A 52352-nucleotide genomic window follows, 5' to 3' on the forward strand; every position below is an offset into this window, starting at 1 on the left:
CGGAGATTCAGGAGCGCTTCGACGGCGCTGAGGCGGTCGCTGAAGCGGCCGAACGCATCGCCACGGACGGGGCAGGGGTCGAGGCACTGTACCGCGAGGCACGCGACCGATGAACGACGACCAGCGCGAAGCGGTTCGTGCGAACGCCAAATATCTCCGCGAGGTGCGACCAATCGACCCCGAAGAAATCCACGAGTACGTCGCTGACCAGCCCCACCCCGCCGTCGTCCGCGAGGTGCTCCGCGAGTCGGCCCCCGACCTCGGACTCGTCGAGCACGAGGACGGAACGTTCGTTCCCGTCTCCGCGCAACCAATCGAGACCGATTTCGCGGGTGTCGCGGCGCTGCCCGAATCACCTGCCAGAGCGCTCGAAGACCTGCTCGTTTCCGAGTACGGGGCCGGCTGGCCGACGGGCGACTCCGGCCAGCGCCTCCGCGAGCGGATTCGGGAATTCAAGGAATCGTATTTCGCCGGCGAGGCGGTGCGCTACGACCGCGAGACGGCGCTCGCCTACGCTATCTACCATCTCCCCGACTACTACGCCGCCGTACAGTACGTCCTCGCCGACCTCGCACGCGACGGGCTGCTCTCTCACCACCTTCGCGTACTCGACGTGGGCGCGGGCGTCGGCGGCCCGGCGCTCGGTCTCGCCGACTTCCTCCCCGATGACGCGCTCTGTGAGTATCACGCGGTCGAACCGAGTGCCGCCGCCGACGTTCTGGAGACGCTGCTCGATGACACAGGGAAAAACTTCCATCCGACTATCCACCGCACGAGCGCCGAAGCGTTCGAAGTCACTGGCGAGTACGACCTCGTCCTCATGGCGAACGTGCTGAGCGAACTCGGCGACCCGGTGGCGGTCACGGAGCGCTATCTGGACGCGCTCGCGCCCGATGGCTCGCTGGTTGCCATCGCGCCCGCCGACCGCGAGACGTCCATCGGTCTCAGAGGTGTCGAGCGCGCGCTCGCCGACGGTGGTCCGGCGACGGTGTACGCGCCGACCGTCCGCCTCTGGCCCAGTCACGTGCCGACCGACAGGGGGTGGTCCTTCGACGTGAAGGGCGACCTCGACGTCCCACCCTTCCAGCGCCGCCTCGCCGAGGCTGCCGACGAGAGCACGGCGTTCGTCAACGTCGACGTCCAGTATTCGTATTCGATTCTCCGCAGGGATGGCACACGACGCATCGAATTTACGCCCGACATCGACCGCGTGGCGAAGATGGCCGACAGCGAGCGCCACGTCGCCAGTCGCGTCGATTGTATCGCCGCGAAACTCAGCCACTCGCTGTCGGCGGGCAATCCCCTCTTCAAGGTCAGTGACGGCAGCGAGTCGGTCGACCACTACGCGGTGCTCACCCGCGAGACGGCGCTCAACCGGGCGCTCTCGGGTGCGAACTACGGCGCACTACTGGAGTTCGAGAACGTGCTCGTGCTCTGGAACGACGACGAGCAATCGTATAATCTCGTCGTCGACGACGAAACGGTCGTCGACCGGATTCCCGTCTGAACTATTCTTCAGACCCTTCGAGCTGTGCCCGCAGCCGCGCGCGTTCCTCCCGACTGTGTCCGTCGCGTCCGAGGAGCTTCGAGAGCAGCGCCGGTCCCTTGTGGCTTCGCTGACCCGTCTCGGCGTGGTCGTCACTCATAGGGTGAGATAGGTCATGACCGGGTAAAAGGCCATGCTCGCGGTGAGCGCCACGATACCGACGACAAACAGCGCCTGCGTGTAGAAGAGCAGGCGACCATTATTAGCGATGTCGACGGCGTTGCTCTCGGTCCACGAGGCCAGCTCGACGAGGAAGTCGAGTTCCCAGTCCTCACCCTCACCGGTCGCCAGCGAGACGGCATACTCGCCGCTCGGGCCGACCACGAGGTCGGATTCGCCGTAGGTGAGGACGCCGACGACCGCCGAGCCGACGAGCGCGAACACGCCGACGGCGGCGAGCAGCGGCTGGAAGGTGACGGCGGCGAGACCGGCGGCGGGGACCACGACGCCGAGCAGCACCGCCGTGATGCGCACCGTGCGCAGCGCCTTGTCGTCGATGTCGTCCATCACCGACTGCTGGGTGTCGAGGACGTCCCGCAGCTCACGATAGATGATTTCGCGGCGCTTGCTCGACCAGCCCTCTCGTGGCGAGTCGGGTTCTTCGCTCATTCGTTCGTTCTCGCACAGCGAAGCGATGGCCCTTAACGGTGCGCTTTTGCGAGCGGCCGTCACACACGACGTATGAATGTCCTGCTGACGAACGACGACGGCATCGAGAGCACGGGGTTGGGGGTGCTCGCCGATGCGCTCGGCGAGCATGGAGAGGTGACGGTCGTCGCGCCCGCCGAGGACCAAAGCGCCGTTGGGCGCACGCTCTCCAGTCGCGTCGTCGTCGAAGAGCACGACCGCGGGTATGCCGTCAAAGGAACGCCCGCAGACTGTGTGGTCGCGGGTCTCGGCTCGCTCTGTGCGGACATCGACCTCGTGGTTTCGGGCTGCAATCAGGGCGCGAACCTCGGCGAGTACACCCTCGGGCGTTCGGGGACCATCAGCGCCGCCGTCGAGGCGACCTTCTTCGACGTCCCGGCGATGGCCGTCTCGCTGTACATCCCCGGCGGCGACATCGATTTCCGCGAGTACGCCGCCCGCGAGGGCGAATACAAGGAAGCCGTCCGCGCGACGACCCACCTCGTCGAGAACGCGCTCGGCAACGGTATCTTCGAGCAAGCGGACTACCTGAACGTTAACGCCCCCGTCCCGGCGGCCACCGACGGCGAGCACGCCACGATGGAGATCACCCATCCCTCGGAAGTGTACGAGATGACCGCCGTGCGCGAGGAGGGCGACCTCACGCTCCGTGACCGCATCTGGCAGCGGATGACCGACGGCGCAATTCCCGACCCGGACGGAACCGACCGCCGGGCGGTCTTCGAGGGTCGCGTGAGCGTCTCGCCGCTGACCGCACCACACACGACCGAGACCCACGACGCGCTCGCTGCGGTCGCCGAGTCGTACCGATAGTGACCACTATTCCGTATCGAGAAGCCCGTAGTGGCCCGGTTCGTCGTCGCTTTCGGGGTCGCCGAAACAGAGCGCATCGGAATTTTCGACCAGCCATGGAATCGCCCAATCGAGCAGGATTGCCTCGGTCTCGACATCGAGTTCAGCGTCGGGGTCGAGTCCCTGCAAGAGGCGGGCGATCTCGTAGACGGTATACATCGCATCGGGGTCGAGCACGTCCTCGGGTTCACGGAACTGAAAGGGGCGCAGGCGGTCGAACGAGGACTTCGGGCGCGGCATGGAGTCGATACACGCGAGCACCCTAAATCCTCGGCGGTTGCTCGGTGGTTACTCCGAGAGCAGGTCGCCGATGACGTAGTCGAGGTCCTGTTTCGACGGCCGCCCACGAAAGAGGGCGACGAACGCCCAGAGCACCCCGCCGAGCGCGCTCGCAACCGCCGCCAGCGGAAAGGAAATCGTGACGTACGTGGCCGCATAGACGAACCAGACCAGCGCCGTCGGAATGCTCGTCTCGCGGGGCACGGTCGAGCCGCTATCGAGAAGCACCGGCAGGGTGAAGACGATTTGAATCACCGTCGCCCCGAGAAACACCATCTCTGCAGACACCATACCGTTGCTGGGTCTCTCGGAATGTTATCTTTCGCGGTTTGGAGCGGTGGAGAGCGATGCGGCTTTTTCACTACGTTTTTGCTCGGCTGAGCGAGTCGCAGACGAGCGAAGCCGCGCAAAAAGTAGGATGGACTCGTCGGGATTTGAACCCGGAGTCAGACGTTCCTGCTCACTCGCTTCGCTCGTTGCGCGGGCTGCGGCTGACAGGGCTTCAAATCCGGACTCGACCATTCTCACTCGCTCGTAAAACTCACTCGCTCCGATGGACTCGTCGGGATTTGAACCCGAGGCCTTCTCCTTGCGAAGGAGACGATCTGCCACTGATCTACGAGCCCGCATCCGTCCTATCCGGGCGGCCCGCTTGTACCTTGCGTTTGTCCGCGAGGCCGGCTTGTTGCCAATACGCCGAGGCGGCCGGCGAGCAGCCCCAACAGAAAGCCAGTGAAATGCGCCACTACTGCGACGCCCGGCGCACCCGTCAACAGCGTGACGGCGACCGCGAGCAGGGCAAAGAGGGCGAGTTGGCCGCGCCGACTCAACCGTAGCGTATCGAGCACCGAACTCGACACCGGGTTGGCGGCGACGAGATAGCCGAGGAAGGCGAAGATCGCCCCGCTCGCGCCGAGCACTCGACTTCCCGACACCAGCGTGATCTGGGCGAGTCCCGAGAGCACGCCGGTCGTGACGAAGAAGGCGTGATAGCGAACGCTCGAAGTGAACGACTCGACAAGCAGCCCGACCAGTACGAGCATCGTGGCGTTGCCCAAGAGGTGGGCGAGGCTCCCGTGGGCGTAGATGCTCGTCAGCAGCGCCCACGGCCGGAGCGGAAAGCTTGGTCCGAGCACGAAGAGAAAGCCCATCGCGCCGACCAGCCCGGCGACCCGTTGGGCGAGAAAGACGACCGCCATCACCGAAAGCGTCTGGACGGTCGGACTGCGTGTGAGAGACGCCATGTTCGAAACTACCGCTCGGGGATGGAAAACGTCGCGGGTGAAAACGATTCCTCAGTCTTCGAGGACGATCTCGATGCTGACGTCGTTTGGCACCTGAATGCGCATGAGCTGGCGGAGCGCGCGCTCGTCGGCATCGAGGTCGATGAGCCGCTTGTGGACCCGCATCTCCCAGTGCTCCCACGTCGCGGTCCCCTCGCCGTCGGGCGATTTTCGGGCCGGGACTTCGAGTTCCTTCGTCGGCAGCGGAATCGGTCCGCTGAGATTGACACCGGTCTTGGTGGCGATCTCGCGGACGTCATCGCAGATGTCGTCCAAGTCCTCCGGGCTGGTGCCGGCCAGACGGACGCGCGCCTGCTGCATTATGCTTCGTCGACCGAGAGCACTTTGCCGGCGGCGATGGTCTGACCCATGTCGCGGATGGCGAAGCTCCCGAGTTCGGGAATCTCGCTCGACGGCTCGATGCTGAGCGGTTTCTGCGGGCGCACGGTGACGACGGCCGCGTCACCCGACTGGATGAAGTCGGGGTTTTCCTCGTCGACGTCCCCGCTGGCGGGGTCGATCTTCGAGTCGATGGACTCGATGGTGCAGGCGACCTGCGTGGTGTGGGCGTGGAACACGGGCGTGTAGCCCGACGTGATGACCGACGGATGCTGCATCACGACGATCTGTGCCTGGAAGGTCTCGGCGACCGATGGCGGGTCGTCGGCCGGGCCACAGACATCACCGCGGCGGATGTCGTCCTTGCCGATGCCGCGCACGTTGAAGCCGACGTTGTCACCCGGCTCGGCCTGGGGGACTTCCTCGTGGTGCATCTCGACGGTCTTGACCTCACCGCCCACGTCGCTGGGCTGGAAGGAGACGTTGTCGCCGGTGGCGAGGATGCCCGTCTCGACCCGTCCAACAGGAACAGTACCGATGCCCGAGATGGTGTAGACGTCCTGAATCGGCAGCCGGAGCGGGGCGTCCGTCGGTGGCTGCGGCTCGGGGAGGCTGTTGAGCGCCTCCAGTACCGTTTCCTCGTCGTACCAGTCGGTGTTCTCGCTTTCCTCGGCGATGTTGTCGCCTTCGAACGCCGACACGGGGATGAAGCTCGCGTCGTCGGTATCGAAGTTGACCTGTCCGAGCAGCCCTTTGACCTCCTCGACGGTCTCGTCGTAGCGGTTTTGCTCGTAGTCGACGAGGTCCATCTTGTTCACGGCGACGACGAGTTCGTTGATTCCCAGTGTGCGAGCGAGGAAGACGTGCTCTTGGGTCTGTGGCTGGACGCCGTCGTCGGCAGCCACCACGAGCACGGCGTTGTCGGCCTGACTCGCGCCCGTGATCATGTTCTTCACGAAGTCGCGGTGACCTGGGGTATCGACGATGGTGAAGTAGTATTCGTCGGTGTCGAACTCCTGATGGGCGATATCGATGGTGACACCGCGCTCGCGCTCCTCGGCGAGGTTGTCCATCACGTAGGCGAACTCGAAGCCACCCTTGCCCTGGGACTCGGCTTCTTCCTTGTGCTGTTCGATGACGTGCTCGGGGACGTTGCCCGTCTCGTAGAGCAGTCGTCCGACGAGCGTGCTCTTGCCGTGGTCGACGTGGCCGATGATGGCCAAGTTTTGGTGTGGTTTGTCTGCCATTGGTTTCTCACGCGCAGTGGCGCTATATCGGATGCTTACTGCGCTTCCGGTTAAAACGATTACGATACTTTTCGCCACTGAATCGGCCGTGTTCGCCCGAATCGTCCCGGTTGTCGGCCGATTTCCGTTCCGTTCAGGGTAAGCGGCCGACGTCCGCGAGCACCGCCGAGGCCGTTGCTCGCCCGCCTGCCCCGCGCCCGCTGAGGTTCAACTGGCCGGCGTGGCGCGTCTCCAACTGGACGATGTTCTGGGTGCCGGTCACCGCGAGCGTGCCGTGTTCGGAGACGAGCCGTGGGCCGACACGAACAGTAGGACTGTCCCCGTCGGTGACTTCGCCGACCAGCCGCACCGTGCGCCCGTCATCGCTCGCGAGGTCGAGCGCGCTCGGCGTGAGCCGCGTGATGCCCTCGACTGCCGCGTCGGCGAGGGTCACGCCGCCGTCGCCGAGGACGTTCGCGAGGATGACGCATTTGAGCGCGGCGTCGGTGCCCTCGACGTCGAACGTCGGGTCGGTCTCCGCCACGCCAAGGTCCTGGGCCTCGGCGAGGACGTGTTCGTAATCCAACCCTTCGGCGCTCATCCGCGAGAGGATGAAGTTCGCCGTCCCGTTCAGGACGCCACGGACCGCCGTCACGTCCTCCGAGCCGAGGTCGGCGATGGTCGAGAGCACCGGAATCGCCCCGCCGACGGTCGCCTCGAACAGGACCCTGCCCGCGCTGGCGCGCTCTGCGGCTCGGAGGTCGCCGTAGCGCTCGGCGACCGGTCCCTTGTTCGCCAGCACCACGTGTGCGTCGCGGGCGAGCGCGTGTTTGGCATGGCTGAATCCGGGTTCGGCGTCGCCGAGCGTCGTCGGCGTCGCCTCGACGAGTACATCGTAGTCGCCGGCGAGTGCGTCCTCGCGGTCGCCCGAGCCGACGACACCCTCCTCCGATTTCCGGTCGAGGACGGTCTCGCTGTCGATACCGTCCTCATCGACGGCGGCGCTCGTCGAGTCGGCGAGTGCGGTCACGCGATGGCCGTAGCTGCCGGCGAGTTCACAGACCGCTCGCCCGACCGCGCCACAGCCCATGACGGCGAGGTTCATCGCTCGCCTCCCGAAAGCGGCTCGACGAGGTGGAGGTTCTTCTCGTCGGCAACCGTCCGAACGGTGGCGAGTGCGCGTTCGCGCTCACCGGTCTGGGTCGCCAGCCGGAGCCGTGCGTTCGACGGTTCGTCGGTGCCGTCGGGGGCTGACAGCGCGACATCGGCAACGGAGGCACTCGCACACTCGACGCGCGAGAGCGTATCCGAGAGGTCGGTCTCGACGAGGTCGCCGACGAGTATCACGGTGAGTTCCTCGCCGTAGCGCTCCGCGCCGGCCCGGATGACGTTCACGCCGGCCTCGCGCAGGGCCGTGACGATGGTCTCGAAGCGCTCGGGCGTCGCCTCCAGGTCGACCTCGACGGGGATGTGTCCGCGCGGCGTGAGCGAACCCCGCTCGTGGAAAATGGAGAGCAGGTTGCCGCCGTTGTCGGCGATGGGTTCGAGCGCGCGGAGCAACTCGCCGGGTTCGTCGACGAGTTCGAGGCGCACGGTATAGGCCGAGCGCGACTCCGAGGACTCGCTCATCGACCCACTCCCGTTCGCCCCTCTGCTCGATACATGCCCGGTGCTCACACAGCGGCAGTGATAAGTACCCACATTTCGCTCGCGTCCGAACGGTTTAGGCTGTCGGCGGTGCTACCGTCGGCATGTCCGTCGCCCACCAAATCGTGGACGTGCTCGTCTCGGGGGTGATAGCCGGCTTCTCGGCGTTCGTCCTCAGCGCTGCCGCGCCGCGATTTGCCGTCACCATCGGGGTGATTCTCGCCAGCATGTACTACTTCTCACGCAACCCGTGGGGGTCCCAAGACGGCGACGCACTCAATCGCCGAATCGACGACCTCTACGAACGGTATCTGCCGTTTTGAGTGGGTGGCGGGGCTGTGCCGTGGCGGCTGCGACCGCGGTGCGGTTGCGGCGGCCGGTGGGGCCGCGGCGCGGCGCACCGCCGCGGTCCGCTGTTGCGGTGCGGTCCTCGGTGGATGAAGGGCGAACGAGCGGTGGGCGGCGTGAACGAAGTGAAGCGCCGCCATGCGAACGGTGAGCGAAGTGAGCCGTGAGCGTAGCGAGTGAGGGCTTCGGCGGTGCTGTACGGTCGCGGAGAGGATCGGCATCCGCGCGAGTGTAACGAGCGTGGTTCACCGCGAGCGAACGGAGTGAACGAGCGGGAGTTTTTGGCCCAGATTTTTGCGAGGAGTGGTGGGCGAGCGAGTGAAACGAGCGAGCGCACCCGACGAGTAAAAAGGTGGGTTCTAGAAGTAGTCGACGCTGCCGGGCAGTTCGAGTTTCATGCCCTTGCGCTCGCGGATTTCCATGATGGTGTCGGGCTGGAGATTGTCGGCCATCACCTGGAAGCCGGCGTTCTCGGTGTTCCAGGAGGCCCGGCCCTCGGTCGCCGAGCGGATGTCGGAGGCGAAACCGATCATCTCATCGACCGGCGCGACGCCCTCGACGACCATCAGGTCCCCCTCTTGGTACATGTCGTCGACGCGGCCACGGCGGCCCTGAATCTCGCCGGAGGCGGGACCCATGTGTTCGGAAGGCACGTCGATGCGCACATTTTGAATGGGTTCGAGCATCGAGATGCGACCGTCGATGAGCGCGCCGTGGACGGCTTGGCGCACCGCGGGAATCACCTGTGCCGGGCCTCGATGGATGGCGTCCTCGTGCAGGCGGGCGTCTTCGAGGCGGATGAGCGTGCCCTGAACCGGCTCCGCAGCAAGGGGACCGTCATCGAGCGCCTCCTCCCAGCCCTCGACGACGAGTTCCATCGTCTCGTTGAGGTGCTGGATACCTTTCGTGTCGTCGATGAGGATGTTCGTGCCGTGGATGGTTTCGACGTTCTGGGAGGTGTCCTTGTCCATGCCGGCCTCTTGAAGCGCCTCGCGGCGCTCGGTCTCTGGCATGTCCATCGACGCCTCGCCGCGTTTCAGCGTCTCGACGACATCCCCTGAAAGCGGTTCGACGGTCAGATAGAACCTGTTGTGGCGGTTCGGCGACTGGCCCTCGACGGTCTCGGAGGCCTGCTGGACGGCCTCGCGGAAGACGACGATGGGTTCGCCAGTCGTCACGGGAATACCCTGATTGCGCTCGATGCGCTGGGTGATGACTTCGAGATGGAGTTCACCCTGTCCCGAAATCAGGTGTTCGCCGGTGTCTTCGTTGATTTCCACCCTGATGGTAGGGTCTTCCTTCGAGACCTGTTGGAGGGTTTCGATGAGCTTCGGGAGGTCGTCCATGTTCTGTGCCTCGACGGATTTGGTGATCACAGGCTCGGAGATGTGCTCGATGGACTCGAACGGCGTCATCTCAACGCTCGACACTGTCGACCCCGCGATGGCGTCCCGCAGCCCGGTGACGGCGGCGATGTTGCCCGCGGGAACGCGCTCGACCTCCTCGCGCTCGCCACCCATGAAGATACCCACCGACTGAATCCGATTTTGGCCTGCGGTCCCCGAGACGTAGAGGTCCTGTCCGCGCTCCAGCGTACCTGAGAACAGGCGTCCAGTGGCGATTTCGCCGGCGTGTGGGTCGATACCGATGTCGGTGACCATGAAGACGACATCGCCCTCGTCGTCGACGAGACGCATCCCCTCGGCGAGTTCGGTAGTGTCGTCACCGCGCCACACCGTGGGAACCCGTTCTGGTTGGGCCTTCACGGGATTCGGGAAGTGCTCGGCGACCATGTCGAGCACGACGTTCGAGAGCGGCGAGTACTCGCGGAGTTCGTCGATGTTGTCGTTGCGATTGTACTCGATGATGTCGGCGAAGTTGATGCCCGTCGCCTGCATCTGGGGCACGCTCGTCGCCCAGTTGTAGAGTGCGGAACCGAAGGCCACGGTGCCGTCCTGCACGGAGACCTTCCAGCCCTCCTCTTCGTACTTCTCCTCGGCCATCCCGCGGATGAGTTCGTTGACGTCGCCGATGACAGTTTGGAGACGTTCCTGCATCTCCTCGGGCCCCTCCTGCAGCTCGTTGATGAGTCGGTCGACCTTGTTGATGAAGAGTGCAGGTTTGACGCCCTCGCGCAGCGCCTGCCGGAGGACGGTCTCGGTCTGGGGCATCGTCCCCTCGACCGCATCCACGACCACCAAGGCCCCGTCGACTGCACGCATCGCCCGCGTCACGTCGCCGCCGAAGTCGACGTGGCCCGGCGTGTCGATGAGGTTGATGAGGTGATTCGTGTCCTGATACTCGTGGGTCATCGAGACGTTCGCTGCGTCGATGGTGATGCCCCGTTCCTGTTCGTCCTCCTCGGTGTCCATCGCCAGCTGTTGGCCCGCGAGGTCCGAGGAGATCATGCCCGCGCCCGCGAGCAGGTTGTCGGTGAGGGTGGTCTTGCCGTGGTCGATGTGGGCGGCGATGGCGATGTTCCGGATGTTCTCCGGGTTGTCCATCAACCGCTCGCACTCTTGAACGATCTTCTTACGTCGGCCCATTATGGCAATTCGTACCGGAAGGAGGGTCAAAAGGGTGCTGTTTCGCGTGAGCGAGGCGAAGCCGAGCGAACGCGAAGCTCGTCGTGGAACGAGCAACACGAGTGAAACGACGGTGTTTCGTCCGAACGCAGTGAGGACGAAGCTCGAAAGATGAGCGCGGCGAATCTTTCGGTGTTTCGCCGGAGTGGGCGACAGCGATACGTGCCGTATCGTCGAGCGGCATCGTGCCGGCACAAGAATCATACCGTCTCGACCCCTGTTAAACGAACACATGGACGTTCGCGTGCATTCACCCGGCCCGACCGACCCGTTCCTCGGGGCGCGGGACCTCTTCACGACCGAACACGACCTCGCCCTCCCCGTCGACGTCCACATCCGCGACGACCCCGACTCGCGGACGTGGAGCGCCCACTACGACGACCGCCACGTTCTCAATATCTCCCGGCAGGCCGCGACCAGTGCGATGGCGCGCCCGCTCGCGCTGCACGAATATGCCCACATGCGACGATACGAACAGTCCCATCCGTCTCACACCCAATCGACCGAGGAAGCACTCTCGCTCGCGCTCGCGGGTCACTCGGTCGAGCGCCGGCGGCTCGTTCACTGCCATCAGATAGCCAACCACATGAAGGACATCTACGCCGACGACATCACCTTGAGTGTGGGGCCGGCCGACAGGCTGGTGGCCTTCCTCGAATCGAGCCTCGCGGGCGCGCTCGCCGATAGGCCCGTTGACCCCCCTCGATGGACGCGGCTGACGCCAGCGGCCGACCCCGAAATCACGGCGGTCAACGCGGCCTTCGCGCTCGCGTTGCTCGAACGCCACGACTGCATCGCCGATGACCATCGGCTGTACGACCTCGCCCACGCCGCCGCCGACGACGCCCCCGAAACTGACCTCGCGGCGTTCAAACACCGCTTTCGGGGACTGGTTGCCGACCCCGATGAGAGCCAGTATCGAAACGCGCTCGTCGATGCGACCCGCGAGTACGCGCTGCCGACCGGCTACGCCGCCGACTGACGGCCCGACCGCGGGCGCTACGCCTCGGCGGTTTCGTTCTCGTCGGCAGAGTCACCGGCCGGGAACTCGTTGACTGGGACGGCCGTTCGGCCGGTCTCGGATGATGTGGTCGCGGACGATTCGGTCGCCGTCGAACGTGTCGTGCGTGTCGATCTCGCTGTCGCCGGCGTCGCCGGTTGAGTGGCTGGCGACACGTTCGTCGTCTCCTCGATGGTCATCACGATCTGTGTCACCGGCTGGCCAGTGGGCGTCGTCGGCGTCGAAACGCCGGACGAACCCCCATCGTCGCTCGGCGCGTCCCTCTCTGTCGGGCCACCGGTATCGAGTGCACCCATCACGAGCGGGTAGGCGACCGCGCCGGCGACGACAACCAGCACGGCCGCCAGTCCGACCGTCGCGACCGTCTTGGTGGTCCCGTCGAGCGATGTTCGACCGGTCGATGAGGAATCGGTCCCGTCGGCCGTCCCGAAGCACCGCTCGGGGTCGTTCTCCGTGGTCTCGGACGACCCAAACAGCGATTCGTCCTCGTCGTCACCGAAGACGAAGCCATCGTCGTCGCTCATCCGTCCCTCCGATACCACACGAACGACGGGCGGCGAACCCCGAACGCACTCAGCGCGGCCATCGATTGCGGTCGGTCGCGCGCGGCCTTAGGTGTCCGCCTCGGGCTGCCACGCATAACAGAGGTTGCCGCCGAGTATCGAGCACACCACCCCGAGAACGGCCCCGAACGGCGTCCCGACGAGCGAGACGACCACCGAGACGACACCAACCACGCCGAGCAGCCCCGCGAGTGCGGGTTTGGCGAGCGCGAAGACGCCACAGAGAAAGGTTCCCGTGGCCGCGACGAGCGCAAGCGCCGAGGGAGTGGCCCGAGCGAAGGTGATCCCCGCCGAGAAGATCATCACGAGCGCGACGGTGACTCCCCCAAGCGCCAACAGCAGGCCGCCGAGGAACGGTCTCGACGCCTGCCACTCGCCGAACCGTGCTCGATGGGCCGACAGCTGCGAGCGCCGTTCGGCGCTCATGGTCGTCTCAGTCGGTCGCTCGCCAGCCCGGGTGTCTCGATGAGCGACGAACCGTTTGTGGTCGTCTGCTGGGTGGTCGTGGTCGCCGCTTCGGTGGCCGTCGCCGACGCACTCTCGGCTCCCGTTGCCTCGCTTGCGGCAGCTCCTGCGGTCGGTGTCGGCGATTCGGTTGCGGTCGGTGACGATGTGCTTGGCGTCGCGGTCGTCTCTTCGGCCGTCGTGCTCGTCGCTTCGCTGGACGTCGTTCCCTCGGGTGTCGAAGCCGTCTCGTTCGTCGTATCGCCGGCCGTCGTGTTCGTACTCGTTTCGTTCGTGTCGGCGGTCGCTGTCCCGGCTGTCGAGCCGTTCGCGGTACTGACCGAAACGCTCGCCACGTTCGTCGAGGCGGTGGTTGTGTTGGCCGATTCGTTCGCCCCGACGACCGTGATGGTTCCGGTGGTGGTGCTCTCGCCAGCCGTGATGCGGTGGTCGTATGTACCGGCGTCCAGTCCGGCTGTACCGATGTCCGCGAACGTGACGGTCGTCTCGTTGTCGGGACCGAGCGTGACGTTTTGCCGGGCCAGCGTCTCGCCGGCGCGGCGGTACGTGACGGTCGTCTCGTCGTCGATGTAGCCCGCGTTCGTCACGGTCGCGTTCACGTCGTAGGTCTCGTTTTGCTCGACCTCGGCGGGAGCCGCGAACTCGCTGACGGTGACGTTGTTCGTCGTCACGTTCGGGCTGATGACGCCCTCGTCGGTCAGCAGCGCGAGCGCGTTCGCGGTGAACAGGTCCAGTACCGGTTCGACCGGGTTTTTCGTACACTCGGGCGTCCCGGAGACGCTCGTCGACTTCGTCCCGGACTGCATCGTGAGTTCGAGGTCTTTGATGGTTATCGACGGCGCGCGTAGCGTGTGCGTGTTCGTCACCACGTTACTGGCATCGATGGGCGGACCGGGCAGCGGGCCGAGGTCACCGTTCGAGAACAGGAAGTCCTGCCCGGGACAGGTCGACCACTTCTGCCGCGCCGCCGGAACGACGACCGGGTCGACGCCGATGCCCAGCCGGCCGAAGTATGCCTCCGAGGCCGTCAGCGACAGTCCGTTCGGGGCCGACGCCGACGACCCCTTGATGGTGAGGTGAGATGGTCCGCCCGGACCGCTACGGAAGTTCTTGTACACCGTCATCCCCTCGATGTTCACGTCGCTCTTGAATCCGAAGCGACCCGCCGAGACGCTCTCGCGGTTCGAGGTGTCGGTCGTGACGTTTGCATGGTTGAACCCGCTGCCGGAGAACTCCTCGGCGATGACGATAGTGCCGTCGATGCTCTCCTGTTCGGGAAAGTCGCGGGCCGCCGCCATCATGAGTGGTTGGGCGAACGCGCTGAGGACGACCACCGAAACGAGCAGGAGAGCAATCGATGCGGTTCGTCCACCCGCACCGCCGCCGTCGGCACTCACCGCACGCTGCACGCGCGAGCGCGTGCCGAACAGTCCGTCGTCGGTACTCTCGGTGTCCGTCCCGTCGTCGGTGAACTCGAAGTCGTCCTCGCTCGTCTCACCGCCGGAACCACCCTCACCCCCGTTGTCCTCGTCGCGCCACGCATAGCAGAGGACGCCGCCGATGATGCCGAGGGCGGTGCCAATGAGGAATCCGCCGAGCGCACCGTACAGCGAGAATATCGAGAACAGGACCCCGAATATCCCGAAGATGTCGGCGTTGCCGGGTCGGGTGAGCGCGAAGATGCCACACAGAAAGACCAGCGCGGCGAACAACAGCCCGATTGGCGAGAGCGTCTCGCCGATGAGGATGGTGTCGGGCGCGATGTTGATGGGAATCCACGCGATGACCAGCGACGCCAGCACCAACAGCGCGCCGCCGGCGAACGGCCGGCCGCGACGCCAGCGGTTGAACCGCGCGCGTCGCTCACTGACCGCCCCGTCGTCGCCCGACTCCGAGCGTGTCATTTCGACCATTCTGTGTGTCGTGGTGGAAAAGCGTATCGGCCGTCGTTAGCTCAGCGTGACGTCCTCGCTGTCGGTGTAGTCGCCGTCACCGTTGGCGTCGTACTCGGTGGCGAGCGTGATGCCCGGAATCGAGATCTGGTTCACAGCTTGGTAGTGGGCCCGAATCGTCGCGTTCTGGAGGACGATGCCGGGGTTCGAGGCGTTCGAGAGGTCGATGGTCTTCGGGTCGGTGAAACTGTCTCCGCCCGAGGTACGCTGTTCGGCCGTCGATGGCGCGATCTGCTTGAACGAGTCGCTGTAGTTGGCGTTATCCTCGTCTATCAGCAGTCCGTTGAACGTCGAACTCGACGCAGTGAGCTTGGTCTGTTTGACGAGCAGCGAATCCGCTGTCACGGTATCCGTGGCGGTGATCACGATGCGTGCGTTGCCGCCGATGGCTGGCACGTCCTCGAAGGATTTGGTGAGTTCGAGACCGTCGATCTCGACCGAGGAGAACTCCGCGGTCGCCACCGGGACGCCGCTGCGTTCGCTCGTGTCGCTCACACCGGGATAGAGGTACAGGTCGTTGCCCCGGAGTTCGTCTGCCTGTATGGTGAACCCACCGATGCCGGCCATCGGTGCGGCGAAGGCCATGCCGCTGCTCACGATGAGCATCGCCACGAGCGCGACGACGCCGAACGAGACTGCCGTCCCCTTTGCTAAGACTTTCTTGTCGTACATTGTGTATCGTCCTGTTGTTTCCCGTCGAGTGTGCTCGCCTGCACGGTGTCGACCTCGATGTGCCCCGTCATCGGTGGCTCGCCACGCACGCCGACCCCGACGGGACATCCGCGTGGTGGTTCCTGCGTCGCGTCGGCACCCCGCGCTACGACACCGCCCATGACACCCGTACTAATCACATCCATGCCCGTGACTGTTCCCCCCGCTATACACGGCGGTTTATGTAATGGTCGTCACTACCGGTTCGCTGGCCCGTCGAACGTAGTGAAACGAAACGGAACGAAACAGTCCGAACGGTTAGCGCGCGGCGGCCGCGACGCGCTCTTTTTCCTCTTTCTGGTTGATGGCGTACGTCTGGACGTCGTAGTTCGCCGCGCCCGTGAGCTGGTCGGCGAGCGCCTCGTGGGCGTCCGTGGGTGACTTGAACGAGGCGCTGTGGGTGCCCTCGGCGATGAACATCAGCGCTTGGTCGACCCGGCGTTGCGGAGCCACGTCGACGGCCTGCGGCACCGAAATTCCGCCGTATTTCAGTCGGACCGTTTCCTCGCGCGGGGCGGCGTTCTCGACGGCACTGACGAGCACCTGCACCGGGTTCTCGTCGACGCGCTCGGCCACGAGGTCGAAGGCGTTGCGGACGATGCGCGTGGCCTGCTGTTTCTTGCCCGTGTTCTCCTCGGTCTGCATCAGTCGGTTGATGAGCCGCTCGACGATGGAGACCTCGCTCTTCTGGAACTGCTTGCCGGCGTGACGGCCCATTGTGTGCTCGACCGGCGTGACAGTAATATAGCGCTCGGTGCTCGGGTCGTCGTAGCTGATACCCGTCACGTCCCAGCGCTCGAACAGCTTCGCGCCCGTGGTCTCCTCGCCACCGGCGGGCTGGTCCGGTTCGGGGGCTTCGCTCTCGCTCATCGGACTGGCTTCTCCGCGTTTCCTCGGACGAGCTCGATGAGCGACACACCGTTCACCTTCTCGACCTTGTAGTTCACCGCCGAGAGGTCGCCCATCGCGCGGCCCTTCGCGCCGCCGATACCAGCGATGGTGACCTCGTCGTGCTCGTCGATGAAGGAGATTGCGCCGTCACCGGGACAGAACGCCGTCACCTGCTTGCCGTTCTTGATGAGTTGGACCCGGACGCATTTCCGAATCGCCGAGTTGGGCTGTTTGGCCTCGATGCCCACCTTTTCGAGGACGATGCCCCGACCCTGTGGCGCGCCTTCGAGCGCGTCGGTCTTCTCCTTCAGCCCGCGGGCGCGACGGGCGTACTTCGAGTCGGACCACCGATGGTTCTGGCGGTCCTTTTTGAGCTTCCGCGCAGCGTACTTGCCGTTGGCCATATGCCCTGTTTATCCGATGGGCATACTTATGCCTCCCGTTTCAGGCTGCTCTGAGAATGGACGACTTCCGAATCTCGCTTGTCATCCGTATCAGCAGCGATGGCGCGCGGGAGTGCGTGGAGCGCACGACTCGCGCGAGGGATGAGCGAACGAGCACAGCGAGTGAGCGAATCGGCTGGGGAGGAATGTGGGCAGGCGGGGCGGTTGTGGCCACTCATTGTCGTCAGTTCTCGCAGCGTTGCGGCAGAACACTGAAACATCGGCTTTCCAACAACAAGCCAGAGTGCTCGATTCAGGCCAGTTCGATGTCGTCGATGCCGAGGTGGCGTTCGGCCAGCCGGCGGGCGGTCTCGATGGTCTCGCCGTCCTGCCCGATGGCGATGCCCGTGTCCGCGCGGTCGACTTCGGCGTACGCCACCGTCGAGGAGTTCTCGCTGATGGTCACGTTGTGGACCACCGCGGGTGCGAGTGCGTTGGCGACGAACAGCTCCGGCGTGTCGGCGTTTTCGACCAGCGAGACGCGTTTGCCGAGGCGGCCCTCGACCTGTTCGACGGTCGCGCCGTCGGGACCGATGGCGTCGCTCATCTCACCGGCGGCCACCAAGAAGACGACGCGTTCGTCGTCGACGAGACAGTCGACGGCGTCCACCCCCGTGATGTCTTCGAACAGCGTGATGTGTCGGAGTGCGGTATCCGAAAGCGTGACGCGCATGGTGAAAATGGAGTTTGCGGTCGAAACGGGTCTAGTCCGCGCGGCCCGAACCGTCGGTGGTCGCACCGCCCATCCGCAGGTCGACATCGCCGGTACCGAGCTTGATGGGTTTGCCGACGATGACGTTCTCCGTGACACCATTGAGGTCGTCGACCTCGCCGTGGACCGCCGCGTCGAGCAGGTGATTGACCGTGACCTCGAAGGCCGCACGCGCGAGCACGGAGTCCTTGTTGCCCGAGATGCCGTGGCGACCGATGGATTCGATGGTCCCCTCGGCGGTCATGATGTCCGCCACCAGCATCAGGTGGCGGATGTTCACGTCGCCCAGTCCCTGCTCTTCGAGGGTGTTCATCGTCTCGTCGATGATGATTTCCCGGGCCGCCTCGACGCCCAGATTCCGATAGACCTCGTGGATGTTGTTACAGGTCGTCCGCGAGGCGTCGACGCCCTCGATGTCGAGTGCGTCGCCAAAGGCCGACCCTTCGGTGTAGAGGACGAACTCCTCGCCGTCGTCGAGTTCTTCCTTGCGAATGACGACCCGCGAGACCTCTTCGATACCTTTGAAGACGATTTCGCGGAGTTCCTCGACCAGCTGGAGCAACCGGCGATAGCTCGGTTGTTCGGGACCGAACTCGACGGTGGTCCCGGTTTGGGTGACCTCCACGCCGAGTGAGTCCTCGATGATTTCGGCGACTTCCTCGGCGGATATCATCCGCTCGTCGAGGGTCTGCTCGTTCAGATTGACCTGCACGAGCATGTCCGCGACGTTCGTCGAGACGTCGCCGAGGGCCAGAATCCGGGTGGCCTCGATGTTCCAGACCACCTCGTGGGCCTTCTCGCGCTGCTCGGCGTACTCGTCGTCGAGATAGACGGTCATCATCGGCGTGTCGGGCGTCTTCCGGGCATCGACGAGTTCGATGAGCCGTGGTAGTCCCTGCGTGACGTCGATTTCGGCGACGCCCGCGTAGTGGAACGTGTTCATCGTCATCTGCGTTCCCGGCTCGCCAATCGACTGCGCGGAGACGGTCCCCACGGGGTCGAGCGGGTCCACGCGCGTGTCGAGATAGCGCGATTCGACGGCTTCGGCTATCGACGCCGCCTGTTCGTCGGTGACGTCTCGCTCTTCGATACTCTCGTAGACGTCGTCCTTGAGTCGCTTTGGGAGGTCGGTCCCCTCGACCGCGCTCTCGATCTCACTGCTGATTTCAGTCATCGCCCACCTCCGGGACGTCGATTGGCGAACTCGGCTGGTCACGGTCCATGCGGTCGTCGGCGCTCTCCGAGAGATTCGTCGCCCGGTCGACGAACGCTGCGCCGTCGTCCTCGAACTCCGCGGCGAGCACGCTGTCGGCGATTGCGTCGACGTCGATGTCGTTGTCGTCGCCCGAGGAGACCTTCACCGGACTGGTGTTGTCCTCGCCGAACTCGAACTGGACGATGTTGTCGTTCGTGTCTCGAACCGTGCCATCGTACTGGGTTTCGAGTTCCGTGAGTGCGTTGATGAGCCGGCGCTGGAGGTAGCCCGACTTCGAGGTGCGGACCGCCGTATCGACCAGCCCCTCCCGACCGCCCATCGCGTGGAAGAAGAACTCTCGGGGGGTGAGTCCGCTCCGATAGGAGTCCTCGACGAAGCCGTGGGCCTCCGCCGAGAGGTCGCCGGGTTCGAAGTGAGAGAGCGTACGGCCCTCGTAGCCACGGTTGATGCGCTCGCCGCGTACTGCCTGCTGGCCGACGCAGGCGGCCATCTGCGTGAGGTTCAGCATCGACCCACGCGCGCCCGACTCGGCCATGATGACCGCGGGATTGTCCTCGTCGAAGTGCTCGTCAGCGATGTCGCCCGCCGAGTCACGGGCCTTCCCGAGCGTCTGCATGATCTTCATCTCCAAGGTCTCGTCCACCGTTCTCCCGGGCAGGCTTTCGAGGTCGTCGTTCTCGTAGGTGGTGATGAGTTCCTCGACACGCTCGTAGGCGTTGGCCATGCTCTCGTCGATCTGGGCTTCGGCTGCGTCGGGAATCGACTCGTCGTCGATACCGATGGAAAAGCCGAAGTGCATGATGGCACGCATCGCCAGCGAGGCGATCTCGTTGATGAACACGCGGGCGCGCGTCTCGCTGTACTGCTTGACGATGGTGTCGACCACCTCGCCGCCGAAGGCTCCAACGGCGTCCTCGTCGACCGTGCCCTCGATGAGTTCGCCCTCGTCGATGAGCACGGTGTCGCCGGTCGAACTCGTGAATTCGAGGTCGAGCGCGCCCGGCAGGAGCTCGGAGAAGATGGTTCGGCCGGTCCAGTATGGCTTACCCTGTTCGTCCTCCCCGTCGTGTTCGGGCAGCGTATCGACGCCCGTCGCCCGGAGCAGGTCGAGCGCTTGGGTCTCGTTGAACCGTGGAACGCCACCGGTCGCCGGGTCGTCATGGGTCAGGAGATACGTTCCCGAGACGTGGTCCTGAATCGCGCCGATGATGTTCTCGCCGAAGCGCGGGCTGAGTATCTGCTCCTGGACGCGCATCAGCACCCGCGCCTCCGCACGGGCCTCCTCGTTCTGGAGGGCGTGCATGTTCATCTCGTCGCCGTCGAAGTCGGCGTTGTACGGGGGACACACGGTCGTATTCAGCCGGAAGGTCTTGTACGGCATCACGACCACCTCGTGGGCCATAATCGACATCCGATGGAGCGACGGCTGGCGATTGAAAATAACGATGTCCCCGTCCGTGAGGTGGCGCTGGACCTCCCAGCCGGGTTCGATGCGCTCGGCGAGTTCCTCCTTCGCTTGGTCGAGGATTTTCATCACCTTGCCATCGGGTCGAATCACCCGGTTCGCACCGGGATGGGTCTCGGAGCCATTACGAACGTACTGGCGTGCCTCCTCGACGTTCTGTTCGTTGACGATCATCGTCTGGGTCATCTCGCTTGCGACCCGTTCGGGCACACCCACTTCGTTCAGGGAAAGCGTCGGGTCCGGGCTGATGACCGTTCGCGCCGAGAAGTTCACGCGCTTGCCCGAGAGACTCCCCCGAAAGCGACCCTCCTTGCCCTTCAGGCGCTGGCTGAGGGTCTTCAGAGGGCGGCCGGAGCGGTGGCGGGCCGGCGGCGTCCCCGAAATCTCGTTGTCCATGAACGTCGTGACGTGATACTGGAGCAGCTCCCAGAGGTCCTCGATAATCAACTGGGGCGCACCCGCCTCGCGGTTCTCCATGAAGCGCTGGTTGATGCGGATGATGTCGACCAGTTTGTGCGTGAGGTCGTCCTCGCTCCGCTGGCCGTTGTCGAGGGTGATGGAGGGCCGTGCCGTCACTGGCGGAACAGGGAGGACGGTCAGAATCATCCATTCGGGCCGCGAGCGCTCGGCGTTGATGCCCAACACTTCGACGTCCTCGTCGGGGATGTTCTCGAACCAATCTCGAATGTCGCTCGGCATCAGTTTGTTGAGGTCCTCCTCCGAGAGGTCGACATCGAGCGCGCGCTCGATGGCCTCCCGGCTCTCCTCGCGCGGGCGGAACTCCCCGCCCAGAATCTCGTTGATGCGCGAGAGGTCGATGTCCGTCGCGTCGGCGAGTTCCTGTGGTGAGGTCGCCGGCCGGTCCTCCTCTTCGTCGGGCTGCATCGCTTCGGCGATGAGCTGGGGGTACTCGGCGGCAAGCACGTCCTGAACCTCGTAGTAGGTCGTCGGCTTCTCGTGCTGGACATCGTACTGCTCCTCGCCGCAGTACGGACACCGGTCGGCCTTTCTGGCCTGCCGGATGGCCGCCTTCGTCACGTCGTTGACGTCGTCGTCGAGGTCGCGCGCCCGCTGGAGGCGCTCGGCGAACTCGTCGCGCTCGTGCTCGTCGAGCAGCAGGCGTGAACACTCACGGCAGGTTCCCCGGAGGAGCCGCCGGATGAGTTTCGTGAAGCCCACGTGGATGACGGGCGCGGCGAGTTCGATATGGCCGAAGTGGCCGTTACAGGACCCCGAGTGCTGGCCGCAGGTGTTACATTCGAGTCCGGGGTCGATCACCCCGAGGCGGGGGTCCATCAGCCCCATGTCGATGGGATAGCCGTCGTCGTCGTAGGTATCGGCGGTGATGATCTTCGTCGCGCTCATGTCGCGGTACTCCTCCGGGTTCATCAGCCCGAAGTCGATAGCGCCGATCTCTTTCGGTGTTGCGTTGGTGCTCATGTGTTGGTTGTTAGTCGCGATTAGACCGCATCCAGCAGTTCGAGTCGCGGGGCGATTCCCAGAGCTTTCATCTCGTCGAGCAGGAGCTTGAAGGCATAACTCATCTCTATCTCGTGGATGTCCGTCTCCTCGCCACAGTTCGGACAGTACACCCGGCGTTGCTCGACGTTCTCGACCGCGCTCATGCCACATTCGCCGCAAACGTAGATGAACTCCCTGTCGGACTCGTCGAGCAGGCGCTCTTTGAGCGCCATCGCCGCGCCGTGACCGATGAGGACGTCGCGTTCCATCTCGCCCACTCGCAGGCCACCCTCGCGGGCACGGCCTTCGGTTGGCTGGCGCGTCAGTACCTGCACCGGTCCACGCGAGCGGGCGTGAATCTTGTTCGAGACCATGTGGTAGAGCTTCTGATAGAAGATGGTCCCGACGAAGATCTCGGCGTCGATCTTCTCCCCTGTCACGCCGGAGTACATGATTTCCTTTCCGCTGGAATCGAAGCCGTGCTCTTCGAGCGAGCCACGCAGTTCCTCCTCGTCCTCGCCGGTGAAGGCGGTCCCGTCGACGCGGCGGCCTTCGAGCGAGCCGACCTTGCCGCCGAGCATTTCGAGGACGTGGCCGACGGTCATCCGCGACGGCAGCGCGTGCGGATTGATGACCAGATCGGGCACGACGCCCTCTTCAGTGAAGGGCATGTCCTCCTGTGGCGCGATGTGGCCGACGACGCCCTTCTGGCCGTGCCGGGAGGCGAACTTGTCGCCGAGTTCCGGGATGCGCTCGTCGCGCACGGAGACCTTCGAGAGTTTCGAGCCGTCCTCGCCCTGCATCAGCGTCACCGTGTCCACGACGCCCGATTCGCCGCTGCGCATCGTCACGCTCGTCTCGCGGCGCTTCTGCGGGCTGAGACCGCCCATGTCGTTCGGCTCCTCCAAGAACCGCGGTGGACTGGTCTTCCCGAGCAGCACAGCACTTTCGTCGACTTCGGTCTCGGGGTTCACCAACCCGTCCTCGTCGAGATGGGTGTAGGCCTCCTCGCCACGCGCGCCGCGCACGTCGTCGTCTGGGATTTCGAATCGGTCCTCCTGCCCGCCGGGGTAGCGGCGTTCTTCACCCTCGTAGGTCCGGAAGAAGTGCGAGCGCGCCAGCGCCCGGTCGACCGACCCTTCGTTGAGCACGAGGGCGTCCTCGATGTTGAATCCCTCGTAGGACATGACCGCGACCACGAAGTTCTGGGCCGCCGGCCGGTCATCGTAGCCGATCTGTTCCGTAGTTTGCGTCTTCACCATCGAGAGCTGCGGGTAGTGCAGCAGATGCTGGCGCGTGTCCGGGCGAATCCGGTAGTTCGCGCTCGGCAATCCCAGCGACTGCTTGATCATCCCTGCGCCCATCGTGATGCGCGGACTGGCGTTGTGCTCGGGATAGGGAATCATCCCCGCGCCGATGCCGAAGATGAGCTGTGGGTCGATTTCGAGATGCGTGTGATTCTCCGTGAGGTCCTCCTCGTCGACACCCACCAGAATGTCCTCTTCCTCCTCGGCGTCGATGAACTCGATGTACCCCCGCTCGACCAGCTCTTCGAACTCGGTGTCGCCCTCGGTGAGCGACTCGACCTCCGATTCGGTGATGAGCGGTTCGCCCTCTTCGACGACGATGAGCGGTCGGCGCGCACGCCCGGCATCGGCGTTGATGATGACCTCGTTGGTCCCGTCCTTGACCGAGACGTTCACGGTTCGGCCGACGTCACCGCGCCGGCGTGCCTGCCGGACTTGGGTGGCGAGCTGTTCGGGGTCGGCGTGCGTGCCGACCAGACTACCATTGACATAGACTTTCGCGTCGCGTCCTTGGCTTTGGCTGCTCATATCAATCTGCGCTCGGTGTGACGCCCTCGATGCCGGGGATGCCTTCGACCCCCATCGAGGACAGTTCGCGTTTGAGTTCCCGTTCGTCCTCGACGTCCTGTGATAGCTCCATCGACTGCGCGAAGTTCTTTACGAGTCCGCAGTTCGGTCCCTCCGGCGTCTCGGAGGGACAGATGCGTCCCCACTGAGTAGCATGAAGGTCCCGCGCCTCGAAGTGTGGCTGGCTCCGCGAGAGCGGACTGCGCAACCGACGGAGGTGCGAGAGGACACCCATGTAGTCGGTGCGGTCGACGAGTTGGGACACTCCAGAACGACCGCCGACCCAGTTGCCCGTTGCGATTGGGTGTTCGAGCCGCTCGGTGAGAACGTCCGACCGAACCACGGTGTTCACGGATAGCTGTCGATTGCGCATGTTCGCCCGCTCCAGCTGGTATTTCACGTCACGGGCGAGCTTGTTCAGCGCCGTGCGGAACAGGTCGGTCATCAGGTCGCCCGAGACCTTCAGCCGCTTGTTCGCGTAGTGGTCCTTGTCGTCGGCCTCGCGTCTGTCGAGGGCGAGTTCGAAGCAGGCTTCGGCCATCCGACAGAGGTAGAACGCCTTGTTGATGCGTGTTTCCTCGTCCTCGACGCCCTCCTCGTGGAGATGGGGCAGCAGATACCGGTCGATGACGTAGTTCGCCCGCTTCAGCTGATAGTTCTTGCCCTGCCCGGAGGCGACGCGCTCGCCGAGGGTCTCGATGGCCTCCTCCTCGGTCTGCACGTCGGCGGTTTCGAGGTTTTCGAGCATGAACTTCACGACCTCCGGGTCGTCCGAGACTCGATGAACGATCTCCTCGTCGGATTCGAGACCGAGCGCCCGCACGAGGGTCACGAAGTCGATGCTCCCCGAGACGCTCGGGAACGAGACTTCGAGAATCCCTTCGCGGTTTCGCTCACAGAGCACCAGCGCGCGGTAGCCACGGCGCTGGCTGAACGTCTTGGCGACCTGAATCTCGTCGCCGTACTTCGAGTCGTACTCGGCAAGGATCTTGTTCGGCGCGAGGTCCTCGCTGGTCATCAGCACGCGCTCGGAGCCGTTCACGATGAAGTACCCACCGGGGTCGGCGGGGTCCTCGCCGAGGTCGATGAGTTCCTCCTCGCCGGCATCGGCGATGTTGCACTTGTCCGAGCCGACCATGATGGGCATGCGCCCGATCTGGGTTTCCGTGGTGTCGACGACGCGTTCCTCTTCCTCCTCGCCGCCGACGACGACCGCCATCTCCATGAAGACCGGCGCGGCGTAAGTGATGTTTCTGAGTCTCGCTTCCTGTGGGTTGAGTCGTTCCTCGCTGCCGTCGGCCTCGCGGACGCGCGGCGTCACGACGCGGACGTCGCCGAGTTCGACGAAGACGGGTTCCTCGCCCTCCTTGTCGCCGATGTCCGTGTCGATTGTCTCCTTCTCGTCGACGACCTGCTGCATGCCGCCGTTGAGGAAGGCGTTGAACGAACTGAAATGGTGTTCTGCGAGCCGTTCCCGGGAGAAATACTCCCTCGATATCGAGCGCCTGGTTTCCCTGTTCATTATTCGATGACGAGCCGGTAGACCACCGCGCGGTCGGTCGTTCGTGAGTCCCGTTCGATGCGCACGACGTCGCCGGTCGCCGCCTCGTCGGGCAGCGCCGGGTCCGTGCGCTTTATCTTCGGGAGGTCGGTGCGACTGATGTCGTACTCCGCGAGCAGCGCGTCGATTTCGTCGTCGTCCTCGACGAGGCTGTGCTCGGGAACGAGCGTGTGCTGGCTGACCTCTACCATGTGTACCTATTCGGGGGAGAAGTTGCTATCACGAGAGACTACAGTTCCTATACGATAGGGGAACTTAAGCGTTGCTACCGACGAGCGCGAACGGCCGCCGGCCGCACGGCCGTCGCGGAACCGCGCTTGCCCGCCCCGATGCGGCCGTGGAATATAGCGTTTTGGACCGCCGCGGTCGGCATCGTTTGAAAACCCTTAAGTCGGTCTCCGGAGTACGAATGAGTGCTGCCCGGGTGGTGTAGTGGCCCATCATATCACCCTGTCACGGTGATGACGCGGGTTCAAATCCCGCCTCGGGCGCTTTCTACTGACGACGGGTTATAAGTGAATTTTACAGCAAACGAAGCGCAGTGAGTGCTGAAGCCGGATTTCAGTCGAGGTTACGCTGTAGCCAGAGTTCGAGCGTCGTGATCGCCGCCAGCGACGTCACCATGTGGTTGGCCTCGCCCGTGAGGTGCTCGCGGCGGAGCCGTCGAACCTCCTCACCATTGAAAAAGGAGCGTTCGCATGCGCCTTCGAGCAACTCGTCGATGAACTCGCGCACGCCTGAGTGGTTGCGATACCACTCGTCGGGGACGCTGCGCCCGCCGTAGCTGGTGCCGCCGGCGAGGCGGGTGAACGCGGTCGTGCCGAGAAAGCCGGCGACGTGGACCGGATAGGGGTATTTCGGCGCGACGCCGGTGCGCTCGTAGCGGATGTCCGCGAGGTCGGCGTCGAGGGTTGCCGTCAGCGCGAGCTTCGCCGGCGTCATGCCGTAGGGAATCTTCCCGCCGGTGAAGGGAATCGTTCGGATGCGGTATTTCAGCGGGAGCCGCGCCGTGTATTCGAGGAAGTCCCGATGGGCGAACGGGACGCGCGTGCCGGCCTGACTGCGCGGTATCGCGTTGCTCGCGAGCGTCACGCGGGAGTAGTAGTTGTCGAAATGCGCCTCCAGGATGGTTCCTTTCTTTGTCGCTCGCTCGCTCTCTTCGGCCGTGTCGACGAGCGACTGGAGGGGGTCGACGTCGGCATCGAGGAGTGCAGCAGCGCTCTCGTTGTCGACCATCGCCTCGCTCCAATAGAGTGATTCGATGGGCGAGTCCGTCCCCGTGAGATGATGGCGGCGCAGGTGGTGACCCATCAGTTCGCCCTGTCCGGCCCCTTCGAGGAGCACCCCTGCATGCGATTCCGGGAGCGTATAGACCGAGAGGAGGTTGAGAAACGCCGACCAGCGGAGCATCCCGTCGGTGAGGTCGACAGCCTCGCCGAGACGGTCGAGGAGCAACTCGGGCGTCAGCTCGACCAAGTCGATGTCGAGGTCGAGATGTGCGGCGACCTCGCCGGCGAGTTCGGGGTTGCCGCCGCCGGTCGGGTTCGCGTCGTAGGTGTAGGTCTCCAAGCTACCGAACTCGTGGCCGGCGTGGCGGGCGAGTTCGGCGGCCATCGTCCGGCTGTCCAGTCCACCGGAGAGCCACAGCCCCACCTCGTCGTCCATCGTCGTCGCCATATCGCCGATGACCGTGCGATAGCGCTCGACGAGACCCGGCAGGTAGCCATCATCGGGGAGCGCATCGAACGACGGCGACCAGTAGCGCTCGGTCGAGAGCGTGCCATCGTATTCGAGGACGGTCGCCGGCGGCAACTTCTGCATTCCCTCGACGAGCGTCTTCTCGCCCCAGACGGTGCCCATGAGCAGCATGTCTGCGACCGCCTGCTCGTCCACTTCCGGGTCGTCGATACCCGCGAGCAGGGGCGTGAGGCTCGACGCGAACCGGACACCATCGTCGGCGTGATAGTAACACGGGCGCGTGCCGAGGCGGTCGGTACCGAGAATCACTCGTCCTGTGCCATCGACGGCTGCGACCACGAACGGACCGTCGAGCCGGGCGCACAGGCGAGTGGGGTCCGCGAACAGCGCCTCGAACAGTTCGTCTTCGTCCATCCCCAGCTCGTCGCGGTTCGAAATCGCCCCGTGGACCACGGCGGCGCGCTCGCCGTCGGTCCACGTCAGCCGCCCGGCCGTATCGCGCTCGCCGTGGTGGACGAGCGCGAGCGAACAGCCGTCGAACGCGAAGCGCTCGCGGCCATACCACGGCTCCTCGTGGAGTTCCCCTTCCAACTCGCCCAACACCGCGTCGGCAACCGTTCCGCCGACTATACCAGTCATGTTACATACTGGGTATGAGCCGTGAGGGATAACGGTACCGATAGCCGATGAGACGTGCGAAACGTGCAGTTAGAACGGCTATTCAAAAAATATCAAAGATATTGGTTGTTTGTGCGAGAGCGTTACTCGTCGAGCGTGTCGGGGTTGGTGGTGATCGAGACCGAGTCCTCGATTGACGCTTGGACGAGCTTGCCGGTGTAGCTGTAGGTGTCGCGGAAGGTTCCGACGCCGCCCGAGACCGAACTGCCGTCGTCGGAGATCGGGTCGGACGAATCGTTGGTGTGTTTGAGTTTCCCGGTGACTTCGAGCGAGTAGCTCGTGCCGCTCTCGTTGTCGCCCATCACCTTGATGGTGCCGGCGTCGCCGTCGAGTTTGATCGTCGCGCGGTCGTCGACTTCGAGCGAGACGATCTCGCCCTCGTACTCGTAGGCGTCGCGCCACTCGTTGACGCCGCCGTCGGCGCTGTTGCCCGAAACCTCGTCGTTGTCGTCCTTGGTCGCACCGCCGGTGCCCGTCTTGTCGATGTCGCCGCTCGTCTGGACCTCGTAGGGGATGCGTCCGCCCTCCGTGCTGGTGTCCGTGACGACGAAGTTCGCACTGCCGGACGGCTCGGGGACGTCGGACTCGTCGATGTTGCCGCTCAGCCCGTCGTCGGAGCCCGCGCCGTCGGCGTTGCTCGACGAATCGTCGCTGGACGAATCATCACTGGTATCCGAGGCGGACTCGCTCGAACCCGAGTCCTCGCTGGAGGAGTCGGAACTGGAGTCGTCGGAGCTGGAGTCCTCACTCGAACCCGACGAGGACTCGCTCGAACTGGAACTGTCCGAACTCGACGAGGAGCCGTCGTAGCCCGACGACGAGAGGTTCGGCGCGGGACAGGTGCCGCTCTTTTCGATGTTGCTGACGTTCACGTCGCCGTTGCGGATGCGCAGCGCCTGTGCGCCGGCGTTGATGGTGCAGTCTTTGACCGTGCTGCCGTCGCAGTTGTCGAGTGCGAGACCCGTCCGACCGCTGCCGGTCTGCTGGATGCAGCAGTTCTCGACGGTGGTGTCGTAGCGGTCCTCGATGAGGACGCCGACCCAATCGGTCGCGTCGCCGGTGACGCTCACGTTGCTGAACGTGCCGCCACCGTTTTCGGGGTTGTCCGCACCCTTTGCACGAATCGAGTAGCCCTGCGTGTTGTACTCGACGCGCGTGTTCTCGATAGTGAAGTTCTCGTAGTTCGAGAAGATCTGAATCCCGCCGTCGGCGTTGACTTCCGGGCCGACGCGGACGTCACAGTTTCGAATCTCCGCACCCGAACCGCCGCGGTCACTTTCGAGGCGGATGCCCGAACCGTTGAGCATCTCGTCGGGGTTCGGCGAGCGACTCTCCGAGAGGTCGGTTTCTGCGGTCGCACCATCGACGTAGCTGCCCGAACTGCCGATACGGACCTGGGAAACGTCGTTGTTCTTGTAGACGCCACCCTCGACCTTGACGACGCCGGGGGTGCGGCTGGCGTAGACGCCGTTGCCCGAGAAGCCCTCGACGTTGCAGTTGCGCATCGTGATGGTGCCCTTGTTCGTCTCGCCGATCCAGACGCCGGTGCGCGAGTACGCGCCCATGCGGCCCTCGTTGTGGAGGGTGATGTTCTCGACCATCCCCTCGCCGCCCGACGAACGGACCATCGGGTTGAAGGCGTTCGGCGCGTCGCCGCTGGTCGCCGGCCCGATACCGCGGCCGAGCATTTCGAGACCGTGGACTTCGAGACCGTCGTCCGGTGCGACCTGAACGGTTGGGGTGGCGCTGCCGTGGTCGACGGTGACGTTCTCGACGAGCACGTTGGTGCCGTAGTTGATGTTGATGACCTTGTCCGTCGAGTCGTCGGGAACGTTGAACGTGACGTCGCCCTCGCCGACGATACCGAAGTTGCTGTAGCCGTTCAGGGCGTTTTCCTCGGCGAGTTTGTAGGTGCCCGACGGGAACTTCAGGAGGGTGTCGCTGCCGGCGGCCGACTGCAGTGCGTCGTCACACGCCTCGTTGCCGTTCGGGTCAGCGCCAGCGTCGTCGACCATGTCCACGACCGTATCGAAACTGATGCCGTGGCGTTCGGTCGCCGCCGCCCCCTCCCCAGCGAGCAGCGGGACCGACACGGCGGCCGCACCGGCGGCCTTGAGATACGACCGGCGGCTCGGTTTGAAACGCTTCTCTGTGCTACCGCTATTGGTGTCCGCTCCGTCGCGTGGCATCGTCTGCTCATTAGGCATTCGTAAAATACCGCTTCTGGCTAGTTAGTTACGCTTACGTATTTTTTAACCAGTATAGACGGCGTTTCGTCTCGAATCGACATAAATGCGATTTCGAAATAGCTGTAAAAATGCTCTGGACGGGGCCGAGACCGGCCAGCGTGCGCGAGTGGTAGTCGGTGGCATGACACGGTAACGACCGTCACAGCCATCGTACGAGAGGGTTACTGGCGGTCCCAGTCGATCCAGTCGTGCTCCCAGCCGTTGCGCCGCTTCGTGCCCGCCCGTGCGCGCTCGCGGTCCTCCCGAACAGTTCTATTGCGCTCGACAGCGTCGGACTGCTCGCCCTCAACGAGCAGCGGCGCGAACCGCACCGGGCCGAACCGCTCGCGCTCGTCATCGCCACCGATGGCGACGAGCGACTGGTCGTGGCTGCCGACGGGCGCGACGAGTCGTCCTGTGGGTGAAAGTTGGTCGACGAGCGCACGCGGCGGGCGTACCGTCGCGGCTTCGAGGAGGATACGGTCGAACGGCGCGTACTCGGGGAATCCATGGGTTCCGTCGCGCCTGTCGACGAGCACGCCACCGTAGCCGGCCTGCGCGAGGTTCCGACGCGCATCGACGACGAGCCGGCGAGCGATGTCGACGGCGTGAACGTTTTCTTGGCCGGTGATTTCGGCGGCCACCGCGGCCGTGTAACCGACGCCGGCACCGACGACGAGCACGCTGTCGCCGGGCGTGACCGCGAGCGCTTCGAACAGGCGCGCCACAGTGCTGGGCGCGAGCACGCGCGTGTTCGCGTGTTCGGTCGTCCGGTCGGCGTAGGCCGCGCTCTCCTCGGGGAGGAACTCGTGGCGCGGCACGTTCCGCATCGCCACGCTGAGCGTCTCGCTTTCGACGACCCCCTTGCTCTCGTGTTCGAGACCGTCGACCATGTCCTCGCGCACCGCCGCAGGCTCCATGGCCGAAGTTCGCTTCGCGCTGCCTTGAATCGCGTGCCTTCGGGTGCGTGCTATCGGGCGTAGCGAGAACAGCTTTTATTCGCCCTGCATCGGGACGAACCGCACGCCGCCGTGGGTCTCCCTGTCGAGTCCGCCGTCGGCCCGCCGCCGGGCACGGACGAGCGTCTGCTGCTGCCGTCCAACGGGCGCGACGATGTTCCCGCCGGGACGGACCTGTTCGATAACGGTCTCCGGGATGTCGGGCGCTGCACAGGTGAGATACGCGCCGTCGTAAGGTGCGTGCTCGGGCCAGCCGTCGTGACCGTCGCCGACGCGGATGGCGATGTCGTAATCGAGTTTCGAGAGGCGCTCGCGGGCGCTCTCGGCGAGCGCTTCGTGGTACTCGACGCTCCTGACAGTGCCCGCAATCGCGGCCGTGACGGCGGCGTGATAGCCACAGCCGGTACCGATTTCGAGAATCGAGTCATCGGGATTGGGTGCGAGCAGGTCGGTCATGATGGCCACCATGTGCGGGGCGCTAATCGTCTGGTCCTCGCCGATGGGGAGCGGCCGGTCGTCGTAGGCGTTCGTCTGCTGGCTTGCGGGCACGAACTCGTGGCGTGGGACGGCGAGCAGCGCCTCCCGGGTGGCTTCGCGCTCGATGCGGCCCTGCTCGTCGAGGTGGGCAACGAGCCGCTCGCGCGCTCGCTCGTGGTCCATCACCAGACCGACCACGCCCCACTCGACTCGTCGTCGGCGTACACCCGGTTGACGTCCTTGGCGAAGGCCATGTCGCCGTCGTGGTCGAGATGCTCGAAGCCGTAGCCCTCGGCGTCCGCCCGGAGGTGGATGCCCTTCACCGTAAAGCTCTCGTCGGCGAGGCTCTCCTCCTCGCCGACGGTGAACTCGTAGTCGCCGGGCACGCGGAGTTCGATGCTGCGCGTTTCGTCACCGCCGCCGGAGGGGTTGAGCGTCACGTCGACGGCGACGTTGCCAACGACGCGCGTCCAGAGGGTTTCGACCTCGGCGACGCCCGCCTCGTCGGTGCGCCCGCCCTCGACTTCGAGGCTCGTGATTCGCACAGTCAGAAGTGCCTCTGGCGTGTCGAGGACGAACTCCTCACCGACGGCCAGTCGCTCCTCGCTTGGGATTTCAGTGGTCGTCGCAAACGACTCCCCCTCTTGGGAGACGATGACGTCGCGCTGTTCGGTGTCGGGTGTTTCGAGGCGCGTCTTGTGGACGTGGCCACAGTCGCCACAGCGGACGGTCGCCTGTCCGCCGGATTTCAGCAGCTCGTGGACCACGGGTGCGTCGGGCGAACACGCCGGACAGGTGGTGCCGACGCGCTCGGTGGCTTCGCTCATGGACGGCTTACCGGTCGCACGGATAAAAGCCCGTGGCGTTCGCTACGCCGCGCTCGGTGTCGGCAGGTCGATTGCCTCGCCGTTGGCATACACAGTTGGGTCGCGCAAAATCCCGTCGAGATGCAGCGGCGCTTGGACGTCGCCACCGATGCCGTGGTCGTCGCCGATGGCGATGTGGACAGTACCGGCGGCCTTCTCGTCCAACAGTACCGACCCCACCAATTCGGTGACGGCGATGTTCGTCCCGATGCCGAGTTCGGCGAGGTTGTAGGCATCGTCGCCGACCTCCTCGGCACCGCGCTCGACCTGCTCGCGGACCTCTCGGTCCGAGATGTCGGTCACGAACCCGTCCTCGACGGTGAACTCGATTTCCTTATCGAGCAGCCCGTGGGGCATCATCGTGCCGTCGACGACGTAGGTTCCGTTCGCCGTCTCGGGACTGACGAACACCTCGCCCGCCGGGAGGTTCGACATCGCGCCCGGCTCGTGGACGATGCCCGTGTCGGCGAGCCACTCGCGCTCGCCCGGCTCGAACGTGATGTCCGTTCCCGCGGGCGAGGTCACGCGCACCTCCTCGGCGTCGGCGACCGCATCCAGCACCGTCTCGCAGCTACGCTCGATGGTGCGGTAGTCGGCATCGAGTCCGGTACGGAACACGTCCTCGGTGATGCCCGGCAGGGTTGCGACGCGCGCGCCGGCCTCGTTCGCTCCCGAGCGGGCGCGCGTGTGACTCAAGCTCTTCGTCGTCGGGCAGAACACGACATCCGCCCCCCGCATGGCCGCGGCGACGGGCGCGGGCGGCTCGGTGCCGTGCTGGTCGCCCGGCGGGTAGCGCAGCAACACGACGTCGTCGCTCACCGCGCATGCGGCATCGTACAGCGCCTGCCCGATGGGGCGGCGCTCGTCGTCGGTGACGACGGCACAGGATTCGTCGACCCCGAGCGCGAGGCATTGGTCGACCGCCGTCTCGGCGGCGCTGTCGAGCGTCCCATCGGTCGATTGGCTCATACGCCATCGAGGAGGGAGCGGTGTGTGAGGCTTTCGGCCGGCACCCGCCGGCGATGGGTCGCCACCTCCCCGACAGTCCCGCTCGATTCGGGCGACAGTAGAAACGATTATCCCGGTCGGTCGGACATGACCGGTATGCTCAGCGTCGGCGTCAACGGCTACGGCACCATCGGCAAGCGCGTCGCGGACGCGGTCGTCGCCCAGCCGGACATGGAACTCGTCGGGGTAGCGAAGACGCGACCGAACTTCGAGGCCGAGCGCGCCGTCGAAAACGGCTACCCGCTCTATGCGGCCATCGAGGAGCGCGCCGCACGGTTCGCGGAGGCGGGCATCGACCTCGCCGGCATGGTCGAGGAGTTGGTCGAGGCGGCCGACGTGATGGTCGATGCCACACCCTCTGGCATCGGCGCGGAGAACAAATCGCTCTACGAGAGCCACGGCACGCCCGCGCTCTATCAGGGCGGCGAGGACGCCGACTTGGTGGACACGAGCTTCAACGCCCGCGCGAACTTCGCCGATGCCGTCGGCGCGGACCACGTGCGTGTCGTCTCCTGTAACACCACGGGATTGTCGCGGCTGGTCGCCCCGCTCGAAGAGGAATACGGCATCGAGAAGGTGCGCGCGACGCTCGTCCGGCGCGGCGGCGACCCGGCTCAGTCCGGCCGCGGTCCCATCAACGACGTTCTGCCGGACCCGCGGACGATTCCTTCCCATCACGGTCCCGACGTGCAAACCGTCTTTCCGGACCTCGCCATCGACACGCTGGGTCTCAAGGTGCCCGCGACCCTGATGCACACCCACTCGGTCAACGTCTCGCTCGACGGCGATGCCACCGCCGCGGAAGTGCGCGAACTCCTCGAAAATCAGTCACGAATGTTCGTGATTCCCGAACATCTCGACATCGACGGCGCGGGCAAACTGAAGGAACTCGCGCTCGATGCCGGCCGTCCGCGCGGCGACCTCTGGGAGAACTGCATCTGGGGCGAATCCGTCTCGGTGGAAGGTGACGACCTTTACCTGTTTCAGGCCATCCATCAGGAGTCCGACGTCGTGCCCGAGAACGTCGACGCCATCCGAGCGGTTGCGGGGGCGGCCGACGCCGACGAGAGCATCCAAACGACGAACGACGCGCTCGGAATGGGTCTCTGAGGACGTAGTATCCACAAACTGTCACGAATCGGTATGCGGTGGCGCGCGAAACGGCATGCGAGGTCTGCACAAACGCAAGCGAGTGCAGGCTTGGCAGAGTGGTTCGGAAGACGCTACGCGTCTTCCGGACGACTTCGCTCTGCCAGTGGATGAGCGAGTGACCGAAGGGAACGAGCGAATCGGTTGGGGGGGGGGCATATGGCGGTCGCGGACCGGTAGCGGAGGTGGAAAAATAGCATCCGCGCGAACGCAGTGAGCGCGGTTTACCGCGAACGAGCCGCAGGCGAGTGGCTCTTTTTAGTCCAGGTTTTTCGAGGAGTGGTGCCCGCAGCGCGCCGAAGGCGCGCGAGAACACCCGACGATGAAAAAAGTGGGACGCCGAACCCTTTTGTCCCGTCCGCTCCTACTCACGGCCATGCAACCGGGCGACCGCGACGACCGCGACCCCTTCGAGGACATCTTCAGCGAAATCGAGCGGATGATGAACGGCATGATGAACGGCAACGTCGACGTTCGCACCGACAGCATGGGCACCGATGCCCACATCGACGTCCAGGAGGACGGCGACCTCGTGCGCGTGATCGCCGACCTGCCGGGCGTCGACAAGGAGGCCATCGACCTCACCTGCGACGGCCGGCGCGTCACCATCGAGGCCACGAGCGACCGCCACGAGTTCGACGAACGCGTCTCGCTGCCGGTCCGCGTCGACGAAGGGTCGGCGAACGCGACCTACAACAACGGGGTTCTCGAAGTTGTCTTCGAGCGTGCCAACACCTCCGCCGACATCGACCTCTGAGGCGGACGCCTTATCGGATGCGCTCGCTCGTTTCAATTCGCTCATGTGACGCTCGCGGGCAGCGACCGCGCCGTAGCCGCTTCGTCACGGCCCCCAGCGCTGCGAGCGCACCACGGCACCGGATTGCGTCGACCAGTATTGATAAAGGCCGGCGACGGCAAGCCACGGACACAGGCCGAGCAAGGCCATGAACTATAAGCAATGCGACTGAATGGGGGCACACGGAAGCAGACCGAAACGAGCACTCTCCATGGGAGCTGAACACAGCGCAACGGACGACGGAATCGCACCGGCGGTCGGCGACGGCGAGCTGGTCGTCGTCTCCAATCGCCAGCCGTACACGCACAGCTACGAGCGAACCGACGGCGAGCGCTCCATCACTGTCAACCGACCGGCCGGCGGTCTGACGGCAGGTCTCGACCCGGTGATGCAGCAAACGGATGGGACGTGGATCGCGTGGGGCGACGGCGAGGCCGACGCCGACGTGACCGACGATGATGGCACAGTCAGAATGCCGCCCGAGTCGGAGGCCTACACCCTCAAACGCCTCTGGCTCACCGACGAGGAGGTCGAGGGGTATTACTACGGCTACTCCAATCGCGTCCTCTGGCCGCTCTGTCACGGCGGCACGATGAAGACCGAGTACGTCGAGCGCTACTGGCAGCGCTACCAGCAGGTCAACGAGACCTTCGCCGACGCCGTCATCGAGACCGCCGGCGAGAATTCCCTCATCTGGTTTCAGGACTACCACTTCACGCTCGCGCCCCGACAGGTGCGCGAGGCCGTTCCTGATAGTGCCTTCCTCACCCACTTCTGGCACATCACGTGGCCCGGCTGGGACACCTTTCGGGCGTGTCCCCAACACGAACAGCTGCTCGAAGGGTTGTTGGGCAACGACCTACTGGGCTTTCACGTCGAGCGCTACTGCGAGAACTTCCTCGACTGTGTGGACGAGGCCCTCGACGACGCGTTCATCGACCCCGAAGGCGGCCGCGTCAACTACGAGGGCCACACCACCGTCGTCCGGCCGTTCCCGATGGGTATCGACGCCCAGTCCATCCGCGAGTGCAGCGAGGAGGCCGGCGCGGAGTTCTGGGACGACTTCCGCGCGACCCACGACATCGATGCGGCAACGAGCGTGGTCGTCGGCGTCGACAGGCTCGACTACACCAAAGGCATCGTCGAGCGCCTCGAAGCGCTCGAACGTCTCTGGGAGGTCGAACCCGACTACCGGGAAGCGGTGACGTACGTCCAGAAGGCCAGCGAGAGCCGCTCGCTCATCCCCGACTATCAGGACCTCCAGACCGAAGTCCGCGAGACCATCGAGCGCATCAACGACCGTTTCGGCACTGCGGACTGGCAACCGGTCGTCTACATCAACGAGTTCATCCCCCAACAGGAACTCTGCGGGCTGTATCGCCATTCGGACGTGATGCTCGTGAGCGCGGTGCGAGACGGGATGAACCTCGTCGCCAAGGAGTACGTCGCCGCCCAAGTCGACGACGACGGCGTGCTGGTGCTCTCGGACCAGGCCGGCGCACACGAGGAACTCGGCGAGCAGGCGCTGACCATCAACCCCTACGATACGGACGCGTTCGCCGACGCCATCGAGACGGCGCTGACGATGGACACCGAAGAGCGTGCCGAGCGGATGGTCGCCCTGCGCGAACAGGTCGAATCGCACGACCTCTACGCGTGGATGGCGAGCGTCTTCGATGCGGTCGAAGAAGTTCGGGCGAAACGCGCCGATGACGACTGAGGTCGCGCCGCCGGCGCTGTTCGACCGTCTCCCGGCGATACGCGAGCGTGTGGCGGACGCGGAGGGAATGCTCTTCTGTACGGACTTCGACGGCACGCTCGCGGGCATCGAGACCGACCCCGACGCCCCCGCAATCGGGAGCGACAACCGTGTGGCCCTCGAACGCCTCCGCGACCACGACCGGGTGCGGGTGGCGGTCATCAGCGGCCGCGAACTCGCCGACCTCCGCGAGCGCGTCGGTATCGAGGGCATCGACTACGCCGGCAACCACGGTCTCGAACTCCACAAGGACGGCGAGACGACCGTCCATCCGGTCGCCGAGCGCCGGCGGCGCGACCTCGGCGGAATCGTCGCCGACATCGAGGAACGCCTCGCCGGTACCGACTGCTTCGTCGAGGACAAATCCGTGAGCGCCACCGTCCACTACCGGACGGCTCCCGAACGCCGGGACGAGGTCCACGATGCCGTCGAATCGGCCGTTGGCCGGGTCGCGCCCGGAAAGTTCGAGCTATCGACGGGAAAGGACATCGTCGAACTCACGCCGGCGGTCGCGTGGGACAAGGGTGATGCCCTCTTGCTTCTCGACGCCGACCACGACGGCTGGCTCCCGATATATATCGGCGACGACACGACCGACGAGGCGGCCTTCCGAGCGCTCGCGGGGATCGGCATCGGCGTCCACGTCGGTCCCGGAACGGAGACGGCGGCGGACTACCGCATCGAAAGTCCTGAAGAAGTGACGCGATTCCTCGACTGGCTCGCCCACGAGGGCCTCGACGCGCTCGGAGCCGCCGAATCGTAACTGCCGGCGTCTGCCGCCCGCGTGCTTATCCGTTTTGCCTCCCTATCGGAAGTATGGGACTCGCAGACGCGTTCACGTCGAAGCGGTCGGGACAAGTCAGTGCCATCTCGATGCTCGTCGAGGCCGGGCTGGCGCTCTACCGTGGCGAGCGGAAAATCGCTGCCCTCCTGCTGGGTGCGGCTGCCCTCTCCTATCGCTGGAGCATCGTCGGTATCGTCGCCGAGGTGCTCATCCGGATCTACCAGCGCGTTCGATAGCAAAAACGTCCCTTTCTCGGCCGATTCGGGATGCGCCGGCGGGTTTCGGGATGGCTCATCCGAACCATCATTTATAACGACTGTCGTTAGCCACAGGCTCGACTGAGGGTGCGCTTGAAAACCGTCTTCGATGCCGCCGAGCCATCGCCGTGGACCGTGACCGTCACCTCGTATCGTTTCGGCGGTGCCTGCATGTACTGTTTGGCATACGAGTCGTTGGGAAGGCTCGCCCGCGTTCGGTTCACATGTGAGCGGTTCAGTTCGTAAATCGGCGCGACCACGAGATGCGTGCGCGACCGCGACGAATCGTTGATGGTGTTGACGCCGACCCACGAGCCGTTACACCGATGTTGGGTGAGCGTCGAGAGCGTGCCCCGGGTCGGCCGGTCGGTCGTCCACGAGACGGCGGCATGACTCTCGTTGATTCGCTCGACGCTTACTTCCGGCGGGTCCGGACCGACCAGTCTGTCGAACGCCGTCGCCACACCCGCGACTCCCGCACCCACGACCACGGCGACCACGATACCTATGACCACGCTTCGTGTCTCCATAGATTTCCGTCATCCCTCGAACACTAAAATATGCCGATGTTCGGGTTCGATGATGTGATTGCGAACGGTTCCGGGCGTGGATGGTGGGTTCGGCTGGCGGGAAACGGGCGATTTACGCGCCGGCCTTTTCGAGCGCGCTCTCGATCTCCTCGCGCTGGGTGACGCCGATGAACCGCTCGACGACGCCGTCGTCGTTCTCGACGACGAGCGTGGGAATCGACCGTACTTGGTATTCGTTGGCGACCTCCTGCTCCTGGTCGACGTCGATCTTCTCGAACTCGACGCTGCCATCCATGTCCTCCTCCAGCTCTTCGAGAATCGGGTCTTGGGTCTTACAGGGACCACACCAGTCCGCGTAGAAATCTTTCAGTCGAACACTCATGTTCCGGCGAGAATTTGACGCGTGGCGCTGATAAGCGTTTCCCACCCCCCGTCTCGTCCGCAGCCCGACGAAAGGTTTAGGCCCACAGCCACCACAGTTCGGATATGAGCAGCGGTCAGAACTCCGGCGGGTTGATGTCGAGTGCCGGACTGGTAAGATATTTCGACGCCGAAGACCAGAACGCCATCCGACTCGACCCCAAAACGGTGGTCGCCTTCGGGATCGCGTTCGGCATCCTGGTGATGGTGATGCGCATCGGGCTGTAACGCGGGACTTTTTCGACTGAGCCACGTGCTGTCGGTATGAGTCTCATGGCCGGCGTCATCGCCGTGCAGGGTGATTTCAGGGAGCACGCGGCGGCCATCGAGCGCGCGGCCCGTGCCCACGGCGAGCGTGCCGAGCCGGTCGAAATCCGCTCGTCGGGGACGATACCCGACTGCGACCTCCTCCTCCTGCCGGGCGGGGAATCGACGGCCATCTCGAACCACCTCCAGCGCGAGGGGATGGGAGAGGAAATCGTCACCCACGTCGAAGCGGGCAAACCGCTGCTCGCGACGTGTGCCGGTCTCATCGTCGCCTGTCGGGACGCCGGCGACGAGCGCGTCGAACACCTGAACCTCGTCGATGCGACGGTCGAACGCAACGCCTTCGGCCGCCAGCGCGACAGTTTCGAGACTCGACTCGACGTTACAGGTCTCGAAGAGCGGTTCCCGGCGGTGTTCATCCGTGCGCCCTGCATCGACGAGACGGGCGACTGCGAAGTGCTGGCGACGTTCGACGGCCAGCCGGTGGCGGTACGCGACGGTCCCGTTCTCGGCACCGCCTTCCATCCCGAACTCACCGACGACGCGCGGATTCACGGGCTTGCCTTCTTCGAGTCGGCGGACGAGTAGTGCCAGAGTTTTTCATCGCGCGCGCCCTTCGAAGAGCCATGAACGCCCACATCGATGCCGTCCGCATCGCGGGCACGCCCTCCGGACCCGTGCCGGTCGTGCTTTTGACCGTGGACGGCGAATCGGATTACCTACCGATTTTCATCGGGTTCGACGAGGCCTCGGCCATCGCCCGCGGGATGGACGCCGTCGACATCGGCCGACCGCTCACCCACGACCTCCTGCTCGATGTGGTCGAGGAACTCGGCGGCCGGGTCGATAGCGTGGTCGTCGATGCCATCGAAGGTGGTGAGGAGGGAGGGACCTACACCGCCGACCTCCACGTCGAGACGCCCCGCGGCGAGCGGGTCATCGACGCGCGCCCGAGCGATTCGCTCGCGCTCGCCGCCCGCACGAACGCCCCCATCGAGGTCGACCCCGGCGTCTTCGAGGAAGGCCGCCGTGAGCGCGAGGCGTTCGAGGAACTCGACGACATCCGCGAGGTGGGCGACCTGTGAACGATGGGGTGCTCGACGACCTCGTGGCGGTCATCGAAGAGCGACAGGAACAGCTTCCCGACGACTCCTACACGGCGTCGCTGTTCACCCACGAGAAAGGCGAAAACGCCGTGCTCGAAAAGATCGGCGAGGAGAGTACGGAAGTCGTGCTCGCGGCGAAGGACGGCGACCGCGAGGCACTCGTTGCCGAGAGCGCCGACCTCGTCTATCACTTGCTCGTGTTGCTGGCGATGGAGGGCGTGAGCCTCGACGAACTCCGCGAGGAACTGCGCGCGCGGCGGTGAACGTCAGCTCACCACCGAGCCGACCACGCCGGCCACGGCGCTCGGGATGGCGATGATGAAGAAGACGGCGATGGCGAACAACGTCACCCCGAGACCGAAGGCGACGCCGGCACCGCCACCGCCCAGCCCGAGCACCGCCGACCCGAACAGGCCGATGATGACGGCGACGATAACGCCGCCGAGCGCACCCGCGAGCAACCCATGCCAGAACCCACTGGTGAGTCCGCCGTCGGCGACGTACCCGGCGGCGAACCCGCCGATGAGCGCGGCGGCGAGCTGCCCGAGACCGGGAACGATAACGAGAACGATACTGAGGACCAGTTCGATGAGGAAGCCGATTCCCACGGCTCGCCAGTTCGTCATACCGCCCGTACTCGGCCGGGTAATAAATCCGTGTCGGCGGCAGGCACGCCGAGCGCCCGACGGACGCGCTTTTACGTGCGTACACAGTACGGACTGCATGATTTTCGAAGACCTGCCGACGACGCCCACCGCCGAGGAACTGGTGGACCGGGCGTTTTCGCGGGCGGCGCGGGCCGGGCGAGCGAAGTCCGGCGTCGAGGCCCAGCGCTCGATGCTCCAGACCGCATCGAACGTCCTCTCGGATAACCTGGAACACGTCGTGACGAGCTGGCCGGACTTCGACACGGTCGACCCCTTCTACTACGAACTCGCCGACGCCATCGTCGAGGTCGATGAACTCAGAAAGAGCCTCTCGGAGGTGGGCTGGGCGAGCAACCAGACCGACGAGATAAAACGCGAGTATCAGGGGCGGCTGGGTGGCGACGTCGAGACGGCGCGCAAGCTCAGAAAGCAGGCGTTCGCCCGGCTTGCGGACGTCGTCGAGGAAGTCGCGGAGGACCTCGACAGACTCAACGCGGCCCGGGACGAACTCAAAGTCCTGCCGGACATCCGCCCCGACGAACCGACCATCGTCGTCGCGGGCTTTCCCAACGTCGGGAAATCCACCTTCGTCAACCGCGTCACGAACGCGCGCCACGAGACCGCTTCGTACCCGTTCACCACGACGCGAATCGGCGTCGGCCACCTCACGCGCGAGCACATCCGCTATCAACTGGTCGATACGCCGGGGCTGCTCGACCGCGAGGAGAAGCGTAACGAAATCGAATTACAGGCCGAGAGCGCGCTCACCCATGTCGCCGACTGCGTGCTCGTCTTCGTCGATGCGAGCGAGGCCTGCGGTTATCCCCTGTCCGACCAGCTCGCGCTCCGGGACGCCGTTGCCGAGCGGTTCGACGTGCCTGTCCTGACCGTCTGTGCGAAGGCCGACCGCTCGCGCGACATCGAGGCCGACCACTACCTGAGCGTCGAAAGCGAGGAGGGCATCGAGGAAACGGTTTCGATGGCGGTCGATGCGGTCGGCTACGAACCCGAGTTGCCATAGACCGCGACGCTTTCACCGCCCGCGCTCGAATCGGGGGTATGCATTTCGACCAGCGCACCCAGCGCGCGCTCGCCGAGGCGGGTCTCTCGACCGACGAGATAGCGGCGGTTTCGGACACCGTGGTCGAAGCCACCGAGCGCGACGCTGACAGGCTTGAGGACTTTTTCGCCGACCTTGACACTGCCTACTCGGACATGGACCAAGCCCACAGTGCGAGCGAGTTTCCCGAACATGCGGTCGACTATCTCGACCTGTTCACCCACGCCGACGACATTCGTGGCTACCTCCGTTTCGACACATGGGGCGTTCCGGTCGAGGGTGGACGGGTACTTTCTGAGGACGTGGCCGAACTCTCGCTCGGTTCCACGGTCGATGGCCGCGTGCGCTTCGCCGCCTCGCGCGAGGCGTTGGAGTGAGCGATTCGGCCGACCGCCAGTGGGTGCGTATCGACGAGGAAATCCCGAAATGGGGTCTCGTGAGCCGTCCGCTGACGACGCGGCGTTCGCAGGATTTCGTCGTCGATACTCGTGGTGATGACGACAATCCCGGTACCGAGAGCGACCCGCTGGCGACGATGCAGGAGGCGTTCAACCGACTCCCCATATTCGTCCAGCACGACACGACGATTCGTGTGCGGCCGGGAACCTATACCGACGAGGCCCCGGCGATTCACACCGGGCCGATAGTGCAGAAGGCCCAGTGCACGCTCGAAATCGTCGGGGACACCGACGAGCCGGAACGTGTCGACGTGCGCTCTGGCATCAACTCGACCTATCAGGGCAAACAGGTCCACTACACCATCAGGGGAATCGCCTTCGACGGTCTGTCGCAGTTCGCCGGGCCGGTCGACCTTCGGGACTGTGTATTCCACGGAAACGGCGATGCGGCAATCAGCGGCAAGAACGGCCACGTGTTCGCAAAGCGCTGTCGAATCGGCACGGAGAGCGACCGCTACGCCATCTGGAGCACGCTGATGGAGTCCTACGGACTCGTGAACTGCCATCTCGCCGCGAGCGAGGTCGCCATCAAGGCCAACGGGCCGGGCACCCACCGGCTGGCCGCGAACTGCACCATCGACGCGCCCGAACCGTTCGACGCCGATTCGGGGTCGCTCATCACCCACGGTGACGAACTCTACGTCGGCGGGCGGCGGTACACGCCGGCCTGACTCACTCGCGGCGGTCGACGTCACCGGTGCCGCCGGTGAGCGCGCTCGCGAGCGCGCCCTGGACGACCACGTCGTCGCCGAAGTCGGTGAGGCGAATCTCGGGGACGTTCGTCATCACCAACCCTTCGAGGCGTTCGCGTATCGGCTCGACGACGAGGGATTCGTTGTTGAGCGCGACCGCACCACCCACTGAAACGACCAGCGGCGCGTAGGCGTGGACGAGGTTCGCCACGCCGAGGGCGTTCCAGCCCGCGAGGCGCTCGACGACGTGGTCGGCAAGCCTATCCTCCTCGGCGTGAGCGAACACGTCGGCGGCGACGAACTCGTCGCTCTCGATGGGCATGGCGGTATCGGGCCGGTCGGCTTCCGTCCAGAGCACTCTGGCGTAGTCGGGGATGTTCGCGCCCGAGCAGTAGGCCTCCCAGTGGCCGTCGTGACCGCAGCCACAGGTCATCCTCCCGGCGGGGTCGACTGTCATGTGGCCGACCTCGCCAGCGTTGCCGTCCCAGCCCGACAGGATGGAACCGTCGACGGCGATGCCGGCCCCAATGCCCGAGGAGATCGTGAGGTAGGCCATGTCGTCGGGGTTGCGCGCCGCGTGATAGCGCTCGCCGATGACGCCGGCGGCGACGTCCTTGTGGAGGTGGATGTCGTCGGTTGCGAGCAGGTTCGAGACCGGTCCGCGGAGGGGAACCTCTCCCACCGGGATGTTCGTCGGTTCGACCAGCCCCTCCGTGAGGTCGAGCCGTCCGGCGGCGGCGATGGCGGCCGCCCTCGTACTCTGGGGTTCGACTCCCGCCGCCGCCGACGCCTCGCGGAGGCAGTCGAGTATCGCCTCGGTGACGGCCAGCCCGTTCGGACCGCGCGGGGCCGCCCGTTTGTGACTGCCGAGTATCGTCCCGTCGGCGTCGGCGACGACCGCCCGGACGTTCGTCCCCCCGAGGTCGACGCCGGCGTAGGTCGCCATGACTCGACTGTGGCTCCCGGCGACTTAGTTCGTCACGGTTCGTGGTGGCGGGCCGTGGCATCTACGACCACGGCAGGAGGTCGAACAGCTTCGCGAACCGATGGGCGGTGATGACGACGAGAACGACCCCGAGAAGGGCAAAAACCACCGCTATCGGCGTGGCTATGGCTACAAACCCCATCAGCGAGACCACGACGATATCGATGCCGACGAGAAACAGCGCCGCGAGAACGAGTCCGTAGACGACCTCCCCGACGACGGCCCACACCGCATCGTAGGTGGCCTGATACACCTGTTCGTACTGGTCGTTCGAGGCTTCGGTGGCCATAGTTTCGCGTCGTGCTCGGTTGACAAAATCGTTGTGGCGTCCGGACGACGTATGGTCGTCGGGACGGAACCCTCGCCATGATCGAACCCGACCTTTCGGGGCGTACGGCGCTGGTGACGGGGAGCGCGAGGGGTATCGGTCGCGAGCTTCTCCTGTCGCTGGCCGACTGCGGCGCAGCGGTCGCCGTCAACTACCACACGAGCGATGACGAAGCGGCGGCAGTCGCCGAGCGAGCTGGTGAGTTCGGCGTCGAGACCACGACCGTACAGGGCGACGTGACCGACCCCACGGCGGTCGACGAGCTGTTTACCGTGGTCGAAGGCGAATTGGGCGCGGTCGATATTCTCGTCAACAACGTCGGCGCGTTCGCGCCGAGCCACTGGGAGGAGATTTCTTTCGAAACGTGGAATCGCGTGCTGGAGACGAATCTCAACGGGACCTACCTCTGTGCGAAGCGCGCGCTTCCGGGGATGCGCGAGCGCGAGTGGGGTCGCATCGTCAACATCGGCTACGCGAGTGCCGACCGCCTGCTCGTCAGCCCGAAAAACTTCCCGTATTTCGTCGCCAAAGCGGGCGTGGTGATGTTCACCCGGATGCTCGCGGCCGACACGCAGGACGACGGCATCACGGTGAACGCCGTCTCGCCCTACGTGGTCGAGAACTCAGCGGTGTTCCCCGACGACCTCCCGCGCGGGCGGCCGGCGGACTTCGAGGACATGGTGCAGGCGGTGCGGTTCTTCCTCGACGAGGACAGCGACTACCTGAGCGGTCAGAACGTCGCGGTCGACGGCGGCTGGCGACCCGAACGGGTCTGAAACCTATCGGTCGCTGTCCTCGTCGAGTCGCGTGTTCGTGGGGCTGTCCGCCCGGCGGGACATTCCGACCCAGAGACCGACGGCGAAGGTGGCTATCGCGGCGAGGACGACCACGACCGGTTGCGCGTGACTGAATCCGAGATGGAGGAGTGTGTGCATACCGCGCACGTCGACGCAGTACGTGAAAAGTCATCCGGTCGGTTGGCGACTGGCGGCTGACGACCGAAGTGAGCCGTGAGCAGTGAGTGCGGTTCAGAAGAGATGCGAACGGTCTGGACAGGGTATGGAAGGGAAAAGCGTAAGACTACTGTTCTGAAATAGATGGTATGGTAATCATCGCCGCAGTAGACCAATCAGACCGGACGGCAAAGGCCATAGCGGAAGCAGAACGTTTGTCAACGGCTTTCGACGACACTGTCCACGCCGTGCACGCCCTGACCAAATCGGACATGATCAAAATGGAGGGCGTCCATGCGACCAGACCGGACGTTCAAATCAGCGACGAGGAGGTGCGAGAGACGGCAACGGACGTAGCAGCGAGCGCGGTCGCCGAGTTCGATATCTCTGCCGAAGCCGTTGGATTGATGGGCGATCCCAAAACCCGAATCGTCGAGTATGCGGCCGAACAGGACGCTCGGTACATCGTCATCGCTGGACGAAAACGCTCTCCGGCAGGGAAAACCGTGTTCGGAAGCGTCACACAATCGATAATTCTGAACGCGGAATGCCCAACCGTGGTGTCCGTCGAACAATAGGCGATGGCTGGCCGAGCAGTGTGGAGTGATTCTGGTCCGTAACCGCTAGACGGCTTGATTTCGCTCACAAAACCGCTCAGCGAAAGCGCACGCCGAGGTCGGCGAGGTCGTCGTTGTTCGCCGCGACGTTGATGAGCAGCGGCGTGAGACCCTCGACTTCGGGTGCAGCGGCGAGCGGGCCGGCAGCGAGCGCACGAACCCCGTCGATGCCGTCGGCAAGGCCCTCGACCGTGGCGTTCGCGTCGCCGTCGTCGCCGACCACGAGCACGTCCCAGTCGAGGGTGGCGTCGAGGTCGGCGAGGCGACCGGCCGCGAGGTTGTGGAAGGCTCCCACCACCGGAATGCCATCGGGGGCGGCCGCGGCGGCAAGGGCGGTCACGCTGCCCGCGCTGGGTGGGTTGTAGCTCATCGTCCCCTCCTCGCGGTGCATGCCGACGGCGGGACTCACCAGCACTGTGTCGTCGAGGTTGCCCTCGATTCCCTCGACGGTATCGGCGAGGTGATAAGCCGGCACGCAGAGGATGGCGATGTCGGCGCGGTCGGTGGCCATCGCGTTGTCGAAGCCGTTGATGTCGCCATCGATGTCCCGACTGTCGAGTTCGTCCTCGTACTCGGTCGCGTGCTCGCGGGCTTTCTCGGGGTCCCGGGAGCCGACGATGACCTCGTGGTCGGTGTCGCGGGTCAGCCGGAGGGCGAGTCCTCTGCCGAGGTCGCCCGTGCCGCCACAGAGTGCAATGCGCATACCCAACGGTCGCCCGAACGCCGAATAAGCGTTGCGAGCGGCAACTGCGTCGTTGCTCTCATCCAGCGACGCGGTTGCGGAGCCGTTCGACCCCATTGCGATGCACGAGCCAGTTCGCTACCCATCCCGAGAGCATGAGCGAGAGTACCTGTCCGAGGAGTTCCGGGATGCTTCCGTCGCTCGTCAACTCGAACGTCGCCATGTACCCGACGATAGCGACGACGAACGCGGTGAGGAACCAGAGCGTCAGTCGCCCCGGCTGGTCCGTTCGCGGGCCAACGCTGCCGACGAAACCCACCCAATAGACAACCGCCGCGCCGACTGGAAGCAGCACACAGAACGCAACGACCCACATGAGCGAGCCGAACGGAACGAGTAGCGTGACCGCGAGAAACGAAAGGAACGCCCCAGCCGCAGCCGACCAGCCACCGCGTTCGATTGTGAGCCAGCCCATACCCTCTGTCAACGAAAAATATATTTAATCATGTCGGTTCCAGTAACTCAGTCAGTTCGTTGACGCTCCCGAACACCTCGTCCGCGCCGGCGCGCGCGAATTTCTCGCGACCCGTCTCGCCATCGAGACCACCAGTGAGAACCCCGATACCGGAATACTCCCGCCCCGGGTCCGCCTCACTGGCGTTGCGCGCCGTGCGAACGTCGTCGAGCGTATCGCCGACGAAGACGATGCTCGATGCGTCGAGGCGGTCGGCGAGCGCGACGAGCGCCGCCGGGTCGGGTTTTCCAGGAACTGGACTATCCATCGTGAAGCGGTGCTCGTTCGGGACGTCCAGCCCCACCCGCGAGAGGGCGATATCGGCCTCGGCAGCCGGCCGTCCGGTCACGACGCCCACTCGGAAGTTCTCAGTGAGGAAATCGAGCGTCGCCCGGTCTGCGAGCACTCGCTCGTCGTGGATGAAGCCAGCGCCAGCGATGGCGGGGTCCGGCTCCCCGTCTTCGAGGTCGTCGTACAGGTCGCCGCCGAGATAGAGCTGCTGGAAGACGTCGCGCAGTCGCTCGCGGTCCCACGCCGCGAACGCCCGCTCGCGCTCGTCGGGTGCGAGCGCGTTTCGGACGGCCGTTTCGGCACCGGCGAGTCCGCCACCGGTCGCTGCAATCGCGTCGGTGAACGCCTCAACTGAGAGCGTCAGTCCCTCGCGCCGGGCGAGCAGATAGAGGGCTGCTGCGCTCGTGAGTTCCCAGTCGTCGTTGAACCCGCCGGCCTCCTTGAACGACTGGACGCCCTCCTGACTCATCGACTCGCCATGGACCGTGTCGAGCGTTTCGACGATTGCCCGCCGGTATGAGTCGGCGACGTCGACGAGCACGCCGTCGATGTCGAGGACGACCGCGTCGGGGTTCACGAGTCACCTCCCCGACCCGTGACACGAAAGAGTGTCTCGCCGGCCGGCAGCGTCTCGGCGTCGGTCGGGATGGCCGGAAACTCGCCGCCGAGGGTCGTGAAGTAGCATTCGGCCCCGACCGCCCGCGCGACCGCTCGCGTCGGCCGGTGGAGTTCCCGCGGGAGGTTCAGCGCGTAGAGTACGGCTGCATCGGCGTAGATACCCGTTTCGGGGTCGGTGATGTCGTCGCGGACGAACGTGACGCCGTCGGGCACGGTACGGAAACGGATGTCGGTCGCCAGTACCGATGTCTCCTCGGCGAGGCGGGCGGCGACGTCGGTCCGTGCGCCGACACCGACCTCGACGAGGTCGTCGAAACGGGAGAGACGGGCGGCGAGTGCGTCGGCGAGGGGACCACGGGGGGTCCGATGTCGGGGGTTCACGTCGGGACGTTTATGATTGGGGCGTCCTAACCCCTTCGTATGCACGTCGACATCGTGCCGGTCGGCGACGTCCCCGCTCCCATCAAGCGGGCGGCCTCGGCCGGGTTGCGGTCGGTCTACGGCTGTGACGTCATGCTCCACGACGCCCGTGCGCTCCCGGACGACGCCTACGACGAGAGTCGGAGCCAGTACCGCGCCGAGGCGTTCATCGAACTCGCCGGCCACGTCGGCTCCGCGGAGAAGAACATCGCCCTCACCACTGAGGACCTCTTCTACCGCCGGCGCAACTACGTCTTCGGACTGGCCTACCTCTCCGGCAACGGCAGCGTCGTCTCGACGTATCGTCTCCGGACCGCCGCCGACGGTGGCCGCCTCGACCGCTCCGAAGACGACGTATTCGGCGAGCGCGTCCGCAAGGAGGTCGTCCACGAGATCGGCCATACCCTCGGACTCGAACACTGCGACGACGAGAGCTGCGTGATGAACTTTTCTCCAACCGTGCGCGAGGTCGATGTCAAAAACCAGCAGCTCTGTCCCGACTGCTCGGCGCTCGTCTAGCCCTATCGTCGCCACCGCCACGTTTCGACGACCGCACCGAGTCCACAGAGCACTCCGCCCGCGAGCAACCCCCACGTGTCGACCCAGCCCGGAATCGAGTACCGCAGCAGCGTCAGTCCGTAGGCGAGCGCGTCCCGGAGGGAACTCGTCTCGTTCGTTCCGCCGTCGAAGCCCGCCGCGTCGGCGGTCGGCTCGTCACGACTTCCCTCGCCGGAGCCATCCCGGGGGATGCGGTCGGCGTCGTAGGGCAACTTCCCCGTCTCGACCGCCCAGACGATTTCTCCTGTGCCGTCGAGTTCGACGATACGGTCGTTGTACGAATCGACGACCAGCGTGTTCCCACTCTTGAGACGGTCGGCATCGCGCGGCCAGTCGAGGCGGGCGCTCCCGCCAGCCGTCCACACCGGGGTTCCGTTTTCGAACTCCACGATGCGGTCGTTCTCAGAATCGGCAACGAGCAGGTGACCGTCGGCGAGGCGGTCGGGGTTGTGCTGTCGGTCGAGCGGTCCCGCGCTGCCGTTCGGCGTGTACCGGTTCGGGCCGACGAGTGGCTCTACCCGAATCGAGTCGTTCGCCCCGATGCGCAACTCGACGACGGTATCGAAGTTCCGCAGGCTTACCTGAAATCGATTCTCACTCACTCTATCGACGTCGTTCAGGTGGGTCCAGTCGTCCTCGGGACCCATGCCGGGCGGCGGGTCGTAGGTCGAATTGGCGTTCCACTGCCATTGCACTACCCCGCTGCGATTCACTGCGAACACGCGGTCGTTACCCATGTCGGCGAACACCCAGCGCGCCTCGCCATCCACCGTGTACCGGTCGACGTCGTGGAGTTCGTGCTCGTGGCGCTCGACGTCGTACCAGCCGTACTGCCAGCGCGTCTCGTTGGTCGTCTGATTCACGATGCGAACGGTGTTATGGACACACCCCGGCGTGCCGTCGTCGCGGTAGCGTGACGGACACTGTTCGTCGGGCAGGGCGTCCGCACCCGCGATTTGCACGCGAGACGGCCCGAGCGCCTCGACGTCGAAGACGTTCTCCACAGTCGTATACTCCCAGACCACGGTTCCGTTGGGGGCGAGTTCGAGCGCCCGGCCCTCGTCGTGGTATCCTTGGAGACCGACGAGTGTGTTCCGCTCGGGCAGGTCCTCGGCGACCGTCACCGTCGGCGTGCTCGCGCTCACGAAGCCGACGAGCGCGAGCGCGCTTAGTACGAGACAGAGCGCGGCGAAGACCGCTGCACGCCGTCTGGAGGGGGTTTCGAGCCGTCGGCGAAGCCGTGAGAAGGGACGCACGTCAGGCCGTGTAGTAGTATTCGCCGGCGCGTTTCTGCTCGCGGTCGAGCTGGCTGCCGGGTTTGTTGATGCGCGGGCGGCCGACGCGCTCGTCGCGCCGGAAGGTCACGTCGAGGTCTTCGAGGAATCGGTTCATCCCCTCGCGCATACCCACTGGCGGGCTGGCATGGCCCGACTCGGCGGGTTCGCCGTCGAACACCAACAGCCGGTCGGCAAGCAGGTCGATCATGTAGGTGTCGTGGTCGATAACGAGAGCTGTTGCGTCGTGGTTCTCGGCGTACCGGCGGATGGCCGTCGTCGCCTGCACGCGCTGTTCGACGTCGATGTGGGCCGATGGCTCGTCGAGCACGTAGAGGTCGGCCTCTTCGGAGAGACAGGCCGCGATGGCGACGCGCTGGCGCTCCCCACCGGAGAGATCAGTCAAATTTTGCTCCATCACCCGGTCGAGCTGGAGCGGTTGCGCGATTTCGGTGTTCCAGTAGGACGAACCGAAATCCGTGGTAATCGAGGACAGAAAGGCGTCGACGCGCATCGGCTGGTCGATGTCGATGTATTGTGGTTTGTACGAGACATCGAGGCTCGCGTCGAGGCTGCCGGTATCGGGGTCGAGGTTCCCGGCGAGCAGTTCGGCGAACGTCGATTTGCCGATGCCGTTCGGGCCGACGACGCCGAGCACCTCGTTTTCGTGGATGGTGCCACCTTCTACTGTGAGGGAGAACTCGCCGTCGCCGTAGGATTTTGCGATGTCCGGGTACTCCACCAAGGCGTCGCCCGCCGAGACGCTCCGGGGGGCGTGTTCTTCGAACTCGATGGCGTTCGGGCGAATGCGCATGTTCTCGTTTTCGAGATACCCTGATAGGTATTCGTTGATGCCGTTTTTCACCGACTTCGGCGGCGTAATCACCCCATAGGCTCCGGGTTCGCCGTAGGCCACGTGGAGGGAATCGGCGAGCAGATCGAGAATCGCGAGGTCGTGTTCGACCACGAGCATCGAGCGGTCCTCCCCTGTGAGGTCGCCGATGAGCCGCGCGGCGGTCATGCGCTGGCCGATGTCGAGATACGGGGTGATCTCGTCGAGGAAGTAGAAGTCGGCGTCGCGGGCGAGCGTCGCCGCCAGCGCCACCCGCTGGAGTTCGCCACCCGAAATCGAGTCGATTGGCTGGTTCATGACTGGCCCAATCGAGAGCCGCTCGACCAACTCGTCGAGCACGCCGCGCTCGTCGGTACGGGCGAGTAGCTCGCGCGTGTTGCCATCGAATCGTTTGGGAATCTGGTCGACGTACTGGGGCTTTCGCGCGACCGTTATCGCCTCTTCCTGAAGGTCTTCGAGGTAGCTCTGGAGTTCCGTCCCCCGATACTCCTCCATGACGCTCTCCCAGCCCGCCGGTCCATCCCACTCGCCGAGATTGGGCGTGATCTCGTTGGCGAGAATCCTGACGGCGGTCGTCTTGCCGATGCCGTTCGGTCCCAATATCCCTGTGACTTTCCCGTCCTGTGGGGCCGGCAGCCCATAGAGCGCGAAGGAATTCTCGCCGTAGCGATGCACAGGATCGTCGTCGAGTTCCTGCGGGAGGTTGATGATTTCGATGGCGTCGAAGGGACATTTCTCGACGCAGATGCCACAGGTCTCGCCCAAGCAAAGCTCCTCGGAGATGGAAATCTGGTCCGGGCCGCCATCGTACCCGTCGTCCTCGAAACGCTCCTCACGGGTGACGATGCACTCCTCGCCCGTCCGATTGGGCGGACAGAAGTTCGCACACTCGTAGTTACACCGGTCGGGCTGGCAGCGGTCGAGGTCGACGACCGCGATGCTGTCGTCGGCCATCAGAAGCTAGTTTGGGTGGTCAGCAGTATTGCCCACGTCACGAACCAGAGCGCAAAGGTCATGAACGCGATGTAGACGTTGTCCTTCATCGAGAAGTCCTCGACGTCGACCCCCAGCAGCCGCAAGAGGGGGAGCTGGAGCAGGATGACGCCGGCGAGCGGGTAGAGACCGGCGGTGTCGGTCGCCCCGCTCGCGACCGCTTGGGAGACGAGCCCGGCCGCGATGCCCGAAAGCGACGTGACCGAGGAGACCGTCAGACTCCGGAGATGGTCGGCCCGCGCGTCGGCTGTCTCGGTCGCCATACCCGAACTACCGACCACGCGCTCAAAAGCCGTTCGCTCTCACCGCTGGCCCGCACGCGCCGACTCACGGCTGCGT

At 65.0% G+C, this 52352-nt stretch carries 61 protein-coding genes and 2 tRNA genes (1 of these 63 cut by a window edge); 21 read left to right on the forward strand and 42 right to left on the reverse strand.

Going from position 1 to position 52352, the window contains the following annotated elements; genetic code table 11:
• Both ACQUQO_RS05755 and ACQUQO_RS05760 read left to right on the forward strand, forming a co-directional pair.
• A protein-coding gene (locus tag ACQUQO_RS05755; protein ID WP_435077010.1) for a prephenate dehydrogenase/arogenate dehydrogenase family protein crosses the window boundary here: on the forward strand, positions 1 to 113 show its 3' end. The gene continues 616 nt to the left of window position 1, outside the view; the window shows 113 of its 729 coding nt (coding positions 617-729); the start codon falls outside the window, past its left edge; it ends in the stop codon at positions 111 to 113.
• The gene (locus ACQUQO_RS05760) at positions 110 to 1507 is read left to right on the forward strand and encodes a small ribosomal subunit Rsm22 family protein (protein WP_435077011.1); all 1398 of its coding nucleotides are present in this window, start codon (positions 110 to 112) and stop codon (positions 1505 to 1507) included. The genes ACQUQO_RS05755 and ACQUQO_RS05760 overlap by 4 nt, the downstream gene beginning before the upstream one ends.
• Before the next feature lies 1 nt (position 1508).
• Here the strand turns inward: ACQUQO_RS05760 and ACQUQO_RS05765 are convergent, their stop codons facing one another.
• Positions 1509 to 1646 carry a hypothetical protein gene (locus ACQUQO_RS05765; RefSeq protein ID WP_435077012.1) on the reverse strand — a complete coding sequence of 46 codons (138 nt, stop codon included), beginning with the start codon at positions 1644 to 1646 and terminating at the stop codon, positions 1509 to 1511.
• Positions 1643 to 2155 carry a hypothetical protein gene (locus ACQUQO_RS05770; RefSeq protein ID WP_435077013.1) on the reverse strand — a complete coding sequence of 171 codons (513 nt, stop codon included), beginning with the start codon at positions 2153 to 2155 and terminating at the stop codon, positions 1643 to 1645. The genes ACQUQO_RS05765 and ACQUQO_RS05770 overlap by 4 nt, the downstream gene beginning before the upstream one ends.
• Before the next feature lie 72 nt (positions 2156 to 2227).
• Between ACQUQO_RS05770 and surE the strand changes: the two genes are divergently transcribed.
• Positions 2228 to 3007 (forward strand): 5'/3'-nucleotidase SurE, encoded by a 780-nt coding sequence (surE, locus tag ACQUQO_RS05775; RefSeq protein ID WP_435077014.1) that lies wholly within the window; start codon positions 2228 to 2230, stop codon positions 3005 to 3007.
• A gap of 6 nt (positions 3008 to 3013) precedes the next feature.
• On the opposite strand, the gene ACQUQO_RS05780 is transcribed toward surE, so the two are convergent.
• From ACQUQO_RS05780 to ACQUQO_RS05815, 8 genes are all read right to left on the reverse strand, one after another.
• On the reverse strand, positions 3014 to 3286 hold the full coding sequence (locus tag ACQUQO_RS05780; RefSeq protein WP_435077015.1) for a DUF5827 family protein: 273 nt from the start codon (positions 3284 to 3286) through the stop codon (positions 3014 to 3016).
• A gap of 48 nt (positions 3287 to 3334) precedes the next feature.
• Positions 3335 to 3616, reverse strand: coding sequence for a hypothetical protein (locus ACQUQO_RS05785; RefSeq protein ID WP_435077017.1), 282 nt, complete (start codon positions 3614 to 3616; stop codon positions 3335 to 3337).
• A gap of 263 nt (positions 3617 to 3879) precedes the next feature.
• Positions 3880 to 3951 (reverse strand) — tRNA-Ala (locus ACQUQO_RS05790).
• 9 nt (positions 3952 to 3960) lie between these two features.
• Positions 3961 to 4569, reverse strand: coding sequence for a rhomboid family intramembrane serine protease (locus ACQUQO_RS05795; protein WP_435077018.1), 609 nt, complete (start codon positions 4567 to 4569; stop codon positions 3961 to 3963).
• A gap of 51 nt (positions 4570 to 4620) precedes the next feature.
• Positions 4621 to 4932 carry a 30S ribosomal protein S10 gene (gene rpsJ, locus ACQUQO_RS05800; RefSeq protein ID WP_204365460.1) on the reverse strand — a complete coding sequence of 104 codons (312 nt, stop codon included), beginning with the start codon at positions 4930 to 4932 and terminating at the stop codon, positions 4621 to 4623.
• On the reverse strand, positions 4929 to 6194 hold the full coding sequence (gene tuf / locus ACQUQO_RS05805; RefSeq protein WP_435077019.1) for a translation elongation factor EF-1 subunit alpha: 1266 nt from the start codon (positions 6192 to 6194) through the stop codon (positions 4929 to 4931). Before tuf ends, rpsJ begins: the two co-directional genes overlap by 4 nt.
• A gap of 133 nt (positions 6195 to 6327) precedes the next feature.
• Positions 6328 to 7278 carry a homoserine dehydrogenase gene (locus ACQUQO_RS05810; protein ID WP_435077020.1) on the reverse strand — a complete coding sequence of 317 codons (951 nt, stop codon included), beginning with the start codon at positions 7276 to 7278 and terminating at the stop codon, positions 6328 to 6330.
• The gene (locus ACQUQO_RS05815) at positions 7275 to 7802 is read right to left on the reverse strand and encodes an amino acid-binding protein (protein WP_435077021.1); all 528 of its coding nucleotides are present in this window, start codon (positions 7800 to 7802) and stop codon (positions 7275 to 7277) included. The genes ACQUQO_RS05810 and ACQUQO_RS05815 overlap by 4 nt, the downstream gene beginning before the upstream one ends.
• A 122-nt stretch (positions 7803 to 7924) precedes the next feature.
• On the opposite strand from ACQUQO_RS05815, the gene ACQUQO_RS05820 reads away from it, so the two are divergent.
• Entirely contained in the window at positions 7925 to 8143 is a 219-nt protein-coding gene (locus tag ACQUQO_RS05820; protein ID WP_435077022.1) for a hypothetical protein, read from the forward strand.
• A 384-nt stretch (positions 8144 to 8527) separates the two neighbouring features.
• On the opposite strand, the gene ACQUQO_RS05825 is transcribed toward ACQUQO_RS05820, so the two are convergent.
• Positions 8528 to 10714: an elongation factor EF-2 gene (locus ACQUQO_RS05825; protein ID WP_435077023.1), complete on the reverse strand. Its 2187-nt coding sequence runs from the start codon at positions 10712 to 10714 to the stop codon at positions 8528 to 8530.
• Between the two features lie 271 nt (positions 10715 to 10985).
• Here ACQUQO_RS05825 and ACQUQO_RS05830 point away from each other — a divergent pair, with 271 nt between their 5' ends.
• Entirely contained in the window at positions 10986 to 11735 is a 750-nt protein-coding gene (locus ACQUQO_RS05830; RefSeq protein ID WP_435077024.1) for a DUF5781 family protein, read from the forward strand.
• Positions 11736 to 11752: 17 nt separating this feature from the next.
• Here the strand turns inward: ACQUQO_RS05830 and ACQUQO_RS05835 are convergent, their stop codons facing one another.
• The 12 genes from ACQUQO_RS05835 to ACQUQO_RS05890 all read right to left on the reverse strand — a co-directional run bounded on the left by ACQUQO_RS05835 (position 11753) and on the right by ACQUQO_RS05890 (position 25279).
• A complete protein-coding gene (locus ACQUQO_RS05835; RefSeq protein ID WP_435077025.1) occupies positions 11753 to 12298 on the reverse strand; it encodes a hypothetical protein in 546 nt (181 codons plus the stop codon).
• Between the two features lie 87 nt (positions 12299 to 12385).
• Positions 12386 to 12763 (reverse strand): DUF6114 domain-containing protein, encoded by a 378-nt coding sequence (locus ACQUQO_RS05840; protein ID WP_435077026.1) that lies wholly within the window; start codon positions 12761 to 12763, stop codon positions 12386 to 12388.
• A complete protein-coding gene (locus ACQUQO_RS05845; RefSeq protein ID WP_435077027.1) occupies positions 12760 to 14706 on the reverse strand; it encodes a DUF6114 domain-containing protein in 1947 nt (648 codons plus the stop codon). Before ACQUQO_RS05845 ends, ACQUQO_RS05840 begins: the two co-directional genes overlap by 4 nt.
• 45 nt (positions 14707 to 14751) lie before the next feature.
• Complete coding sequence (locus ACQUQO_RS05850) at positions 14752 to 15426, reverse strand: DUF6230 family protein (protein WP_435077028.1); 675 nt, start codon at positions 15424 to 15426, stop codon at positions 14752 to 14754.
• Positions 15427 to 15723: 297 nt separating this feature from the next.
• Positions 15724 to 16335 carry a 30S ribosomal protein S7 gene (locus tag ACQUQO_RS05855; RefSeq protein WP_435077029.1) on the reverse strand — a complete coding sequence of 204 codons (612 nt, stop codon included), beginning with the start codon at positions 16333 to 16335 and terminating at the stop codon, positions 15724 to 15726.
• Positions 16332 to 16760 (reverse strand): 30S ribosomal protein S12, encoded by a 429-nt coding sequence (locus ACQUQO_RS05860; RefSeq protein WP_049998269.1) that lies wholly within the window; start codon positions 16758 to 16760, stop codon positions 16332 to 16334. The genes ACQUQO_RS05855 and ACQUQO_RS05860 overlap by 4 nt, the downstream gene beginning before the upstream one ends.
• A 292-nt stretch (positions 16761 to 17052) precedes the next feature.
• Entirely contained in the window at positions 17053 to 17472 is a 420-nt protein-coding gene (locus ACQUQO_RS05865; protein ID WP_435077030.1) for a NusA-like transcription termination signal-binding factor, read from the reverse strand.
• Between the two features lie 31 nt (positions 17473 to 17503).
• The gene (rpoA2, locus tag ACQUQO_RS05870; RefSeq protein WP_435077031.1) at positions 17504 to 18685 is read right to left on the reverse strand and encodes a DNA-directed RNA polymerase subunit A''; all 1182 of its coding nucleotides are present in this window, start codon (positions 18683 to 18685) and stop codon (positions 17504 to 17506) included.
• Entirely contained in the window at positions 18678 to 21632 is a 2955-nt protein-coding gene (locus ACQUQO_RS05875) for a DNA-directed RNA polymerase subunit A' (protein WP_435077032.1), read from the reverse strand. The genes rpoA2 and ACQUQO_RS05875 overlap by 8 nt, the downstream gene beginning before the upstream one ends.
• A gap of 20 nt (positions 21633 to 21652) precedes the next feature.
• Positions 21653 to 23488: a DNA-directed RNA polymerase subunit B gene (gene rpoB / locus ACQUQO_RS05880; RefSeq protein ID WP_435077033.1), complete on the reverse strand. Its 1836-nt coding sequence runs from the start codon at positions 23486 to 23488 to the stop codon at positions 21653 to 21655.
• A 1-nt stretch (position 23489) separates the two neighbouring features.
• Complete coding sequence (locus ACQUQO_RS05885; protein ID WP_435077034.1) at positions 23490 to 25049, reverse strand: DNA-directed RNA polymerase subunit B''; 1560 nt, start codon at positions 25047 to 25049, stop codon at positions 23490 to 23492.
• Positions 25049 to 25279 carry a DNA-directed RNA polymerase subunit H gene (locus ACQUQO_RS05890; protein ID WP_435077035.1) on the reverse strand — a complete coding sequence of 77 codons (231 nt, stop codon included), beginning with the start codon at positions 25277 to 25279 and terminating at the stop codon, positions 25049 to 25051. Before ACQUQO_RS05890 ends, ACQUQO_RS05885 begins: the two co-directional genes overlap by 1 nt.
• Before the next feature lie 227 nt (positions 25280 to 25506).
• Between ACQUQO_RS05890 and ACQUQO_RS05895 the strand changes: the two genes are divergently transcribed.
• Positions 25507 to 25579 (forward strand) — tRNA-Asp (locus ACQUQO_RS05895).
• Positions 25580 to 25649: 70 nt separating this feature from the next.
• On the opposite strand, the gene ACQUQO_RS05900 is transcribed toward ACQUQO_RS05895, so the two are convergent.
• The 6 genes from ACQUQO_RS05900 to ACQUQO_RS05925 form a co-directional block, all read right to left on the reverse strand.
• On the reverse strand, positions 25650 to 27425 hold the full coding sequence (locus ACQUQO_RS05900) for an asparagine synthase-related protein (protein WP_435077036.1): 1776 nt from the start codon (positions 27423 to 27425) through the stop codon (positions 25650 to 25652).
• Between the two features lie 122 nt (positions 27426 to 27547).
• A complete protein-coding gene (locus ACQUQO_RS05905) occupies positions 27548 to 29653 on the reverse strand; it encodes a right-handed parallel beta-helix repeat-containing protein (protein WP_435077037.1) in 2106 nt (701 codons plus the stop codon).
• Between the two features lie 221 nt (positions 29654 to 29874).
• On the reverse strand, positions 29875 to 30612 hold the full coding sequence (locus ACQUQO_RS05910) for a protein-L-isoaspartate O-methyltransferase family protein (RefSeq protein ID WP_435077038.1): 738 nt from the start codon (positions 30610 to 30612) through the stop codon (positions 29875 to 29877).
• Between the two features lie 75 nt (positions 30613 to 30687).
• Positions 30688 to 31311, reverse strand: coding sequence for a protein-L-isoaspartate(D-aspartate) O-methyltransferase (locus ACQUQO_RS05915; protein WP_435077039.1), 624 nt, complete (start codon positions 31309 to 31311; stop codon positions 30688 to 30690).
• The gene (locus ACQUQO_RS05920; RefSeq protein ID WP_435077040.1) at positions 31311 to 31955 is read right to left on the reverse strand and encodes an HVO_0476 family zinc finger protein; all 645 of its coding nucleotides are present in this window, start codon (positions 31953 to 31955) and stop codon (positions 31311 to 31313) included. The genes ACQUQO_RS05915 and ACQUQO_RS05920 overlap by 1 nt, the downstream gene beginning before the upstream one ends.
• Before the next feature lie 42 nt (positions 31956 to 31997).
• Positions 31998 to 32963: an aminopeptidase gene (locus ACQUQO_RS05925; RefSeq protein ID WP_435077041.1), complete on the reverse strand. Its 966-nt coding sequence runs from the start codon at positions 32961 to 32963 to the stop codon at positions 31998 to 32000.
• 135 nt (positions 32964 to 33098) lie between these two features.
• Here ACQUQO_RS05925 and ACQUQO_RS05930 point away from each other — a divergent pair, with 135 nt between their 5' ends.
• From ACQUQO_RS05930 to ACQUQO_RS05950, 5 genes are all read left to right on the forward strand, one after another.
• Positions 33099 to 34112 carry a type II glyceraldehyde-3-phosphate dehydrogenase gene (locus ACQUQO_RS05930; protein WP_435077042.1) on the forward strand — a complete coding sequence of 338 codons (1014 nt, stop codon included), beginning with the start codon at positions 33099 to 33101 and terminating at the stop codon, positions 34110 to 34112.
• A gap of 415 nt (positions 34113 to 34527) precedes the next feature.
• Complete coding sequence (locus tag ACQUQO_RS05935; RefSeq protein ID WP_435077043.1) at positions 34528 to 34908, forward strand: Hsp20/alpha crystallin family protein; 381 nt, start codon at positions 34528 to 34530, stop codon at positions 34906 to 34908.
• Positions 34909 to 35158: 250 nt separating this feature from the next.
• Positions 35159 to 36667, forward strand: a complete 1509-nt coding sequence (locus ACQUQO_RS05940; RefSeq protein WP_435077044.1) for an alpha,alpha-trehalose-phosphate synthase (UDP-forming) — start codon at positions 35159 to 35161, stop codon at positions 36665 to 36667.
• Complete coding sequence (otsB, locus tag ACQUQO_RS05945) at positions 36657 to 37469, forward strand: trehalose-phosphatase (protein WP_435077045.1); 813 nt, start codon at positions 36657 to 36659, stop codon at positions 37467 to 37469. Before ACQUQO_RS05940 ends, otsB begins: the two co-directional genes overlap by 11 nt.
• A 53-nt stretch (positions 37470 to 37522) precedes the next feature.
• A complete protein-coding gene (locus ACQUQO_RS05950; RefSeq protein WP_435077046.1) occupies positions 37523 to 37726 on the forward strand; it encodes a hypothetical protein in 204 nt (67 codons plus the stop codon).
• A gap of 86 nt (positions 37727 to 37812) precedes the next feature.
• Here ACQUQO_RS05950 and ACQUQO_RS05955 read toward each other — a convergent pair whose 3' ends face one another.
• Positions 37813 to 38277 (reverse strand): hypothetical protein, encoded by a 465-nt coding sequence (locus ACQUQO_RS05955; protein ID WP_435077047.1) that lies wholly within the window; start codon positions 38275 to 38277, stop codon positions 37813 to 37815.
• 112 nt (positions 38278 to 38389) lie between these two features.
• The gene (trxA, locus tag ACQUQO_RS05960) at positions 38390 to 38659 is read right to left on the reverse strand and encodes a thioredoxin (protein ID WP_435077048.1); all 270 of its coding nucleotides are present in this window, start codon (positions 38657 to 38659) and stop codon (positions 38390 to 38392) included.
• Between the two features lie 104 nt (positions 38660 to 38763).
• On the opposite strand from trxA, the gene ACQUQO_RS05965 reads away from it, so the two are divergent.
• The 4 genes from ACQUQO_RS05965 to hisE are packed head-to-tail and all read left to right on the forward strand — an operon-like array spanning position 38764 to position 40333.
• Positions 38764 to 38925 carry a preprotein translocase subunit Sec61beta gene (locus ACQUQO_RS05965; protein WP_435077049.1) on the forward strand — a complete coding sequence of 54 codons (162 nt, stop codon included), beginning with the start codon at positions 38764 to 38766 and terminating at the stop codon, positions 38923 to 38925.
• A 36-nt stretch (positions 38926 to 38961) separates the two neighbouring features.
• Positions 38962 to 39552, forward strand: a complete 591-nt coding sequence (gene pdxT, locus ACQUQO_RS05970) for a pyridoxal 5'-phosphate synthase glutaminase subunit PdxT (RefSeq protein WP_435077051.1) — start codon at positions 38962 to 38964, stop codon at positions 39550 to 39552.
• Between the two features lie 38 nt (positions 39553 to 39590).
• Complete coding sequence (locus tag ACQUQO_RS05975) at positions 39591 to 40049, forward strand: bifunctional nuclease family protein (RefSeq protein WP_435077052.1); 459 nt, start codon at positions 39591 to 39593, stop codon at positions 40047 to 40049.
• Positions 40046 to 40333 (forward strand): phosphoribosyl-ATP diphosphatase, encoded by a 288-nt coding sequence (gene hisE / locus ACQUQO_RS05980; RefSeq protein WP_435077053.1) that lies wholly within the window; start codon positions 40046 to 40048, stop codon positions 40331 to 40333. Before ACQUQO_RS05975 ends, hisE begins: the two co-directional genes overlap by 4 nt.
• Positions 40334 to 40336: 3 nt before the next feature.
• On the opposite strand, the gene ACQUQO_RS05985 is transcribed toward hisE, so the two are convergent.
• Positions 40337 to 40696 (reverse strand): DUF5518 domain-containing protein, encoded by a 360-nt coding sequence (locus tag ACQUQO_RS05985; protein ID WP_435077054.1) that lies wholly within the window; start codon positions 40694 to 40696, stop codon positions 40337 to 40339.
• A 97-nt stretch (positions 40697 to 40793) separates the two neighbouring features.
• Here ACQUQO_RS05985 and ACQUQO_RS05990 point away from each other — a divergent pair, with 97 nt between their 5' ends.
• Genes ACQUQO_RS05990 through ACQUQO_RS06000 form a run of 3 tightly spaced genes read left to right on the forward strand, consistent with a single transcriptional unit; the run spans position 40794 to position 42906 of the window.
• Positions 40794 to 41738 (forward strand): NOG1 family protein, encoded by a 945-nt coding sequence (locus ACQUQO_RS05990; RefSeq protein WP_435077055.1) that lies wholly within the window; start codon positions 40794 to 40796, stop codon positions 41736 to 41738.
• A 38-nt stretch (positions 41739 to 41776) separates the two neighbouring features.
• Positions 41777 to 42154, forward strand: a complete 378-nt coding sequence (locus tag ACQUQO_RS05995) for a DUF7532 family protein (protein WP_435077057.1) — start codon at positions 41777 to 41779, stop codon at positions 42152 to 42154.
• Positions 42151 to 42906, forward strand: coding sequence for a hypothetical protein (locus ACQUQO_RS06000; RefSeq protein ID WP_435077058.1), 756 nt, complete (start codon positions 42151 to 42153; stop codon positions 42904 to 42906). Before ACQUQO_RS05995 ends, ACQUQO_RS06000 begins: the two co-directional genes overlap by 4 nt.
• A 1-nt stretch (position 42907) precedes the next feature.
• Here ACQUQO_RS06000 and ACQUQO_RS06005 read toward each other — a convergent pair whose 3' ends face one another.
• Complete coding sequence (locus tag ACQUQO_RS06005; RefSeq protein ID WP_435077059.1) at positions 42908 to 43873, reverse strand: ROK family protein; 966 nt, start codon at positions 43871 to 43873, stop codon at positions 42908 to 42910.
• A 61-nt stretch (positions 43874 to 43934) separates the two neighbouring features.
• Positions 43935 to 44201: a hypothetical protein gene (locus ACQUQO_RS06010; RefSeq protein WP_435077060.1), complete on the reverse strand. Its 267-nt coding sequence runs from the start codon at positions 44199 to 44201 to the stop codon at positions 43935 to 43937.
• Between the two features lie 77 nt (positions 44202 to 44278).
• On the opposite strand from ACQUQO_RS06010, the gene ACQUQO_RS06015 reads away from it, so the two are divergent.
• Complete coding sequence (locus tag ACQUQO_RS06015) at positions 44279 to 45016, forward strand: SDR family NAD(P)-dependent oxidoreductase (protein WP_435077061.1); 738 nt, start codon at positions 44279 to 44281, stop codon at positions 45014 to 45016.
• A 3-nt stretch (positions 45017 to 45019) separates the two neighbouring features.
• Here ACQUQO_RS06015 and ACQUQO_RS06020 read toward each other — a convergent pair whose 3' ends face one another.
• Positions 45020 to 45175 carry a hypothetical protein gene (locus ACQUQO_RS06020; protein ID WP_435077062.1) on the reverse strand — a complete coding sequence of 52 codons (156 nt, stop codon included), beginning with the start codon at positions 45173 to 45175 and terminating at the stop codon, positions 45020 to 45022.
• Between the two features lie 167 nt (positions 45176 to 45342).
• Here ACQUQO_RS06020 and ACQUQO_RS06025 point away from each other — a divergent pair, with 167 nt between their 5' ends.
• Positions 45343 to 45771 carry a universal stress protein gene (locus tag ACQUQO_RS06025; protein WP_435077063.1) on the forward strand — a complete coding sequence of 143 codons (429 nt, stop codon included), beginning with the start codon at positions 45343 to 45345 and terminating at the stop codon, positions 45769 to 45771.
• A gap of 76 nt (positions 45772 to 45847) precedes the next feature.
• On the opposite strand, the gene npdG is transcribed toward ACQUQO_RS06025, so the two are convergent.
• From npdG to ACQUQO_RS06045, 4 genes are read right to left on the reverse strand one after another with little or no spacing between them, the layout of a single operon-like run.
• Complete coding sequence (gene npdG, locus ACQUQO_RS06030; protein ID WP_435077064.1) at positions 45848 to 46513, reverse strand: NADPH-dependent F420 reductase; 666 nt, start codon at positions 46511 to 46513, stop codon at positions 45848 to 45850.
• Positions 46514 to 46571: 58 nt separating this feature from the next.
• On the reverse strand, positions 46572 to 46967 hold the full coding sequence (locus ACQUQO_RS06035; RefSeq protein WP_435077065.1) for a hypothetical protein: 396 nt from the start codon (positions 46965 to 46967) through the stop codon (positions 46572 to 46574).
• 28 nt (positions 46968 to 46995) lie between these two features.
• Positions 46996 to 47874 carry a TIGR01548 family HAD-type hydrolase gene (locus ACQUQO_RS06040; protein ID WP_435077066.1) on the reverse strand — a complete coding sequence of 293 codons (879 nt, stop codon included), beginning with the start codon at positions 47872 to 47874 and terminating at the stop codon, positions 46996 to 46998.
• Positions 47871 to 48296, reverse strand: coding sequence for a UPF0146 family protein (locus ACQUQO_RS06045; protein ID WP_435077067.1), 426 nt, complete (start codon positions 48294 to 48296; stop codon positions 47871 to 47873). Before ACQUQO_RS06045 ends, ACQUQO_RS06040 begins: the two co-directional genes overlap by 4 nt.
• Before the next feature lie 39 nt (positions 48297 to 48335).
• On the opposite strand from ACQUQO_RS06045, the gene ACQUQO_RS06050 reads away from it, so the two are divergent.
• On the forward strand, positions 48336 to 48854 hold the full coding sequence (locus ACQUQO_RS06050; RefSeq protein WP_435077068.1) for an archaemetzincin family Zn-dependent metalloprotease: 519 nt from the start codon (positions 48336 to 48338) through the stop codon (positions 48852 to 48854).
• A 2-nt stretch (positions 48855 to 48856) separates the two neighbouring features.
• On the opposite strand, the gene ACQUQO_RS06055 is transcribed toward ACQUQO_RS06050, so the two are convergent.
• Genes ACQUQO_RS06055 through ACQUQO_RS06065 form a run of 3 tightly spaced genes read right to left on the reverse strand, consistent with a single transcriptional unit; the run spans position 48857 to position 52276 of the window.
• A complete protein-coding gene (locus tag ACQUQO_RS06055; protein WP_435077069.1) occupies positions 48857 to 50149 on the reverse strand; it encodes a hypothetical protein in 1293 nt (430 codons plus the stop codon).
• Position 50150: 1 nt separating this feature from the next.
• A complete protein-coding gene (locus ACQUQO_RS06060; protein ID WP_435077070.1) occupies positions 50151 to 51974 on the reverse strand; it encodes a ribosome biogenesis/translation initiation ATPase RLI in 1824 nt (607 codons plus the stop codon).
• Positions 51974 to 52276: a hypothetical protein gene (locus ACQUQO_RS06065; protein ID WP_435077071.1), complete on the reverse strand. Its 303-nt coding sequence runs from the start codon at positions 52274 to 52276 to the stop codon at positions 51974 to 51976. Before ACQUQO_RS06065 ends, ACQUQO_RS06060 begins: the two co-directional genes overlap by 1 nt.
• Between the last annotated feature and the right edge of the window lie 76 nt (positions 52277 to 52352).

The organism is Halococcus sp. AFM35 (assembly GCF_051195015.1).
Classification (GTDB): Archaea; Halobacteriota; Halobacteria; order Halobacteriales; family Halococcaceae; genus Halococcus.

What these genes read in the sequence shown, in the direction of transcription:
- ACQUQO_RS05760 (WP_435077011.1), top strand. Translation starts at nt 110, where the DNA reads ATGAACGACGACCAGCGCGAAGCGGTTCGTGCGAACGCCAAATATCTC.
- ACQUQO_RS05765 (WP_435077012.1), bottom strand. Translation starts at nt 1,646, where the DNA reads ATGAGTGACGACCACGCCGAGACGGGTCAGCGAAGCCACAAGGGACCG.
- ACQUQO_RS05770 (WP_435077013.1), bottom strand. Translation starts at nt 2,155, where the DNA reads ATGAGCGAAGAACCCGACTCGCCACGAGAGGGCTGGTCGAGCAAGCGC.
- surE (WP_435077014.1), top strand. Translation starts at nt 2,228, where the DNA reads ATGAATGTCCTGCTGACGAACGACGACGGCATCGAGAGCACGGGGTTG.
- ACQUQO_RS05780 (WP_435077015.1), bottom strand. Translation starts at nt 3,286, where the DNA reads ATGCCGCGCCCGAAGTCCTCGTTCGACCGCCTGCGCCCCTTTCAGTTC.
- ACQUQO_RS05785 (WP_435077017.1), bottom strand. Translation starts at nt 3,616, where the DNA reads ATGGTGTCTGCAGAGATGGTGTTTCTCGGGGCGACGGTGATTCAAATC.
- ACQUQO_RS05795 (WP_435077018.1), bottom strand. Translation starts at nt 4,569, where the DNA reads ATGGCGTCTCTCACACGCAGTCCGACCGTCCAGACGCTTTCGGTGATG.
- tuf (WP_435077019.1), bottom strand. Translation starts at nt 6,194, where the DNA reads ATGGCAGACAAACCACACCAAAACTTGGCCATCATCGGCCACGTCGAC.
- ACQUQO_RS05810 (WP_435077020.1), bottom strand. Translation starts at nt 7,278, where the DNA reads ATGAACCTCGCCGTCATGGGCTGTGGCGCGGTCGGGCGAGCGGTCTGT.
- ACQUQO_RS05815 (WP_435077021.1), bottom strand. Translation starts at nt 7,802, where the DNA reads ATGAGCGAGTCCTCGGAGTCGCGCTCGGCCTATACCGTGCGCCTCGAA.
- ACQUQO_RS05820 (WP_435077022.1), top strand. Translation starts at nt 7,925, where the DNA reads ATGTCCGTCGCCCACCAAATCGTGGACGTGCTCGTCTCGGGGGTGATA.
- ACQUQO_RS05825 (WP_435077023.1), bottom strand. Translation starts at nt 10,714, where the DNA reads ATGGGCCGACGTAAGAAGATCGTTCAAGAGTGCGAGCGGTTGATGGAC.
- ACQUQO_RS05830 (WP_435077024.1), top strand. Translation starts at nt 10,986, where the DNA reads ATGGACGTTCGCGTGCATTCACCCGGCCCGACCGACCCGTTCCTCGGG.
- ACQUQO_RS05835 (WP_435077025.1), bottom strand. Translation starts at nt 12,298, where the DNA reads ATGAGCGACGACGATGGCTTCGTCTTCGGTGACGACGAGGACGAATCG.
- ACQUQO_RS05840 (WP_435077026.1), bottom strand. Translation starts at nt 12,763, where the DNA reads ATGAGCGCCGAACGGCGCTCGCAGCTGTCGGCCCATCGAGCACGGTTC.
- ACQUQO_RS05845 (WP_435077027.1), bottom strand. Translation starts at nt 14,706, where the DNA reads ATGACACGCTCGGAGTCGGGCGACGACGGGGCGGTCAGTGAGCGACGC.
- ACQUQO_RS05850 (WP_435077028.1), bottom strand. Translation starts at nt 15,426, where the DNA reads ATGTACGACAAGAAAGTCTTAGCAAAGGGGACGGCAGTCTCGTTCGGC.
- ACQUQO_RS05855 (WP_435077029.1), bottom strand. Translation starts at nt 16,335, where the DNA reads ATGAGCGAGAGCGAAGCCCCCGAACCGGACCAGCCCGCCGGTGGCGAG.
- ACQUQO_RS05860 (WP_049998269.1), bottom strand. Translation starts at nt 16,760, where the DNA reads ATGGCCAACGGCAAGTACGCTGCGCGGAAGCTCAAAAAGGACCGCCAG.
- ACQUQO_RS05865 (WP_435077030.1), bottom strand. Translation starts at nt 17,472, where the DNA reads ATGCGCGTCACGCTTTCGGATACCGCACTCCGACACATCACGCTGTTC.
- rpoA2 (WP_435077031.1), bottom strand. Translation starts at nt 18,685, where the DNA reads ATGACTGAAATCAGCAGTGAGATCGAGAGCGCGGTCGAGGGGACCGAC.
- ACQUQO_RS05875 (WP_435077032.1), bottom strand. Translation starts at nt 21,632, where the DNA reads ATGAGCACCAACGCAACACCGAAAGAGATCGGCGCTATCGACTTCGGG.
- rpoB (WP_435077033.1), bottom strand. Translation starts at nt 23,488, where the DNA reads ATGAGCAGCCAAAGCCAAGGACGCGACGCGAAAGTCTATGTCAATGGT.
- ACQUQO_RS05885 (WP_435077034.1), bottom strand. Translation starts at nt 25,049, where the DNA reads ATGAACAGGGAAACCAGGCGCTCGATATCGAGGGAGTATTTCTCCCGG.
- ACQUQO_RS05890 (WP_435077035.1), bottom strand. Translation starts at nt 25,279, where the DNA reads ATGGTAGAGGTCAGCCAGCACACGCTCGTTCCCGAGCACAGCCTCGTC.
- ACQUQO_RS05900 (WP_435077036.1), bottom strand. Translation starts at nt 27,425, where the DNA reads ATGACTGGTATAGTCGGCGGAACGGTTGCCGACGCGGTGTTGGGCGAG.
- ACQUQO_RS05905 (WP_435077037.1), bottom strand. Translation starts at nt 29,653, where the DNA reads ATGCCACGCGACGGAGCGGACACCAATAGCGGTAGCACAGAGAAGCGT.
- ACQUQO_RS05910 (WP_435077038.1), bottom strand. Translation starts at nt 30,612, where the DNA reads ATGGAGCCTGCGGCGGTGCGCGAGGACATGGTCGACGGTCTCGAACAC.
- ACQUQO_RS05915 (WP_435077039.1), bottom strand. Translation starts at nt 31,311, where the DNA reads ATGGACCACGAGCGAGCGCGCGAGCGGCTCGTTGCCCACCTCGACGAG.
- ACQUQO_RS05920 (WP_435077040.1), bottom strand. Translation starts at nt 31,955, where the DNA reads ATGAGCGAAGCCACCGAGCGCGTCGGCACCACCTGTCCGGCGTGTTCG.
- ACQUQO_RS05925 (WP_435077041.1), bottom strand. Translation starts at nt 32,963, where the DNA reads ATGAGCCAATCGACCGATGGGACGCTCGACAGCGCCGCCGAGACGGCG.
- ACQUQO_RS05930 (WP_435077042.1), top strand. Translation starts at nt 33,099, where the DNA reads ATGCTCAGCGTCGGCGTCAACGGCTACGGCACCATCGGCAAGCGCGTC.
- ACQUQO_RS05935 (WP_435077043.1), top strand. Translation starts at nt 34,528, where the DNA reads ATGCAACCGGGCGACCGCGACGACCGCGACCCCTTCGAGGACATCTTC.
- ACQUQO_RS05940 (WP_435077044.1), top strand. Translation starts at nt 35,159, where the DNA reads ATGGGAGCTGAACACAGCGCAACGGACGACGGAATCGCACCGGCGGTC.
- otsB (WP_435077045.1), top strand. Translation starts at nt 36,657, where the DNA reads ATGACGACTGAGGTCGCGCCGCCGGCGCTGTTCGACCGTCTCCCGGCG.
- ACQUQO_RS05950 (WP_435077046.1), top strand. Translation starts at nt 37,523, where the DNA reads ATGGGACTCGCAGACGCGTTCACGTCGAAGCGGTCGGGACAAGTCAGT.
- ACQUQO_RS05955 (WP_435077047.1), bottom strand. Translation starts at nt 38,277, where the DNA reads ATGGAGACACGAAGCGTGGTCATAGGTATCGTGGTCGCCGTGGTCGTG.
- trxA (WP_435077048.1), bottom strand. Translation starts at nt 38,659, where the DNA reads ATGAGTGTTCGACTGAAAGATTTCTACGCGGACTGGTGTGGTCCCTGT.
- ACQUQO_RS05965 (WP_435077049.1), top strand. Translation starts at nt 38,764, where the DNA reads ATGAGCAGCGGTCAGAACTCCGGCGGGTTGATGTCGAGTGCCGGACTG.
- pdxT (WP_435077051.1), top strand. Translation starts at nt 38,962, where the DNA reads ATGAGTCTCATGGCCGGCGTCATCGCCGTGCAGGGTGATTTCAGGGAG.
- ACQUQO_RS05975 (WP_435077052.1), top strand. Translation starts at nt 39,591, where the DNA reads ATGAACGCCCACATCGATGCCGTCCGCATCGCGGGCACGCCCTCCGGA.
- ACQUQO_RS05985 (WP_435077054.1), bottom strand. Translation starts at nt 40,696, where the DNA reads ATGACGAACTGGCGAGCCGTGGGAATCGGCTTCCTCATCGAACTGGTC.
- ACQUQO_RS05990 (WP_435077055.1), top strand. Translation starts at nt 40,794, where the DNA reads ATGATTTTCGAAGACCTGCCGACGACGCCCACCGCCGAGGAACTGGTG.
- ACQUQO_RS05995 (WP_435077057.1), top strand. Translation starts at nt 41,777, where the DNA reads ATGCATTTCGACCAGCGCACCCAGCGCGCGCTCGCCGAGGCGGGTCTC.
- ACQUQO_RS06005 (WP_435077059.1), bottom strand. Translation starts at nt 43,873, where the DNA reads ATGGCGACCTACGCCGGCGTCGACCTCGGGGGGACGAACGTCCGGGCG.
- ACQUQO_RS06010 (WP_435077060.1), bottom strand. Translation starts at nt 44,201, where the DNA reads ATGGCCACCGAAGCCTCGAACGACCAGTACGAACAGGTGTATCAGGCC.
- ACQUQO_RS06015 (WP_435077061.1), top strand. Translation starts at nt 44,279, where the DNA reads ATGATCGAACCCGACCTTTCGGGGCGTACGGCGCTGGTGACGGGGAGC.
- ACQUQO_RS06020 (WP_435077062.1), bottom strand. Translation starts at nt 45,175, where the DNA reads ATGCACACACTCCTCCATCTCGGATTCAGTCACGCGCAACCGGTCGTG.
- ACQUQO_RS06025 (WP_435077063.1), top strand. Translation starts at nt 45,343, where the DNA reads ATGGTAATCATCGCCGCAGTAGACCAATCAGACCGGACGGCAAAGGCC.
- npdG (WP_435077064.1), bottom strand. Translation starts at nt 46,513, where the DNA reads ATGCGCATTGCACTCTGTGGCGGCACGGGCGACCTCGGCAGAGGACTC.
- ACQUQO_RS06035 (WP_435077065.1), bottom strand. Translation starts at nt 46,967, where the DNA reads ATGGGCTGGCTCACAATCGAACGCGGTGGCTGGTCGGCTGCGGCTGGG.
- ACQUQO_RS06050 (WP_435077068.1), top strand. Translation starts at nt 48,336, where the DNA reads ATGCACGTCGACATCGTGCCGGTCGGCGACGTCCCCGCTCCCATCAAG.
- ACQUQO_RS06060 (WP_435077070.1), bottom strand. Translation starts at nt 51,974, where the DNA reads ATGGCCGACGACAGCATCGCGGTCGTCGACCTCGACCGCTGCCAGCCC.
- ACQUQO_RS06065 (WP_435077071.1), bottom strand. Translation starts at nt 52,276, where the DNA reads ATGGCGACCGAGACAGCCGACGCGCGGGCCGACCATCTCCGGAGTCTG.